A 55499-nucleotide genomic window follows, 5' to 3' on the forward strand; every position below is an offset into this window, starting at 1 on the left:
TGCTGCAGACCCTCGTCCATCAACGCTACAAGCAACGCCGCAGCATCCTCGTCACGTCCAACCGCGTCGTCCAGGACTGGGGGCGCTACCTTCGCGACAGCACCATGGCTTCGACGATCCTTGACCGTCTGCTGCATCGCTCCAAACTCCTCGAGTTTGAAGGCAAGAGCTATCGTCTCCGTGAAGCCGCTGCCAGGCTTGCCGTCACTGAGGAATCCGACGCATAATCCGCTCGTCCTGCCTGGGGGAATTTAGCCGCCCACAAGTGGAGGAGTTTGAACTGCCCATCGGGGGCCGAGTTGATCTGCCATTCCAGTACTGTCTGGTCACGCGGGTTGAGTCCAGATCGGTGCCGAGCTCAACCCGCTCGATAAACTGAATCTGCAGGTCAGGGGGGAGGCTCCAGTGGCACGGCCCAGGTTACGGACCCGTGAACCTTCCCGATGCAATAAGACACCTGAACTTCAGGCCGGTCAATGAGGCCTAGTTCCAGGGACGTCGAGTTTCCAGAATTGCGCCCCGATGGGCTCCGGAATGGTGAAGACTGACAGCGTCCGAACGCTAGCACGGAAGCCACGCTGATCGTAGCCCCGCGCTAAGGCACGGTCGGTCCGAAAATTCGAGTTGGCGAGATTCAACCGGTTTTCCCGAAACCGCGAATAACGGTCATGGGCAACGATTTGCCAGACTCGCTGAGTGGATTGTCGTTGAACATCTCAAAGCGGCCGTAGAGGTGACGCCGGGTCCACGGTCCGGAGAGGGTCGTCCACTGTCCTTCCTGATCGTTCGAAGTCCGACGGCCGCAAGGCCGATCTCCCGTAAGGTGCTTAGTGCGCCGCCTGCTGCCAACGCGTGTTCGGCATGCGATAGGGGCAGTTCAAAGCTGACGAACAGTCACACATACCTCACGCCAGCCTTCGGCGAGCGAGGACATCAGATTTCCCGGCAGGCTTCCGCGCATACGCGGCAAGCATCACTGCATGTGCCAAAGTGCTCAGGCGCATGCCGGCTGCATTCCTCTGCGCACTCATGGCAGATCCGCGCGCATAGTGCACAAAGTTCGGGGGCGAGATGGCTCTGCCGAGATAGCGCGGCGGATGTGAAGCGGCACATGGATGCGCAATCGGCATTGAGTCGAATGCACTTGGTCATCGCCGCGACGCCCGGGTCTTCGAGGCACGCCGATGCGCATCGGTCGCATGCGGCGGCGCATGCATCGCATGCGTCGATGCAGGACTGGTAGGCTTCAGTGTTCATGGTGCGGCTCCAGTTTCTGGCGAGTTCGTGCCTCTCCTGCGCTCCTCGTCAGGCTGATGGTCTGGTCCAGGATCCGTGCGGCGGATTGCTCTGAGGAGTGCGAGATAAAGACTGCTTAGCCTGTTTCGTTAAGAAACAACCATCGAGAAGACTTTCTCCCGGAAGGGACCTGACCAGACCTTACGGTCAAGCACAAGCAGGACGAGATCTCTGCCCTGCCGGTACAGGGTACCCTCTTCCAGCCGCTGCATGCGCTCGAATGGCTTCCCGCTACCCATGCTCGTTTCGAGGAACAGAGGCCATTCGTCCACGCCCAGACCAAGATCCCTGGCAGGAATCGAATACTTCAGGAAGGAACGTGTAGGTTCAACGTCCTCCCAGTGAATAATTTTAGGTTTACGGTTCCCGAGCGAAGCAGGACCGGTATTAACGGGCCGGGTCATATATCGTCTGCGCAACCCTCGGGAAAACTCCAAGGCCTCAGGCCTTCAGAAAGCCGGGCGGTTGCCGTTGAGCCGGGGAATACCAGGTTTCCATCGCGTTCGTGTGACTGGGACTGGTGCCCCGAACTCCCGGCGTCAACAGAAGGACTGAACCTCATGCTCCCCAATTTTCGCGACCTGCGCATCGCCGTTCGTCTCTCCATCGCCTTCCTGATCGCTGCCTTGCTCACAGCCCTGCTCGGCGCCGTAGCCTACGCGCGACTCTCGGCCATCACAGCTGAGTGGCAGGGATACGAATCGGTGACGCTCGCGAAACTGCGGCTACTCCAGCACGCGAAGGATGTGTTCGGCGATGCAGTTCACAACTACAAGGATTACGTACTGCGCGGCGGCGACTACCGCACCAAGGTTATCGGCAACCTCGACGAAATCGACCGGGCCGCGCATACCTCGCTGGAGATGGGCAGGTTCGCGCCAGACGAGCCTGATGCGGTCACGGCGCTCACCGCAGCGACCGCCGGATATCGTGCGTCGCTGGCCAGCCTGGATGCGCTCGTTGCCTCGGGCGCGTCGATCGAGGCGCGTGACCGCGGCGTCGCAGGAGCCGACAAGCCGATCGGCAAGGCACTCGATGCGCTGATCGAGATCGGTATGCAGCGCACCGTCGAACAGGGGGCGACCGTGACGCGCCTGGCCACGATCGCTGAGTGGACCATCGTCGTCGTCACGGCGGCGGCACTCGCCGCGGCAGCGCTGCTCGCGTTCTTCATCACGCGCAGCACTACCGTGCCGATCGGCGTTGCCGTGTCCGCCGCCGAGGCCGTGGCGCGTGGAGATCTCACCCAGGATATTCCGCGTGGCCGCGCCGACGAAACTGGTCGCCTTTTGCGTGCCCTACGCGACATGAACGAGAGCCTGCTGCAGGTTGTCGGGCGTGTGCGCAGTGGCACCGACAGCATGGCGACCGCGACAAGCCAGATCGCGGCGGGCAATCAGGATCTGTCGTCCCGTACCGAAGAGCAGGCGAGTTCCCTGCAGGAAACGGCATCCAGCATGGGGGAACTGACGGCGACGGTCCGGCAGAACGCCGACAACGCCCAGCAGGGCAATGCCCTGGCCGGCAGTGCAGCCGACGTTGCGCAGAGGGGCAGTACGGTCGTGGGCAAGGTTGTGACCACCATGGAAGAGATCAGCGAGAGCTCCGCCAGAATTGCCGAAATCACCGGCCTCATTGAGGGCATCGCGTTCCAGACCAACATCCTTGCGCTCAACGCGGCGGTCGAAGCGGCACGGGCCGGCGAAGAAGGTCGCGGCTTCGCGGTCGTCGCAGGCGAAGTGCGAACCCTCGCGCAGCGTTCAGCGAGTGCGGCCAAGGACATCAAGGATCTGATCCAGACGTCCGTGCGAAAGGTTCAGGATGGGACGCATCTCGCATCCGAGGCTGGTGACACAATGCTCGAAGTCACGGCAGCGGTCGCGAAGGTCACCGAGATCATGGGCGCAATCGCAACAGCATCAAGTGAACAGAGTCGTGGCATTGAACAGGTGAACCTCGCCGTCGCCCAGATGGATGAGGTAACACAACAGAATGCGGCGCTGGTCGAGCAGGCCGCAGCGGCCTCCGCTTCACTTCAGGATCAGGGGCGGCAACTCAGCGACGTAGTTGCGTTTTTCCGTCTGCGGCCCAACGGGCGACCCGCCTGAGGCGTTGAGAAGCAATGGGGCGTGGCGATCGACGTCCCTGACGCGCGGACGCGCGAGCATGGTCGGCTCTGCCAATGGCGACTGGAGACCGCCAGATCGCGCGGCGAGCCGCGACGGGGCTGTCGCGGGAGCCCGTGATCATCTCGAAGATGGCACCGGGCCGACACCCGCCAGGCTGCGCAATGGACTGAATGGACTCGTCTCAATCATCCAGGGCCTCGCGCTCAAGCCGGTCGCGCGAAATGTGGCGGACATCCTTGCCCTTGACAACATAAATGACGAGCTCTGCCAGATTCTTCGCATGGTCACCGATCCGTTCGATGGCCGACGCAATGGACACGTAGTCGAGCGCAGAAGAAATGACGCGGGGATTCTCCGCCATGTATCCCGGCAGCTTGCGCACAAATGCACGGTACTGCTCATCGATCGCCTCATCCTCGCGCATGATCCGGGCTGCCTCAACCGTATCGAGCCGCGCGAATGCAGCGAGCGCGTTATGGAAGATGGTCCCCGCCATCTGACCGGACGACCGGATCTCCGCGATATTCATGTTCCTGCCCGCAGAGTCAGTCGCGATTTTCCTCGCGCGCTTTGCGATCTTGCGTGCTTCATCGCCTGCACGCTCGAGATTGCTGATGCCCTTGGAGAAGGCGAGCAGTCGACGCAGGTCAGACGCGATGGGCTGGCGCCGCGCGATGACGTTGCTGCACTCGGCGTCGATCTCGACTTCCATCGCATTGAGTCGATGCTCCTCATCAATCACCTTCTCGACCAGACCCATGTCGAAGCGGCTGAGCACTTCCATCGCATCGGTCAACTGAGATTCAACCAGCCCCCCCATCTCGAAGAATCTCGACGACAGGTGTTCCAGGTCGGCATCGAACTGGCTGGAAATGTGTTTGTCTGACATAGATAATTTCTCCCTTACCAGAAAGACGATAAACTGTTTGCACGGTTTGTGAAACGTGAAAAAACCATGAAGCCACAGGGTACCAGGAACATGAGCGACAAGCGATCGCACGCATCGCCAGGCGAAGGCACCAGCGAGGCCGTGGCCAGCGGGAAGGCAGTCAAGGCGGCGAAGGCTCCGCCGCCGGCGTCGAAGCCACAGGGCCGAAAGCCCACGCCTGCTGAGGACCCGCCCCGACGCGTTGCACGCCATCGCAGGGAGCCTGACAAACGGGAAAAGGTCGTGCGCGACACCTTCACGATGCCCAGGGGGGATTACGAACAGTTCACGATACTCAAACAACGGTGCCTCGAAGCGGGCGTGGCCGTGAAAAAAAGTGAACTCGTGCGTGCGGGGCTGCTTCTGCTGGCATCTGGGCCGACAAAACGCCTCCTTGCAGCCGTCAAGGCGGTCGACCCGGTCAAGACGGGCCGGCCACCGAAATCGAAGTGACGCGCGCATGGGGCCTGCGAGCGAGCCCCGGACGAGATTTAAGCAGGCTGTAGGGGAACGTCCGAAACGGTAACGATTTACGTTTCAGATGTAACAGCGCGGCGAGGCGCAATGGGCATGCAAGTGCTCGCGTTTGACGCTGCGGCGTTTTCACCGGCGCCGATGTTGTCTATCCCACCGTCATGTGAGCTTCCTCAAGCGATAACCTACGCCGCGCACCGTCACGATCCGCTCTGTGCCGATCTTCTGCCGCAGGCGGTGTACATGGACTTCGAGAGCGTTGCTGTCGATTTCGTCGTCCGGGCCGTAGACCTTCGCCAGAAGTTCACGATGGGTGAAGACCCGTTCCGGGTCTTCGATGAGCGCTCTCAGCAGACTGAACTCGCGTGGTACGAGGTCGAGCGCCACGCCATGCAGGGTCGCCTCATGGGAAGCTTGATTCAGCACAAGACCATCGTGTGTGTAAATGCCCGCTGCCTGCCCGGTTCGACGACGCATCAGCACGCGTACATGTGCCGCGAGTTCATCAAGATCGAAGGGCGTGATCAGGTAATCATCCACGCCTGTGTCGAGTGCATCAATACGGCTTTCTACCGCGCCCCACGCCGTCAGGACGATCACCGGGGTGCGGCCGCCGCGCCTGCGATACTGTTTCAGCAGTCCGAGCCCCTCGTCGCCCGGCAAACCCAGGTCCAGTATGAGCAGGTCATACGTTCCATCGTTCAGCGACGATTCGGCCTCGCGTCGGTCACGCGCCCACTCGATATAATGGCCTGTGCGCCGCATGGCATCGACCACGGGCTCGGCGAGCATTCTGTCATCCTCCACCAGCAGCAGGCGCATGGTGCAACTTCCCCCGTATCGCCTTCATTTTCGATGGCCGTAGCTTAACGCGCGCTTAAGCGTCCCTCAAGCACGGCTGCCGACTGAGCGCGGCACCCATCCGTGCTGCACGGCCTGATCGCTGCAAGATCGAAGGTCACGATGGATTCCCTTCTCGTCGGTCTTCCTCTAATGGTCCCGCCCGTCCGTCGAACCGGGTCAACCTCAAGCAGGGCACAAAATTCGGGCCCGCTTCGGCGGGCCTCTTTTTTTGCACTTCGCCGACTTGCAGATGCACTGTGCCCCCCTGTCCAGGCATCATTTCCCGGATGCGCAGGGTAAGGGCACAACCGGACTCAACAATTTAAACATGTACCTTCGCACGCATATCGAGGACCGCATTCGCGGCTAGTCCTGTCGTTTGCAGTCCGAACATAACGACTGAATGATCAGGCACGGCAAGCACATTCGCGAGATGCTCGTACTGCTCGATGAACTCGGAATTGCGGACATCACAATGTGTCATGTACAGCACCGATAACATGGGCTTGATGATTGCGGCGGTTCGTTCCGTTAGCCCCGGCAACCTGGTGATTTTTCGATCCTCTCAGGCGCAGTGCGAGCATCGCGCCCTGGACATGCGCCATCCCGATCGCGTTCCATCGGCTGATGGGGGCGTTCGATGCGTGAGCTCATCCGCACGGTCCCGCAGAATCGCGTTGGCGTGCAGCAACCGCTTCCAGCGAAAGTGGTCAACCACCAACGGTCACTCACCGGCTTGGGAATAGCAAGGCCTCCGCACGTCGCTTGCGTGTACAACAACGGCAATTCACGCATCGGCCTTTACGTTGCGACCTGGCGAGTGAAGCAAGCCGTTGAGCTACCCTGATCTAAATGGGCAGGAGCAGCTTCAAACTGGCAATGATCAACACAATGGCTAGCGACACACGAATCTGACGCGGCGATAGCCAGTGGCTTCCCAGGCGTGCCCCGATCCAGCTTCCCACGACCACGATCAACGCTAGCCGACCAATTCCGGGTGGAAGGCGATTTGTGGCGCTCCAGTTGCCTGCCAGCGCGGCAATGGAATTGCAGAGGATGAACAGCGCCGCAACCGATGCAGCCGCGCGCATCGAAGACCAACGACAAAAGAGCAGGAGCGGCGTTATCAGGACGCCGCCACCGACTCCGGTCAGCCCCGACGCCAGGCCGATAATCGCTCCCGAAGCCAGCGCGGCAGGCTTGCTGGGTGGCCGCACAATCTCGTCTTTCGACTCTCTGCGGACCAGCGACAGTGTTCCAGCGACTAACAGCAGAGCGCCGAGCAGATATTCGAACCATGCTTTTGGGGGCGTTATATAGCCACCCAATAACGCCATGGGTACGGCCGGGAGTGCAAATGGCCAGAACAACTGCCAGTTAAAATGCCCGTCCCGAATGAAGCGCCAACTCACCACCAAGGAGACCAGGATGTTCAGGACAAGCGCGGTGGGCTTGATGCTTTCGGGCTCGTATCCTGCCAGTGCCATGATGGCAATGTATCCTGAAGCCCCGGCTTGGCCTGCGCTGGCGTAAAGCAGTGCAATGCCGAGAAAAGCGCTGCAGATGAGCAGTGTTTGCAGATCGATCATCGCGCATTTCAACCGGGAGGTCGGCGGGATAGTATCGCATCGATACTGGGCCAACGGCCTCTCCAGCACTCAATAGCTGCCGCCCGCTGCGGTCGTCCGCAATTTATGCAGAAGGCATGAGGAGTCGCCGGCGCACACGGGCCGCCGCGCGGGAGTAGACGGGACGTGCACCGTCCATGCGCGAGCCGGCCATCACTGAGCCTCGATGCGCCAGCCGATAGCAGCCTTCCGGTGCTTCGCGCCGCTGCGCTCAGCTTCCGGTTGCCGTGTACTGATGGAGCAGTTCGAGAAGTCTCGCCGCTGCGAACGGCTTGCGCAGGAATGCAGCGATATGCAGCGTTCCAGGCGGTGCAGCCACCGCCGAGCTCAGCACCACCGGCACGCCGGCAAGGCCTGGGTCGCTTGCCAGCGCGCGTACGAGAGCTTCGCCGTCCATGACCGGCATCATGTAATCGGTCACGACGATGGCCGGCTGTTCTGCGCGGGCGCAGCGCAGCGCCTGCGCCCCGTCGAGCGCCTTGATCACGTGAAAGCCGTCCGACTCGACAAGCGCCGCCAGTGCATCCAGCAGCCGCGGGTCGTCGTCCATCAGAAGTACGGTCGTCAATCGAGTCCCCGATTAATCTGGCGAAAGTAGCAATGCGCATACCCGGGAGTCTGGGGCCGCCATGCGAGAACGAACGGATGTGCTTCGGCAAGCGTGACTGCGGGCTCGCGAAGCCGCATCGAACCGGCGCGGCGCTTACCGCGTTTCACGCAGGCGTGCGCTCATAAGGACAAGGGCGGATTCGCATGCCTGACGGAAGGATCAGCGCAGCCAGGTTAGCTGGAAGGCCGTCCTTACGCCTGGACCGGTGGCTTTCAGGTCGCCGTTCCCGACGAATTGTTGACTGTTTCTATCTGGGAAACCGCGTTTAAACGAGGTCCGGCGATAATATGCGGCTTTCCCGTGTGCGGCGGGGCCGTGCCGTTGCCGACGGGACCGGATATCCTTCGAGGCCGCATCGTGATGAGTGACAGCTCAGCCGCGAGTGTCTAGATCAATGCCGAAGAACGAAAACCGCTCATCCCGCCGGCTCTCGGCGCAACGGTTCTATCGCTGGCTCTCGGTGCCGTCCATCGTCATTGCATCCGGGATGGTAACGGCCCTTTTTATGACTGCCTTGTGCGCTGCGTCTCTTTACCAGAGCCGGCTGGACGCCATGGCGCGCGCAACGGAAACATCGCGCAACCTCGCCGTCATGGCTCAGCGGGACATCGAGCGTAATTTCGAGCTGTACGCGCTGTCACTGCAGGCGGTGATCGACGGTGTCAACGATCCGGAGGTCATGCGGTCGGTGCCGCGTTTACGGCACGAAATGCTGTTCGATCGTGCCGCAACGGCAACCTATCTGGGATCGATCCTGGTACTCGACGCTGCGGGCAATATCGTGATCGATTCCGGGAGCGACGTGCCACGCAAGGCCAACTTCGCCGACCGGAAATACTTCGCAGTGCATCGGGATAACCCGAGCGCGGGCCTCTACATCAGCGATCCTTATCTGTCACGGCTTCGTGGCGGTTCGCCAAGCATCGCGCTGAGTCGCAGGATTTCGCGACCCGACGGGTCGTTCGCGGGCGTGGCCATGGTCGCGGTCGATCTCGAATATTTCCATCACCTGTTTGCCGGACTGTCGCTGGGCTCACACGGATCGGTCGCGCTGATCGGCCGGGACGGCGCGATGATCATGCGGCAACCCTACGACCGGCACCTCATTGGCCGCAATATCCGGGATGCCAGCACGTTCCGGCAGTTCATCGCAGCACCGGAAGGCAGCTTCTCGGACACCGCGACGATTGACGGCGTGAAGCGGCTGTATTACTTCCGGAACTTCCCGCATCTGCCACTCATCATCATGGTGGCTAGCGCGCATTCGGACATCTACGCGGCATGGCAACATCGTGCGCTGACGATCGGTTCGTTGATGGCGGTGTGCGCCCTTGGCTTCGTCGGCCTTTCCTTCGCGCTGGGCGCACAACTGCGGCGCCGGATGCGCGCGGAATCCGAGCTGGCGATGCTGGCCCGCACGGATGGCCTGACCGGACTGAACAACCGCCGCACGCTCGGCGAGATTCTGGACAGGGAGTGGCGCCACGCGAGACGCACCCGAAGTGTGTTTTCGCTGCTGTTTGTCGATGTGGACCGGTTCAAGGCGTACAACGACACATATGGACATCAGGCCGGAGACGATGCCCTGGCCGCTGTCGCCAGATGCATCGGCGAGAACATTCGCCGGCCGGCAGACAGTGCCGCACGCTATGGCGGTGAAGAGTTCGTGGTCGTGCTGCCAGACACCAGCCCGGAAGGCGCGGCGTCGATCGGCGAAAAGATCCGGGCGGCGATCAGCGATCTTGCCATTGAGCATGCCGGCAGCGAGTATGGTCGCGTCACTGCCAGTATCGGTGCGGCAGCATGGACGCCAGACGAGGACGAAGACGTGACCGCAGTCATTCGGGCCGCTGATGAAGCGCTATACAACGCGAAGGCGACCGGTCGAAACAAGGTTGCGCTGTCCACAGCCCCGGCAGCGTGATCTGTATCAGCGGGGACTGCGATCGTAAGCAGCCGGCAGCCCCGCTGTTTCAGGTGGCGCCCGAGTGCACCACCATGCCGTTCGCGGTCACGTTCAGCGCCTCGACGAACTGCACGATCTCGCCGCTATCGCGCCTGAGGAACAGGTCGTCGCCCTTCACGCGCACATCGTTGCACGAGTAGGGCATCCTGCTGCCTTTGCTGCATATCTTGCCGTCCTCTGCGCCCGGTCGCCATGGTCGGCAAATTCCTTGCTCGACCTTACAGTAAGTCTTAATCACCACCGCCCTACCATACTGGAGGCGCCACGTACTACCGTCGGCCAGCTTGATGTCAAACGCCTTGCCGGGGACGTGCTGCTCGATGTCGCCTGCACTGGATATCGTGGCTCCGTCAGGGTACGCGGTGCCTTGCGCAAAAGCGCCTGCGGCTGGCACCAGGAGCAGGGCCAAGAAAATGGCAGTAGCAGGATGTCAATCGGCCTTAGCAAGGCTTTGCGGATCCGCGCACTTCGCACAATCGAAGGTTTTTCAGGTCACTGATTAACAGCCCTTCTTAGCTCAAACCGCCAGAATTCGCACGAGAAGTACGACTACCCCACCGTGCAGTTGTGCAAAGCGCCGGGCTAACGCAAGCCCGATTCCGAGGCCACCGTCCTTCCCGGTGCGCGCCCGCACGAACTGGGTGAAAGGCTCAAAGAGGTGCGGTAGCGACGCCTGCGAAATGACGATTCCGTTGTCGCGGACAACGACTGCGACATGGGGTTCGCCGTTCAGGACGAGATGTTCGACGGTGACAGCGATGTCTCACCCTTGCGGGGTATAACGCCCCGCATTCGACAGGAGGTTCGCGATGCCCTCCGGGGGAGCGCTCACGGACAGCGTGTGATGCCGCTCAAGCCGGCGTTCCTCCACAAAAGCAAGCGCGTCGTCGAGTGCCCCGTTCAGGGCCGTGTCGACAGGCGCTATGGCGAGCTTGTTGTGATCCAGCCGGCTTGCATCCTGCAATTCGTCCATCAACCGCTTCAGATGGCAAATCTGGCGCTGGGCAACTGCCAGGTACTCGCCAAGCGGCTCCCGGCCTTCGTTGATGACCTGTAGCGCGTCGATTGCATTCTCGAGCGGGCCCAGCGGATTGCGAAACTCGTGTGCAAGGACGGAGATGACTTTGGAGTAGCGCTGCGTCTCGCGGCGGCTGCGGTCGCGCTCCCGAGCGAGTTCAAGCACGCCGCCGGCTACGGATGCCAGGTCCGTCAGCACGCGTTGATCTTCCCCGGAAAACCGGCATTCCTCTTCGAGCGATGCCACCCACATCGCCCCCAGCCGTCGACCGCCGGACACAACCGGCAAGATCAGAGCTTCGCGCACACTGCTGCACACCTTCGCGAGAACGGAAAGTCTGTGGCAACGGCGGTGAACAGCAGCGGCTCGCCGGCCTCAAGCACGACAGCGCAGGGGCACTCATTACAGCGGGTAGTCAGCCCACGCAGGTCCGCGAACCTGCCGGCAACCATGTGCCACCGGAAGACGTCTTCTTCGCCTGCCCGCTCGATCAGGCTGATTCCCGCCGTCTGCGCACAGCACAACTCCATCGCGAAGTCAGCCGCTTTATGCAGGAGGGCCCCGCGCGAGTCGGCTTGCGCGCCGGCGAGCACAAGCAGGGTGCAACACTCGCGCTTATACTCCGCCTTTCTTGCCGCCCGGCCGGCGACGCTGCCAAGTGAAATACCGCCGGACCATAATGGCATTGAAACGCTGTCCACCGATATTCCCAATATCTGGGTTTTCGCTTGCGAGGCAACCGCTTCGCACCTAGACTACAACTGCTCATCTGCGAAAACCCTCTCCCTCTCCCGGGCGTCCATGGACGCGATTGCAATGCGCCTGACGATTCTCATCAATGGTCCCGATCCGACGGTCAACCACGACTACGCAGTCCTGTGGCTGGACCTCGACGAACAACGCTGGTCGCGTGAGGCGCATTCTGGTCTCGCCTTGCCCGAATGGGGCGAGCTTCGCCAAACCGACGCGTCGACGCTCCTTTGTTCGTCGTCACCCGAGGAACCTGTGTGCGCCCTTCTGGGACTCGTTCCCGACCGCCACAACGAGGTGGAAAGTGCGGACGGTGTCGCCTCCTTTCCAGCGGAAGCGGTTCCCGGGCGCCGTACAGACTGGCACTGGCGGTTGCAGGCAGTTGACCGCTCTCGCATACGCGCTGCCAGTGCGTTCTTTGCGAGCGAAGAAATGCCCCCGTTGCCCCGTTCTGCCGGTGGCCGGGAGCCGGGCCGCGTCCATCGTTGATCACGCCGTGCGGCCGAGCGCTGACCGTCACGGACGCCGATGCGCGTCAGGCAAGGGCAGCTGGCTATCGCGCCTTTGAGCGCGCTTGACCAGGCATCGCAGCGATCGAGGACTTCCTCGCCAACAGGCGCCGGTGTGAAGCGGCGGGCATTGAGCAAATTGCACCGCCGGCATCCGTGCGGACTGCCCGGCTGCATGGTATATCTCTCTCTGTTTGATCACGGCGTTCTCAACAATCGTATAGGCGCGCAACGCCGTACGCGGCTATCACGATCACGACCATGCCGGGTGCTACCCGCCGGGGTCGGTCGTGCGTTACTGTCGGTCCGCCGCTGTCGACGGCAAGGACTATCTGGAGTTGTGCCGGCGCTTCAGGAAAACTGCAATTGCGCAATCAGGATCGCCTGGCGCCCAACATCGACCGACCCATGGCTGAAAGACTATCGATGCCGGTTCAACGTCGGTCATGACAGAACAGGTCGTCGACGATCTTGCGCGCCGCACTCAACCCGCCCATCAGCGCGTCGGCCTCCGTCGAGAAGGGCCGCCCGCCCGCTTCGCCGAACCGCAGCGGAGAGAACACGGCGACGGGCGTGCCCGCCTGAAAGATCCGCACGACAGCAACATACCCCGGCCGCGTCTGCGCGAGCCTGCCCGCACCAATGCTGAAGTCCGACTGGACGGAAACTTCGAGCGTGTAGCCTTCGTAGTCGTAGCTGCGCGTCATGCTTCGCCTCCACCTATTTATCGTGCCGGCATCCGTGGACGCCGGGCGCGGTTTCGAGGGCAATCTGCCCGTCGTCGAGATCGGGGTCATCCTCCGACTGCTTGACGATGAAATGCTTGATGCGAATGCTGCCCGTGTCAAGCGCCTGATGGCGCGCCTCAAGCGCGCGACTCCGGCTGCCTTCCGCCCTCGACATTTGGCAACGGCGCGGTTTCGGGCGACTCAATCTTCGCACGCTTTTAACGCACGGCAGCGGTCGGCGAACGCGCGATCGGGCTCCCCGCTAACCGCCCATGGTGACGATCATCAGGGTGACGTGACGCCCGGGACGAGATGTTTCATTCGACGGACAATAATCGCCGAGGCAATCGAAGCCAAATTCCGGCCAACACCGCTCGCTGACGAATATTGTCATTGCGTGGCGCCGACGATCATCCTGCAGGTCAGAGAAAACGCCTTGTGTCATAGTGCATGGTGAGCTGATGAGCCGCGAACTGGAGGAATTCTGTGTCGCATACCGGACCATGATGGCTGCACGAGGCCGACTTGTGCGATCTCTTCAAAACGCCGGTGATTCTGGGGACCTGGTGAGATGCTCGCGCTGGTGACGGAACTCAACGAGGCGACGTACCGGTATTTCGCTTGCGTCAGCAAACTGGCGGAAGCTGTTCCAGAGGAATAACGCGACCGGATCGGTGATCCCCGGCAGGATCCTCACTTACCCAGCGATATTGGGCAATGCGCATTTGCGCAGGGTCAGCGCAGCGTAGCTGAGGCGCCAGGTGGGCGGGAGTGAGTTGAGCAGGGGACGATCCGCCACCACTGCTGATTCCCGAAAGGCCACGCCTGTTTAGACCATCGGACTGGTGACACATCTGCACAATGGTCTCGTCTTGGCAAAATTTGCCAAGCATGATAGACTGATCTGCATGGGCACCATGAACATTTCCCTCCCCGATTCGCTGAAGGAATACGTCGACGAGCAGGTCGGCCAGTGCGGCTACGGCACGAGCAGCGAATACGTCCGCGAACTGATCCGCAAGGATCAGGATCGCAAGCGCCTGCGCGGAATTATCCTGCAGGGGGCGGCGTCGGGCCTCGCGGATCCGGTCGATTCCGACTACTTCGAATCGCTGCGCGCCCGCGTGCGCACGTCGCGCAAATGACGGCAAAGCCCGTCATACCGACGAGGCTGGCCAGGGGGGACGTGGAAGACGAGCTGACCTTCTATCTCGTAGACGAAGGCTCGGAACACGCAGCACTCGGGTTCATCGCGGAGATCGAGCAGGCGTACGCTCATCTCGCTAAACACCCTAACATTGGATCTCCTCGTTACGCGTACGAGTTGGACATACCAGGCCTGCGATCGTGGCCACTTGATCGCTACCCGCATGTGATCTTTTACGTTGAGCGCACGGATCACGTCGAAGTCTGGCGCGTGCTTAACGGCAAGCGCGATATCCCGTCGTGGCTGTTGAACGATGACAGCGAGATTCACTGACGCTTTCTGGACGGTCATGCTGTCGAAGACACGTGTTTATGGCCGTATCCTTTTCTCCATTTTGTTCGTTACTCGCGCAACGTTCGCGGTGCGGTGGCTTCGGTCCGGTGGATGGCGCTTCACCAATCTGACGTACCCGTTCGCGCTTCAGAGGTCGGTCACTGGGCCAGCCGTGCCGCAGTGACCGTTGCTGCCCGGCCCTGCACCATGATGTACTGAAACATCTTCCTGCTTCGCTCGCGGGCGGCTTCGATAACGGTATCGAGCGTGTACTCACCCCTGGCGAGTTTCGGCACAACCCCGCAACGCGGAAAGACCACGGCCAGTGCGTTCGCCGCTATCCGTAAATTTCAGTTTAATTGATACGTAAACACGGCGCACTAGACGACCGTAACCACTTAGGATGACCAACAATCAGCCTGTCCCATGCATGCTCAACGGTCAGGCCATCGCCGGACTACTTAGGTCTTTTCTCCCCATCGTTGTTAATGCAGTGAATGGCGGATACGCCGAGGGAGTCTACCGTGAACGTCCAGACCACGCACCGGCGGGCTGTTTCAGACCCGCGTCCTTTTACACATTTCCCGATTAAAATTGCGGCGCAAATAATGGCAGCCGCGCTGTGTCTCACTGCGGGTTGTGTTTTCGCTGCCTGCGAAAAAGAGGCCGCGGCAATGTGCTCACAAGGTGATCCGCGGTGCCTTGATGGCGCAGCGAAATCGGTTGAGCAAGCAGCCGACGATTGCAAAACTCCGGAAGGGCGAATTCAAAGTGCCTCCTTGTGGCAGGCAACGCCAGGCTTCTTCGACAACGCACCGCACGAGCACGCGTTCTGGCGATGCGTGACACGGCAATGCGACACGCCCCAGGCACCCGGGAAATAAAGTCGAGTCTGGATCTTCGATTGCATTGGCGAAGTCCCTCGTGAGTGTCCGTGTGCTGCTTCGGTGGGCAGGCGTGTGCCCTGGGAAATAGCCGCCCTGACGGCAGGCCGGCTCTCGCGCACTCCCAAAAAATAGGGGAGGCCGGCGGGCTATGTTCGGTCCTATCCCGGTTCTCGGCACCCGTGGCTTATATCACGGGTGCTGGGGTTAGCACACCTGTCTGCGCAGAGGTTCAGGATAACCGTTGTCTGACCGTGGATATCCTATATGGAGTGGCCTCAAGAAATGGACCTTTTCTTACGCCAAGCGCTCCGCGGGGTCGAATGGATGCCCCTTCGTGCTGATCTACCTTTGAAGTCGCCTTGAATCCATCAGAAGACCTCGTTCAGGGCGTCTCCCTCCCGTCGGTCATTCGAGCTGGCCGACGGGCCTCTCCAACGCATAACGCCGACAGTGCTCGAGATATTCTGCTTCGTGCGCAACCATCAGTTCAACGATGCTGCGCCACAGCCACGACGGAGCGTCGAGCGACTTGGGCCGGTTTCCCCGAAGCTCCTTGAGCCAGCTCCTGCGGGCCGAAGCGTCCAACTGGCGGGCGTGCGCCTGACCAACGATGAGGGCCAGGAATTGTGCCGCCTTCATCGCATCCGCCTCCGTCAGGCGTTCGGCATCGAACTTCAGGTCCTGCGGCAGCAGTTCGCGCACAACGACCGCGCAGCCGTCAAGCCGCACTGCACTCATGCGGTTGCCAAGTAGTGGCGCCACGTGCCGCGCGCCTTCCACCACGCGTCGGGCGTTGTCGCGCGGCATGCGATGTCCTCCGTATCGTGGCGCAGCCGCGGCAGCGGCTTCCTTGATATCGACGAGACAGGGCGGGCCGCCCCCAGAGCATGCGCCATCGATGTCCAGCAACACCGCGAAGCGGCGCCGGCCGAGCGAGCTGCAGCCCTTGACCCAGTATGCCGCGTCGAGGACATCAACCGTCACGTCGCCGCTCCCCGCCGGGCTCAGCGCGGCGCGGATAAGCTCGGCCGCGTCGGACTCGAAGAGCGCGCGGATCGCCTTCCGTTCGTCTGTTGATAGCGGCCAGAAGCGCTTGCCGAGCGGGATGCGGGATTTGGTGTCGTGGATATTCTGCCGCTCGAGCTGTTGCCACGACCGGTGGAGCGCCTCTTTCATGGCAATCCGGACGACTGCAGGGCGTTGCGCGCTTCTCGTCTCATCGCTGCGGGCGTCGTCAAACGCCTGTTCATAGCCGTTCATGAGTGCTTCCGCCATGCGGCTGGTGATCACGCCGGGGAGATCGGAACTACGCGCTGCGGTCGCGAGGGACAGCCCCAAACGGATCAGGTCGTGCACCGGATTCCCGATCACGCTCTGGTCGAGATCACGGATCTGGATCGCCACATCACCGGCGGCGTCTGCGACCGGGCCAAGGTTACCGAGATGACAATCACCGCAAATCCACACGGCCGGGCCTTGCGGTAAGGTTTCCGCGCTTCGGCTGTCGAGCCACGCGTAAAAGCGGGTTGCGCTGCCGCGCACGTAAGCGTGTGCGGACCGCGCCATTTTTTCGTTGCGCTTTGCGGCGAGCACGGGCTGCCTCTGGTCTGGAGCCGGAACGCGCCCGGATTTTCGGGATTTTTCTGCCACGATGGGTCCCCTCTGTCGCCTGCATGCGCTCGGTTCATCGTCAGAAGCGCAAACCATGCCCGCTCCCTCGCATTGGCGGCGCGGCGTTGGCCAACACCAGGCGCGCGGTTTGCTCATTCATGCAGGCCCGTATTCAACTTCAACGCAAGGAGGAATCCTGGCCAGTGCCCACGACAGGCAACGTAGTCAGACGGGCCAGGGCGAGGCCCCAGGTGCGCCGGCAACCGACGCGATCACGCTGCTCGAGTCCGACCATCGCGCGGTTGAGAAGCTGTTTGCAGCGTTCGAAGAGGCTGCCGGGGATGACCTCGCCGCAAAAGGTGCCCTCGTAAGACAGGCCTGCGAGGCCTTGACGATCCACGCGATGATCGAGGAGGAACTGCCCGGACGCGCACAAAGCGCTGTCCGGAGACTCCCAGCAGGACGTCGACGAGGCGTACGTGGAACATTTCCTCTTGAAGACGCTGATCGGGAAGTTCGCGATACTCAAGCCCGGTGCCGACGGGTTTGACGCCGCCATCCGGGTGATGACCGAGAGCGTACGACACCATGTCAAGGAGGAGGAGTCCGAACTGTTCCCGGCCTTGTGCGGGTCCGGGCTTGATCTGGCCAGCCTCGGGCAACGGCTTGCGGAGCGCAAAGCCCAGTTGCTGGAGAAACTGTCGGACGCCTCGGATGAGCGGACATGACAACACCGCCCCGGTCAGCGCCCCCTGAGGGGTAAGTCGAGACGCTTTCCCGCAGCAGGCCGGTTGCGCAATGCCGCCGAACCGATGCGAGTTCTCGGGCTCCGGGCCGGTTTTCGCAATGAGGACTCCAGGGGACCTGTTCGGCGCATAACGGCCCGTACATGGAGGGCGAGATGGATGCGATCGCGACGCTGTTCGGCGAGGGAAAGGATCTGAACGCGCTGCAGATGGGCATGCGGGCGCTGGTCGTATTTGCGATTGCCCTGGTATTCGTACGTATATCGGGCCGGCGTTCGTTCGGCCAGCGTTCGGCTTTCGACTATGTTGTCGCCATATTGCTGGGCGCGACCTTGAGCCGCGCGGTCGTGGGTGCATCGCCATTCATTTCTACGGTCGTGGCTTCGGGCGTGATTGTGCTGCTTCATCGTTTGCTGGCGTGGGCCTGCATGTACAGCCGGGCGCTCGAACGGCTGGTCGTGGGTATCGAGCGGGAGGTTTTCAGGGACGGACAGTTCAACCAGCGGGAAATGGCGAAAGCACTCCTGACCGCGACGGATATCGAGGAAAGCGTGCGGCAGACGCTCGGGGCGCGGACGATGTCAGACGTTGCCGCCGCCATTCTTGAGCGGAGCGGCGAGGTAAGCATCATCAGCAAGGAAAGCCCGCATTCGTAGCGTCCCCGAACAGCATTGCCGGCGGCGGGAGGTGCTCGCCTTACGGGCCCTGCTGTTTGAATCAATCTTATCGGGCGTCTTTCTCTGCATATCGGGAAGCGCCGATCCCACGCAACAGTTCAATCAGCATGTCCGGGTCCACCCGCTTGACCAGATGGCGGCTGAAGTCGGTTTCAGCAGATCGCGACATATCTTCGACGCTTCCGAACCCTGTCAGGGCGAAGAGTACCAGAGGATGCTTTGGTGACAATGCCTGAAGTTCCCTCGCGACGTCGAGGCCGTTCATCCCGGGCAGACCGATATCGAGGAGGATGACGTCAGGCGAGCTTTCGGCTGCGGTCCGCAACCCGCTGGGTCCGTCATCTGCCGTCCCGAACCCGCTGCATCGAGGCCTGCACGAGTCTTCGGGTTGAGCGCACGGCGCTCGCCGCGAAGCTGGAGGCGATCGACATCGAGAAGGCCGAAGCGATCCGCGCCGAGGCAGCGCAGGACCGTGCCAGGGCCGCCCGCGCCGCCGCCCTGGCTGATCCCGGTGAGTGGCGCCCTGACCGCCTTCGGCGTGCCGCACCGCGCGCCGAACTCGTGACCGGCGTTGTCTTCGCCGCCGCACTCGAAGCCGTCGTGTGTTTCTGGTGGCTGCTGCCGCTGCGCCCCGCTGCTGTGACTGAAATCGCGCCAACCGCCGCCCAGCAAGGCGGTCATGGCGAAGTACGACCTTCAGTCACGACCGAAAGTAACACCGTCGCACCGGTCATGACACTCACGGAGCCCGTCACCGCCGCACCTGCTCCGATACTTCAGCTTCACGTCGTCGAGCAGACCGACCACGTTACCCGAGTCACAGTGGCGATCGCGGCTGGAATTCTGCGAGCGACTGTGGCTGAGATACGCCAGGTTTCTAGGCTGCTCACAGGCACGCGCTGCAGCAGTCCGAAAGCAGCTTGAACTTGCAGCTATTCAATCGACGCGCACGAAGTTTGCCAGTCACAACGGCGACGAAGTGCGCGACACCTTGGTTACGCAAGACGGGATATGGTCTCAACCGTTGTTGACGAAATCGCCGCCAGTGGCGCGGCCTTCGAGCACGTCTCTGCCGAATTGAATCAGGATGCGGCACGCCTCTTCGTGGGTCTTTGCGGGCGTTGCCCACCGCGGTGTAACCCGGGAATCCCTAACCTGATCGCTCTTGGTCCTGTCGGTGATCACGATCCAGCCGGTAAAGGTCGCTTGCTCCGGATGATTCGAGACATTCGCGTGTATCTCAATTCCCGGCTTGTACTCGGAAAGTTGGCTTTTCATCGGAGCCTCCTCTCAAGCTGAACGAAAAGCGTAGCACGCTCATCGGAGCGCGGAACCACCACTTATGTGCGTTACCGCACGAATCGCCCGCCCCTAACCATTCAATCGTGAGACGAATATGAGCAACCCAAACGCAGTGAAGCTGCGCCTGATCGCAGCCGTGGCCGAAGACATGGCGAACAAGTCGGAGCGCAATGTGATGTGGCCGGGCGATCTTCAGGACGCAATCGCACAGATCGCGAAAGCGCTCGCCGAGATCTAGCGCTGATCCCCACCACGTAGGGGCAGAGACTCAAGATGTCAGGACTTCCTTTTCGCCGCGTTGCTCCGCGAGGCGACAGCTGAGAAGCGGGTATTCTTTTGGGAGTTATGTTGATCACAATTGTGCAGGCAGAAAATATCTGCAGTCCTCATCACTCAATCCGCTATGCTATAAAATCCGCTATGCTATAAAATTGGGTACTATCTCCTACGCGAAGACCGAACTTCGTATGTCCGACTTCGTCCGCTCTGTTTTGGCTCCCCGCCTGGGTTGTAAGCTCCGCGGCACGGCGCGTGTCTGTCACGGGTACGCCACGTGCGGCTTCGCTTGTGTGACGGCTTAAAATGGGGGCGCAAATGGAAATCGAGACCACCGGGTGGTTCCCATTGGACCAATTTCCGCCGGCACGGGAAGGCTGGTACGAAGTCAAGCTCACGAGCGGTGATACGGCGTTCTGCCGGTTCGTCGACGGGCACTGGACTGAGCAGCCAGTGCTCGTATTCACGCACTGGCGAGGCCTGAATGCGGATCCGGGGATCTCGCCGGACAGCGAGCACATCGACGCGCAGGCGGCCGCCGCGCAGGGCGTACGGGCGGCGTGGAACGCGTTCTTTCCCGCGGCGGAACACACACCACCCGAGGCATGAGCCTGTCGCCTGGTCCCCTAACCACCCCGGCTAGCGATTAGGGACGCTTCCGGCGCGTGCAGCCCCCTTCATCGCGTCACGTGGCCCAAGCTCGTCAGCACCCAATGTCGGGCAGTTCAGTCGGGGATTGTCTGGGATGAGTGACATGCCACTCGCCTGGACGCTTACCGCCGTCGGCACAAGACTCCGGCGCAGCGCGGAGTCGAAGCATGCGCCTGCTGGCTGGAGGGCGAACTCGCGCAGATATGGCCGAAAATTGTCGCCGCGCTCGGCGCGACCGCGTTGCGTGCGTTGCTGCACGAACCAAAGGCGCGATTGAAGGAATACATGGAACAGAAACAGGCGGCGCATGTCGCCGGTCTGATGGTCGTCGCAACCTGGCACCCGTCGTACGTGCTGCGCGCCCCGAGCGCCGGTGCGCGCGAACGGGCGTGCGCCCAGATGGTTGCGGCGTTGCGCCGTGCGCATGCGCTCGCGGGCGAGTGCTGAGGGTGCCATGTCAAGGAACCTCGAGCAGCTCTATGCCCGCATCTGGGATTGCCTCGCTGCCGCGGTGCGCGCAGACAATCACCCTTTCAAGGTCATGCAGGCGGCGACGATCAGCCTTGATGGTGCCCCGAACGCGCGCACAGTGTTGCTTCGGAGTGCCAGTGAAACGAAGAACCTGCTCACTTTCCATACCGATCTGCGCTCGCAGAAGATTGCCGAGCTCAGCCGTGAGCCGCGCATCGCGCTCGTCGGCGTCGACACCGTTCACAACCTGCAGGTGCGCGTGTTGGGCGAAACCCGCATCATTCGCGACGGGCAAGTGCGACTTGATGCGTGGAGGTCCAGTCCCGACCGTGATCTCGTCGCCTACCGGACGCGCCTTGCGCCAGGCACTCCCATGCGCAACGTGGGTGATGAGCTTGACGAAACGCACGTTCCTGGTCCGGGCGAAGGTCTCAAGCATTTCGGCGTCGTCGAGCTGCGCCCTGCGCGCCTGGAATGGCTAGACCTTTCGGCAGCGGATTGTCACCAACGCGCGCTGTATGTTCGTCAAGGTGACATCTGGGTCTACAGCTGGATCGCACCCTGATCACGCATAGGATGCCGTTTTGGACGCATTCCAGCGAGTGGCCCAACGCGCAGAAGTCATTTCGTGACAAATGCATCCTTGCTCAGATGGCGCGCCGCTGCCAACTTCGCCGGCTCAGTCTGGAGTAAGCGGTCGGACCGGGCCAGAATATTCACGCGGCGCTCGCGTTCGTCGACGATATCGAATTGTGGCGACACGCTGGGTTCGGCAAACACCGGCATCTGCTGCGCGCGACGCAACCGCGCCGGCATCCGGCTCCTCTGTAGTGACGCTGGTGGAATTCCGCCGCGTTTTCGGTCAATGTCCGTCCCAATGCACGCTGCGCGTCGTCCCTCGTGGCGCTCCGAACACGCTATTGCGAACCAGACTCTCCCGCGCGGTCTGGCTTTTCCGCAAAAATCTCTGCCTTCGCCCTATGCCAGTACTCGTCGGTGTGGTCCTCGGGAGATCCCGCTTCCTCCCACAACTCGTACGCACGCCGCCGGATGCGCTCTTCCCGGTCACTCTCCTCAGGCGTCGTTTCTATCCTCGTCGCACCGCCAATCGCCGGTGGATCGCTGGCCGGAAAGGTCCCCTCGACAGCGTTGTCGATTTTGGTTTCCGACTCTTGAGCCGCGCTTTTTTGTTCCGTCGCCTTCGTCGCCATGTGAGCCTCCGTTGCAGTGGTCAACCGCAGCGCAAGCGGTGCTCCGCTTAGCGGGGTCGCGGGAACGGACGTTGCGGCAGTGCAGCACATAGATGCCGCAACCGTAACTGTGTCGAAGCGCAAAGCAGCGACGACGAACCGCAAAGGAGTCGACCATGACCGAAAGCACCATCGTGTTGCCCCACTCCGCATGGGGCAAAGAACCCTCCCAGACGCCCTGGCTCACAGCCGAAATGAGCGATCTGGCGCAGATCTGTGTGGGAACGGCGCAGCGCATCGCCGAACTCAACAGCCGCGCGATCGATACGACGATCAACGAACAACGGGCGGTATCCCTTGAAACTGCCAACGAGCGATCACCGTTCGGCGCGTGGCGCCTGCAGGCGAGCTTCGCGCTTGCAGGCACGGCGAAAGCCGCCGCATACTGGCGGCACGTCAACGAGATCATGGTGGACGCTGTGGTTGACGCGGTGAACGAGGCCGAGGGCTGCCTGAACAGGAATTTCATGGCGCTGAGCGCTGCGCTGGGGGACGCCGCAACCGATGTCAGCTCAATAGTCCGGGCGAGCGGCCCACCGGTCGCGTCGGGCGCAAAGGAAAATGAAGTCCGGATCCTCGACCCGCGCGGGGATGCCGTGGCGTCGCGCCGTTCCGAATAAGTCGTTAAAAACGAGTTCCATGCTGGCCGGATGAACACCGAAACTCTTTCACGCTTCGCCCACCAGGATTACACGTGTGGCCACACCCCTGCTTTGCCGCGCGCGGTCAGCGTGGCGCGAACTTGGCCGGATCCGGCGCGCATAGGAAATCTTTCACGCGCCGGGCCGTGCACTCAACGCCTTCGCTCCAGCGCAATCGCACACGGCGGCTGCCGCACTCCGCTGTCGCATACGCCCGCAATCGCGGTGGTCAGCGCCGCTACGGCACGTCGCCTGTTTAGCTGTCTACGATCCGCGCGGTTCTGCCGGCGTCGCGCCGCTCGCGGCGAAGCAGCACATCGCGATAGATGCCCGCGCGGCGCGCGAGGTCCCCGGGCGCGCCATCGTCCACTAACCTCCCGCGCTGGATGACGACGATGCGATCGAAGTTTTGCAGTGTCGGAAGACGATGAGCGATAGCCACGACCGTACGCCCCTTCATGAGCTTGTCCAGCGCAGCCTGGACCACCGCTTCGGACGCGCTGTCGAGCGCTGAGGTCGCCTCGTCGAGCAACAGGATCGGGGCATCTTTCAGGAAGGCGCGGGCTATCGCAATACGTTGTCGTTGGCCGCCGGAAAGGCGCGCGCCACGGTCACCGACCACGGTGTGCAAACCATCCGGCAACGAACGGATCAAGTCGAGGCAGCCTGCGTGCTCGCAGGCCTGCAACACCTCTTTTTCCGTCGCCTCAGGGCGCCCGTAGCGCAGGTTATCGAGCAGCGAGCGGTTGAAGAGCGAAATATCCTGTGGCACGACACTCACCGCCTCGTGCAGGCTCTTCAGGCTCACGTCCGGCAAGCGCTGACCCGAGATGCATACCGCGCCCGCGCCGGGCGGAGGGTCGAACCAGCGAAGCAGCAGCGCGAGCACGGTGCTTTTCCCGGCACCGGACGGCCCAACCAGACCCACGCGCTGTCCAGCGTCGATATGAAGGCTGAAGTGATCCAGCACGCGACGTCGGCCGGGATATGAGAACGAGATATCCTCGAAATCGATATTCGCGTCGCGAACCTCCAGGTTGGGCACCCCCATCCTTTGCTCCATTTCCCGCGGCACGAGCAGGAATTGCGCGGCTTCGGCTAACCGCGCGACATGCTGGGTCATGTCCACCAGCGCCACGGCAAGGTCACGCGTGCCATGCAGAATGGCGAAGCCAAGCGAGCTCACCAGCACGACGTCCCCGGTGGTGGCACGTTCCCCGGACCAGAGCCAGACAACCCAGCCTAGCAGTAAACAGGACAGCACAACCGTCATCACGGCGTGGACCAGCCTGAGCTTTTCGAGGTGACGCAATGAGGACTGGCGCGAGCGGATTTCGTTATCGAGAAAGTTGCCGAAGCGCAGGCATTCGCGTGCCGTTGCATCAAAGGCCTTGATCGTGGGCATATTGCCGAGCAGGTCGACCAGCTCTCCGTCTACGGAGGCGGCCCGCGAAGCAAAATGCAGATGGCGCTCACTGCCTTTCCTCGCGAGCCAGAAGAGAAACGCCGTCATGAAAGCCGAAATGACGACGAGCGCGAACGCCATCCCTATGCTCACCCAGCCGATGAGCACGACAGATCCGACCACCGTGAGGAACGTTGGAATCGCGCTCCATGCCGACGTGTTTTCAATGGTGAAGATGGCATTGGCGGTCGCCGAGATCCGGCTTGCCAGCGTTCCCGGCTGCGCGTTCGAAAAGTAGGTGGGCGAATGCCCAATGAGATATCCAAAGAGTTCGCGCCGCGCGTCTCCCGTTACTGCGACGAAGGTTCGCACTCCGGCAAGACCTGCGAGACGCCAGAAGAGGTTATCCGCGAACAGAAGCGCGACGATGACGAAGAACGCATCCAGCACGCGAGCGGGATGCGCGTGACCGGTGGGTAATGTATCGATGAGGTCCCTGATCGCGAACTGTGCCCCGAGCGCACAGCCCACAGCCGCGGTGAGGCTGGCGACGACGAGGGCGTGGCCATACGGGTGTGCCCAAACGTAGCGCATGAGAAGGCGCACGGGCTTGTTCGCATACTGGCCAAGCGCCTTCGCGCGCCGCCCGCGAGTATCGAACCGGCGGCCGCCGTCTGCCCTGTCTGCATCTGTAGTGACCATGGGAGCGCCCCCCGCTTGCCGCCCATGCGGGAACTCGCACGGATCGTTCCCATTACGCCTAGCCGAACCACAAGGCGCAAAACTGCCGCATCACTCTGGCATTTATGGCGGCCGTCGTAAAGCGCGCGGCCTTGTGTTCCCACGCAATGTGGACGACACCTGTCTGCGCGAGCACCTCGGCCATGAGCGCCACGCCGTCGTCTTTCGAATGCGCCGTTTCGTACTTCACGTGAGCGCTCTCGCGCAACAACCCGGCGAGCTGCTCGACCATCTGCATCGAGCGTTTGCTCTTGCTGTCTGGCTCCACTGCCGGTGGCGAACACCGCTGCGGGCCGCAACCGCCCGTTGCGCTCGTGCCGGGACGCCGAAAACATTCGCGCGAGCGCACCGGCGCGCTGCCAGCCTCGCACTGCAAGGCTGTCTTCGTCGGGCTGACCATGGGCGTCCACGCCGCCGCCCGGCACGGCGCTGGGCTTCTCCGCGTGCCGGAAAAAAGAATGCGGTGCGGTCCCAACTGCGTCCTCCAGAAGGAGTCGGCGGGTTTTCGCACTTCGCCAATACTGTTCCCGCGGTTGCCCTCCTCCCCCAGTCTCCGACGTTCGCGCGTGCGGCACGCTTCGTGCTGTGTCGCGTTTGACCCGCCTGCCACTGCGTGGCTTCGCATGCAGGGTCCCAACCGAAACGAGGGTGAGCCATGGATGAGATCGATCGACCGGGAAGTGATGTCGCTGCAGCGCGCGCTGCAGAGCCGGCCTATGGACGCCCACGCTCGGCCGTTTCCTGGAGCGCTGTCGTGGCGGGTGCCGTGGGCATGGCGGCCTTCGCCCTCATTCTGCTTATGCTCGGCACGGGCCTCGGGCTTTCGTCGCTCTCGCCCTGGCCTGGAAGTGGCGCGCACGCAAAGACTTTCGGCGTGGCGGCCGTCATCTGGATTTGCGTGACGCAGGTGATGTCTGCTGGTCTTGGCGGCTATCTCGCGGGGCGGTTGCGTCGGCACTGGCCCGGTATTGGCACAGACGAGACCCACTTCCGCGACACCGCACATGGCTTTCTCGCCTGGGCGCTCGCCACGCTCCTTTCGGCCATCTTGTTCACCTCGGCCATGTCCGGGCTGGCCCGAGAGGGCGTGAGTACGGGCGCACAGAACGCTGCGCACGCCGCGAGCGGGCCGACCGCGCTCAATCGCGGCAACGCCCCAGCCGCATACGGCACCTGGCCCATGGGCTATCTGATCGACGGCATGCTACGTCCGGTTGCGGACGCCGCCGCGTCCGGCGCGTGGGGTGCCTCGGGTGCTTCGAGTTCGGTGAATACTTTGCATGCCGAACAGGTCCTCGAGACCGCGCAGCAGAAGCAGGAAATCGCGCGAATTTTCCTCAACAGTCTGCCTGCGGGCGGGGCGCTTTCCGCCGAGGACACCGAGTACGTAGCGCGCATCGTGGCCGAAAAAACCGGGCTCGCCCCGGCAGTTGCACGCGTACGCGTCACGACCACGTGGTCGCGCTTGCAGGAAAAGTTCAATGCCGAGGAGACCGCGGCGCGCGCAGCCGTCGACGCGGTTCGCAAGGCCACCATCCGCGTCACGTTGTGGCTCTTCATTGCGCTGCTCATGGGTGCCTTCTCCGCCAGCCTCATGGCTACGATCGGCGGCAGGATGCGCGAATTTTGACGGCGCGGCAATCCCGACTACCTTCGATCTGAGAGGAGGCAAACATGCGCTCAATTCTTCTTTTTCTGCTTGGCGTTCCGATTCCGATCATCATTCTTATCGCGCTGTTTTGGCATTGACCCGCACACGCAAGTCCGTATCCGGGCATGGCGGCTGCGCACTCTTGCTAGCGTTCCTGAGCGTGAAATCCAGAACGGTCAGCTGCGCTCCGTGGGCCAACATCAAGCGGCTAGTCATGCAACCTTCAAGGCCGGCATCCGCCCAGAACGAAGCCCGGTTGAATCCGGGCGACGAAGGTCACCGGGATGCACCGGGTGTAGGCGAGGATCTGTGCGGCGCCTGCCACGGAACCGGACTCGTGGAGGGCAAGTGCTGTGCCGTGTGCGGCGGCACACGGAAGGTCATGTTGGAATCGGCGGCGGCTGAGCCACTTCCTGCGCGACGCACCCCGGCCAGAATGGGCCTATATCGTGGGCGGCATGAGTGAGGCCATCGGTCCTCGGCGCGCGCGCAGTCTCGACATCGAACGCATCACGCAATGGATCGGCGCGCTTTACCCACAGGTGCCCTCGCGGTGCGTCTTCGTCGGCTCGTCAAACGGCGCCATGATTCATCACGCTCGAACTCCATGCCATACCGTTCTCGCGGCTGTTTGGCGTCGAGCCTTCCGCAGACACGCTGCACGTTTTCTGAATGCCGGACCGGAGTTCGAGGAGATCGACATGGCGCTCTTTTCGCACGGTACGCAGAGCATCAGACTCGCGCCGATTACTCGCTGGCGATCGCTGCTGGAGCGAGCAACGGTCGGGGCGCTTCGCGGGCGTCGATACGGCTCGTTTTCCGTGCGACTTCGCTACCTTCGAACGATACGGGCGCGCGTTCGCGCACTTGCACTCGCGGCTCGGGGTCCCGTCTCCACTCGAAACCACGCACTTCGAAACGTTCCTGTCCGAGTGTGGCACACCCTTCGGCGTCCAATGCAAGGAGCGTATGCTCACTACGCACGCCACATCCTGAAGCACCACCTCACCGATCCGTTTTCGTCGTCTCGGGATTTTCATCAGCGTTCCTGAGCGACGGCGGCACATTCCGACCGGAATGACGGAAGCGTCCCTGGATCAATCCAGGAGTCTCGGACCAGCAGTTAGAGACTCAACAAGCCGATGGGAGAGAATCATGGATGTTCTCGTTGCGCTGTTCGGCGCCGGAAAGGAACTCGATTCGCTGCAGATGGCATTGCGCGCACGCCTTACGTTCGTTTGCACACTTGCACTCATCCGCATATCTGGCAGACGCTCGTTTGGCCAGCGTTCGCCTTTTGACTACGTGGTCGCGATTCTGCTCGGCGCGACACTCAGCCGCTTCATTGTCGGCGCCTCGCCCGCGGTAGCAACCTTTGCGGCGTCGCTGGTGCTCGTACTCATGCATCGGGCGCTCGGATGGCTGTGTGTGCGCTACCGATGGCTGGAAACGCTGGTGGTCGGTGTTGAAAGGGAGCTCTACCGCGACGGCACGTTCAACCGCGCGCAGATGTCCGCTGCCCTCATCACGCGCGCGGACGTACTTGAGACGGTCCGAAAGGAACTCCATGCGACGCAACTAGAGGACGTCGAGGCGGCCTTTCTCGAGCGTAAGGGTGAAGTCAGCCTGATTCGCAGACAATCTGCAAGCCCGTAGCCGAGACACCTCCGCTATCGCGCCACGCGTGGGTTCTCGCGGCACCCGCCGCCGACGCGTTTGAGAGCGATTCGAGCGCTTGCTCCCCGTGAGGAATACAGCAACACAGAATTCCTGCGTGCCCGCGCCGACGCGCTTACTGGGTACCGCGACGGCGCGATTCACCGGCCGCCCTCAAATGAGGTCGCGTTTGTTGCCGCCTTTGCGAAAATGGCCCTATTTTCCGTCTACGTCGCACGCCTGCATTTGACATGTAGCGGTTTGAATTCCTAACTGTTCAAATGCCTGGTCCGGAAGCGCAGCAGTCTGGATTCCTGACTGTTGAAACGATGATTTTTGGCGGTGCGATTGCAGACGGACGCCCCAGCACCATCGGGCAAGGACAAGGCGCGTCGGTCAATGGTTTTCGTGAACATCAAGCCTTGGCATCCGCCATCGGGGTACGGTTCTTGCGAACAAACCGCAAGAGCAAGCATGACTTCCACGCATGCAAGCCGTCCAACTTCAGGGATGCCATGTCCCATCTTATTGACGGAGAATATCGCCGGCCCCACAGAAGCCCATCCAGGGAGCGGGCGTACAGCGTTGTCTGCGCGCTAATTCTTCTTGTAACAGGCTACATACTGCCCCCGGCACTGTCGGCTCAACCATCTGACGATGCCACCAGGTTGCGCGCCACGTACAGGAATCTCGAGCCGCAACTCAACGACAATGCATTTCATCGGAGACTGTACCTTGATTCCTGGGAGTCCCCGTCCACGGTTACCGGCGAAATCTACGCCGTGATGGACCACCCATTTGCGACCGTCAACGCGGTCCTCAATGACCCGTCCCGGGGTCCGGCGAACTGGTGCAATGTTCTGATCCTGCACCCCAACGTCAAGTACTGCCGAGCCTCTGCCGACGATAGCGGTAACACGCTGAGCGTGAACGTCAGCCAAAAGGAGGCCGCCGAAGCACTCTCATCGACATACCTCCTGCGATTCGATTACGAGGCGGCGGCCACAAGCCCGCGATACTTCCGGCTAGAACTCCATGCCGTCAGCGGGCCGTTGAACACCCGGGATTATCAGATCGTCCTGGAAGCCGTGGCGCTCGGAAGCGACCTCACCTTCCTGCACCTGACCTATGCATACAGCTATGGCACAATCGGGCGCCTTGCCATGAAAGGCTATCTGGCGACCTTCGGTCGCGGCAAGGTCGGCTTCACCAGTATCGCTGACCCGTCCGCTGCAGAAACAAAATATGTTGATGGCATGCGCGGTCTCGTCGAACGCAACACCATGCGTTACTACCTGGCCATCGACACTTATCTCAGCGTGCCGTCGGGCGTGCCCGACACGCAGTTGACACGACGCCTTAACGACTGGTTCAGCGCCAGTGAGCAATATCCCCGGCAACTGCATGAAATCGACCGGCCGCAGTATGTGGAGATGAAACAGCAGGAGTGCCGGCGCCAGCAGACACGACAGTAGATGGTGACCCGCGTTTCGGCACTGTTACCGGACATCTCGACCAACGCGCCTCTTCAACAATCGCCTTGCAGATCAACCGCGTCAGAGACTTCGTCGATACCGTCGCCGCGCTCTCCTCGCGCGCAGATCCGGGCTACTGCAGTGAGGGCCCGCGCCATGCAGTCGCCGCCCGGATCACCTATTGGTTCGGATGTTCCGGGCCACAGAAAGTGCATACAAATGTGCCTTGCTTCCGTGCGTACTTCGCCCTCGTGGGGACGTGGCTACTTCTATACGCAGTGCTGCGTCCTGCCGTTCGGGGCCGAAGTCAACTTCACCGGCAATCATGGACCACGCGGGGGCGCCGAGCGGGAGGTGCAGGCGCGCGCTCCGTTGCGCCCGGCGTCATGCGCATCCTGGCAGCACTGGCATGAGCACGGAGCCGGACTGAAACTTGCTGCTAACGTGTCGTCAAGAGCGCAGCCGTGAAAAGGAGACGCGATGGAACGGGAACTCAAACTGAGAATCACCTCCAGGGATCTCGCCAAACTGCGCCGAGCGTCGTTGCTCGCACGCGGCAAGCGCGGCGCCAACCCGGTGAAGTTGCTGTCCAGTACCTACTTTGATACTCCGGAACTAGCCTTTCACCAGTGCGGAGCATCGCTTCGAGTGCGTGGCGTCGGTCAGGAGCGAATCCAGACACTGAAGCTTGGCGGCCCGGTTCAGGCCGGAATGTTCGAGAGGGGCGAGTTCGAGGCACCCATCGATCGTGACACGCCCGACCTGACGCTGTTGCGTGATGCGCTATCCGCCGATACGGATTGCGGCCAGCTCGTTCGAGATGAAGCCGTTGCGGCGAACCTCGCGCCGATCTTCGTCACACGGATCAACCGGTCAACTATCGCGCTGCGTACGTCGGCAGAGAACGAAATCGAAGTGGCGCTGGACGAGGGAACCATTGACGCTCCCTCGGGTTCCGCACCCATTGCCGCCGTCGAACTCGAACTCAAGCGTGGCAAGCCGCAGGGACTCTATGCCCTTGCGCTCGAACTCCTGCAGACGGCGCCGCTACGCATCGACCGCCGCAGCAAGGCCGATGTGGGTTATGGGCTACTCGTCGCGGAGCACGCCGAATGCATAAAAGCCCAGGCTGTGCAGCTCGGGAAGCGCGATTCGGTCGAAGAAGCGTTCTGTGCAATCGCGCACAACTGCCTCGATCAGGTGCATGCCAACGAGCGCGGCGTCGTATCGGCTCACGAGCCAGCGTGTGTCCACCAGATGCGGGTGGGGCTCCGGAGATTGCGCTCGGCGCTCGGCCTGTTCGGGAACGTGATACCCGCATACGAGGGTCTCGACGACGAACTGCGCTGGGTCGCATCGGAGCTGGGCGCCGCGCGCGATTGGGAAGTGCTCGCGGGACCCACGCTCGACCGGGCCGGAGCGGACGCAAACGCAGAAGAATTGAAGCCTGTGCGGCAGGCATGCGGTCAGCTCGCCAGTGAAAACCGGCAGCGTGCCGCAGCCGCAATCGAATCGGTGCGCTACACCAGACTGGCTCTGGAGTTCACGTTATGGCTGGACACAAAAAAATGGCGCGACACCATGACCAACGAAGCGCGCGCGGAGGTCGAAAAGCCCGCTTCGCAGTTCGCTGCAGAAGTCATGCGCAAACGGCACCGCAAATTGATCAAGCGCGGCAAGCGGCTTGCCGATCTCGATGATCATCGTCGACATCGTGCGCGCATCGCGGCGAAGAAAGTTCGGTATGCGACGGAGTTCTTTGCGTCGTTATGCCCGAAACGTGCTGTGCAGCGCTACGTTGATGCGCTGACGGCGCTTCAGGATGACCTCGGATGGCGCAATGACGCCGTCGTCGCTGAGCGGTTCCTTCAGACGTTGCCGAACACGTTCCCGGAAGCGGCTCGAGGCGCCGCCTTCGCCCGAGGCTACCTCGCTTCGCGCGTCGCGGCCGATCATCGGACAATGACCAAGCTATGGAGGCGTTTCAGACGGCTTTCCGCGCCGCACTGAGCACCTCTTACGGATCGAATGCGAAGACGACGATGCGTACGCGGCAACTCCACCGCGACCAGCAGCAGCGTGCGCTTGTGGGACGTGCTGCGGCGCTCCTTCCTGCTGGCCGCCCAGGCCATTGAAGCCGATCATGCATCTCTTGCGGAAAAGCTGTGCCGAGCGAGCCCGCACTGGATGCGCCACACGCATGCCACGCACGCGCTCGGCCGCAGTGCGGAACTTACCACTGTCGGCGGCAACCTGCGACGCGCTTCTGTCCCGACCACCTTCTCGAACCATCTGCACACCGACGACGTCGAACGTGCACAGCAGACCGCTGACGCGTTTGCCAGGATGAAGTGAGTGGCTGGGGACCATATGCGCCTGCTCATGACCCGCTAGCCCGTAACGGTCCGCGGCCACATGTTGGGCGCCCTTTCTGCGGCTATACTCCGGACCTCCCTCCTTCAAATCCTCCCTGCATGAAACGCGTCTCCGTACGGCAGTCTCCCATCCACGGAAAGGGTGTCTTCGCCCTGCGGGCACTTTCCGCCGGCGAACGCATCTTCGAATACAAGGGGCTTGTCACCACCTGGCGCGAAGCGACCCGCGCCTGTGCGCGGCGCACCGACGCCGGGCACACCTTTCTCTTCGGGTTATCGGATGGGCACGTGATCGATGGTGGCCGCGGAGGAAACGGCGCGAGATGGCTCAACCATGCGTGTATGGCGAACTGCGAGGCGATCGAGGAATCAGGCCGCGTCTACATCGACACGCTCAGGGACATCCAGCCCGGCGAGGAACTCTTGATCGACTACGCGCTTGAGATCCCGCCGAAAGCGCACGACGATTCGATCCGTGAGTACACGTGTCGTTGCGGAAGCAGACGTTGTCGCGGGACCATGCTCGGTCCGATCCAGGTACGCCCCTCCGACCGTACCCGCCACCGGGTATGAGACTGCGCATCCAGGTACCTGGCCTTGGCTTAGCGGGCGCGCGCGAAGGCGCCCCACCGAGACGCACCGGGTTCACGGCAACCGCTGCACGCTCCGCCGTCCGGTCTTCGTGCGTTTAACCGGCGTGCGGGGCTGCTGCGCGAGCAGCGCGGACGGAATAGAACCTATCAAATGGGAGCCCTGGCGGAACAAAGGGGCATCGGCCGATGGAAGCCGATGCCCAAGTGGCCGCACAGGGTACCGTTTTACAGACGGCTACGAACTGCATACAACCCGATAGCCTTCAGACGTCCACCGGATTGTTCATTCCGGGATCACGTTCCGGAGGCCCCCCCCGCTCGCCAGCCAGTACGGACGGCGGTTGTAGTAGTCATGCAACTGCGTGCCCCACGTCGAATCCGCCATTGATGGCCAGTGATCCTTATCGAAGCCGGGATCGTCCTTTATACGTTGGGCCGGAATGTCGACACGAAAGCACTCCTCGTCGGTGTCCAACGTCAGTGCGTTCCAGGGGATCGCGTGAAGGGTGTTGCCCATGCCGAGAAATCCACCTTCGGCCAGAACTGCGTACGCGACGCGACCACTACGCACGTCGAGCATGATGTCCGATATTTTGCCGACATGTTCGCCGTCAGCGGAAATCACCTTGTTGCCGTCGAGCGTGGCCGCGGCCATGATCTCGGGGCCAGGACCTTCACCGGTGCCCCCGCCGACGATCTGTGCACCGGTGCCTCCTGATTGGGGATGAAGAATAGTCATGATTGCGCTCCTTTCCGTTAAGAGTTGCGATGACCTCAAGCGCATGCCGTATGCCACACCGGGAAACGATTGTCATGTCCTGTTTGGAGAACGGCGGCTCGCGCGCAAAGAAAGCGACGTCTCCAGCTCTATCGAATCTCAGGGTTTGTGAATAACGTCACCACTCGACCTTCTACGAGGCCGGCGATTGCCGTGCGACGCAGAGACGTCTCACTGAGGAGTCGATTTCGCCGCGCACTACAGGGCGCCGACGGCCGTTCAACGCCGCCTGTAGCCGTATAGCAAACTGACGATGAACAACACGAGGAAGATCACGAAGAGGATCTTGGCGATGCTCGCCGCGCCTGCCGCGATGCCCCCGAAACCAAAAAATGCCGCGACTATCGCTATCACCAGGAAAACGACCGCATAGTAAAGCATGGCAACCTCCTCTATTTGCGCTCTCTTCCGTTACGCAAACGATCCTGAAGAGTCGGAAGAGCGTCCGCGCTGCGAGGTAGCAGCAACCCGCGTGCCTTGTATGCGTGTGTCCCGGCGGGCCTCATGCCGCGCACTGCGGTCGCACAATGGAGAACCGCTCCGTGTCGCACGACCAGAACCTCGAGCCCGAACACGCTGTCACGGATCGGACGGAACGCTCCTGGGTGTCGCGCCTGGGGCCCGGCCTCGTGACGGGCGCCGCGGACGATGATCCGTCCGGCATCGGCACCTATTCGCAGGCCGGTGCGCGATTCGGCTTGACGCTGCTGTGGACCCTCCTGCTGACCTACCCGCTCATGGTCGCCATCCAGATGACCAGCGCGCGGATCGGCCGCGTCACGGGCAAGGGGCTCGCCTCGAACATGCGGGCGTTTGGCCCGAAATGGCTCGTCGTCCTGCTGGTGCTGCTGCTGGCTGTGGCCAACACCATCAACATCGCCGCGGATCTCGCCGCGATGGGCGCAGCGATCCATCTTCTTGTTCCGGGCCCCGAGCACCTCTATGTCGTTGCCATTGGCGTGTTCTCAGCCCTCCTGCAGATTTCGCTGCCCTACGAGAGCTACGCGCGCTTTCTCAAATGGCTGACCCTGGTGCTGTTCGCCTACGTCGCGGTGGCCTTTGTCGTTCCGGTCGACTGGGTAAAGATCGCCGTCTCGCTCGTATGGCCGCGGGCCCAGCTCTCAGGCGAGTATCTCACCTCGGTCGTCGCTGTACTCGGGACCACGATCAGCCCCTACCTGTTCTTCTGGCAGGCTTCGCAGGAAGTTGAGGAAATGCGCTCGAAGCCGGGGGAGCGGCCGCTGCGGTGGGTATCCTCCTTCCGGGCCTACCGTCAGATCGATCGGATCACGGCCGACACCTGGATCGGGATGGCCGTCTCCAACGGGGTGGGGTTCTTCATCATGCTGACGGCTGCCGCGACGCTTTACGCCCATCACGTGAAAATCCAGACGTCCGCCGACGCGGCGAGGGCCCTAGAACCGGTTGCAGGCCATCTGGCGGCATACGTCTTTGCCGCCGGCATTGTCGGCACGGGGTTGCTCGCGCTGCCTGTTCTGGCCGGCTCGGCGGCATACGGAGCTGCCGGCGCGTTCCGGTGGCGCAGCAGCCTCTCGCTGCACCTGACGCTGGCGCGCGAGTTCTATGCTGTCATTGTCGTGGCGATTCTCGGCGGCACTGCCATCACGTTCTTCCATCTTGATCCCGTCAAGGCGCTGTACTGGAGCGCCGTCGTCAACGGACTGGCGGCCGTGCCTGTCATGGTCGTCGTCATGCTGATGGGTACGAACAGGCGGCTGATGGGTACGAACAGGCGGCTGATGGGCAGGTTCGCGATCACCGGGCTGCTGAAAGCTGGAGGATGGATCGCAACAGTATTCATGGCGCTCGCGGCCGCCGGCATGTTCATTCCCGGCTAGGCGCGCCGACTTCGGGCGGATGCGCGAGGCCGCGCGGCTTCGGCGCCCCCCGCCCGCGCCTTCTTCCTGAGCGTGACATGGCACTCGCGTGCCTCCGAACTCGGAGGGTTGCGAGACCTGAAAATGTTCCCGTCAAACTCCGCCGCGTGCGAAGGCTAGCCCGTCACCCGTGGCGTTGAGCCGGCCCCGGGGCGCTTCGTCGTGATCGGCCAGGGGCTTTTCGCGCCGCCCGGCGCGCGACAGGTTCGAGCGGCAGCGCCGCTGGCGCTTGCCTGCCGTGCTGCGATCCGCCTCCTCGCGCCTTGCGCGGCGAGCCGGCGAGCTGGGCTCCGTTCGACATCGCGCGCTTGCGGTTCTCGCGCTGCGCCTCTCGCGCCCGGCGCCTCGCGTCCTTCTCGAGAAAGATCAGCAGGGCTGACTCGTCCGACTTGAGCCCACGGCGGCGCGCGGCGGCAATGGGTTGCGCTAAGGCACCCGCTTCGAATGCCTCGATCACGGCCGGATGCACGTAACATTTGCGGCAAACCGCAGGCGTGTTGCGTAACAGTTGCGCGACCGCCCGGATCGTCGCGACGATGTGACTGCGTGCTTCCGTGACCGTCTCCCATGTGAGTCTTTGAAGCGCCGCGAGCGCGAACACGCTGCCCGCCCACGTCCGATATTCCTTCGCGGTGAAATCGGCGCCCGTGACCTCGCGCAGATAGTCGTTAATATCCGACGAGCTGACCGAGCGACACTTGCCATCCGCATCGAGATACTGAAAAAGATCCTGTCCGGGCAGATCCATGCAGCGCTTCACGATCCGCGCGACGCGCGCATCGCTAACGGCGACATCGTGTTCAATCCCGCTTTTGCCACGAAACTTCAAGCGCAGCGACCCCGGCGAGAGCTTGAGATGCCGCTTGCGCAACGTCGTCAAGCCGTACGAACGGTTCTCACGCGCGTATTCCTCGCCGCCGACGCGGAGCAGGGTGGTATCGAGCAATCGGACAACGGTGGCCAATACCTTGTTTCGCGCCATGCCGTCGAGCGCAAGGTCTCGTGCGACGCGGGAACGCAGCTTCGGCAACGCCGCGCCGAAGGCCAGCATGCGCTCGTACTTGCTGGCGTCGCGCGTTTCACGCCATTCCGGGTGATAGCGATACTGCTTGCGACCGCGCGCATCCCGTCCTGTCGCCTGCAGATGGCCGCGTGGGTCCGCGCAGATCCAGACATCGGTGTAGGCCGGAGGAATCGCGAGCGCGTTGATGCGGCGAATCTCGGCCTCGTCCTGAATGCGCTTGCCCTCCGGGTCGAAGTAAGTGAAAGCGTCATCGTTCCGTTGTCGGGTGTAGCCGCGACGCGAGTCGTCCACATAGCGCAGGCCGGGCGGAAGGTCCTCAGGGCAAGCTTGAGCGGTTTCCATCGTCGTTTCAATCATGCCGCCTCCCCTGCCGTCAGGGCTGCCTTTTCCGTTCGTGACTTTTCTTTCAGCCATGCCGCCTCAACTGGTGCTCGGGAACGTCGTGAAAGGCACAGCAACGCCCGTGCCTCGACCGTTGGCCGACGAAGGCGGCCTAAACCAGCCTGGGCCGCGGGGAAAACCCGGGCACCGAACGCTCATCTCCCCCAGCGGCGCGTAGTCGGGCGAACGTCGCTACATGTCCCCCGCCGATGGCACGCCAGATAACGCTGCCGCGTGCGGTCGACCCGATTGCGCCCAATCGCCGGGAGATCGCCCCGAAAGCAGGCAAACGTCGTGCGAGCCCTGCGCTGACATCCTTCCGCCGATGAGGCCAGCCGCCCTATACGGAACGCTGCTGTCCTCACGGCACGTCCGTTGCGGGAGCGAAACAGCGACAGCGGTGCCCTGGACTTCTCTGCCGCGCGAACACTGGTTGCGAATGAATTCGACGGAGTATCCCCATGGCCAACGTTCTGTTCGTTGACGACGATCCGGAAAACGTCTGGCCACTTGCGCTCGCGCTGGAAAGTCAGGGTCACCGGGTGAGCGTTGTCACTGACGCTGGTGCTGCGATGGCTTTCATGCGGCGGGAATTCGTTCAGTGTCTCATCACCGACTACCAGATGCCGGACGTTGACGGCATCAGGCTGTGCCAGATGGTGCGAGCCTGGCCCGTCTTCTCCGGGTTGCCCATCGTGCTGCTTTCTGCTGCGCCGGAGCCCGAGGGGTGCCCCCGGTGCTGGTCCCGGTTCCTGCGCAAACCAGTGCAGGTGACCCTGCTGATCGAGGCCGTAGATGCATATATCGCGGAGCGTCTGACCGTCGCCCGCTCCCGCTGCCGCCATGCCGCGGGCAGATTCCAGTACCTGGGGGCGCCGAGATGGGCACCCGTGAATACCACCTGCGGACCGTAACGGGAGGCCTTCATGGCTGGGACCCGATGGCGCCGATGGCCAGTGAGTCCGGAGTCGGCCCGCATTGCCGCACCATCGCGGTCCGTGGCTTCATGCCTGTGCCCGGCATACGGAGTGCCCCAGTGCGTGTTGCAGCACATACGGGCAACCCCCACACGCGATTCCGTGGCGGCCACTTACCCCGGACACCGCGGCGCAGCGCCTCAGGGTTGACATCCCGGCCAGTGCATCAAGGACGATGTCGTTTTCGGCAAGGGCCATTGACCCTTCATGGCAGACCCGGCACGCGGCTAGCCGTGACACTACGATAGCCGGCGTACTCGCCAGCTTGCGAGGGACGAGGCCTCCGGGGTCGATGCTGCGTGAGCAACCCGGCCGACACGTGAAAGCAGCCCTTGCGTCGTAGCGCGGCTCATCACGCCACGCCCCCGATGCAGGATGGTCCATGAATGGCGGCGACATGCCAGCGGCGCCGGTCACGCCGCCCTGTCACGATGCCAGAAGGTGTCTAAGCTGTTCGAGATCAACCGGCTTGCCCAGATGCGCGTTGAAGCCCGCCTGAATGGCGGCGGCCCGGTCGCGACTGGAGACGTGACCAGTCAGGGCGACCAGTCGAAGCTCGGTTTGGTTCTCCAGTGACCGAATGCGGGTCGCGAGGGCATAGCCACTCATGCCAGGCATCCCAATATCGATGAGGGCGAATTCCGGTTGCCATTCATCGAGAATCCTCAGCGCCTGGGGGCCGTCAGCGGCAGACCGGACCTCGTGGCATTCGAGTTCGAGCAGGCCGCCGAGGGCAAAACGGGCGTCGGCATTGTCGTCCACCACCAGTACACGCCGCCGAACCGGCTGACTGCGTGCCGGCCCTTCTGCGCATTCGCTGACGCCGCCGCTGCGACGCAATGGAATCGTCAGGCGGGCTTTCGTTCCCCGGCCGGCGCCGTTGCTGGTGATGTCGACTACGCCACCGTGAAGTTGAGCGAAGCGCTGGGCCAACGCAAGCCCGATGCCGAGGCCACCATCCTTCCCGGTGCGCGCCCGAGCGAACTGGGCGAAAGGCTCAAAGATGTGCGGCAACGACGCCTGCGAGATGCCCATGCCATCATCGCGGACTACGACCGCGACGTGAGGTTCGCCGTTTCGCATGAGGCGTTCGACACTGACGGCAATGTTTCCTCCCGGCGGGGTGTAGCGCACTGCATTCGACAACAGGTTCGCAATGATCTGCGTAAGGCGAACCGGATCGGCAATCAGGCACAGGCCCTCCGGGGGAGCGCTTACGGACAGCGTGTGATGCCGCTCAAGCCGGCGCTCCTCCACAGCGGCCACCGCATCGGCAAGAACGTCCTTCAGGGAAGTTTCGACTGGCGCGATGGCGAGCTTGTTGTGATCCAGCCGGCTCGCGTCCAGCAAGTCGTCCATTAACCTCTCGAGGTGCCGGATCTGCCGATGAGCGACAGCGAGATAGCCGCTGAGCGGCTCCCGGCCTTCGTTGACGACCTGAATCGCGTCGATTGCATTCCCGAGCGGTCCGAGCGGACTGCGAAACTCATGGGCGAGGACAGCGATTACCTCGGAGTAGCGCTGCGTCTCGCGGCGGCTGCGGTCTCGTGCCCGCACGAGCTCCAGCACACCGCCCGCTACGGATGCCAGGTCCGTCAGCACGCGAAGGTCTTCCTGGGTAAACCGGCAGTCCTCTTTAAGCGACGCTACCCACATCGCTCCCAATCGCCGGTCGCCGGATACGACGGGCAGTATCAGAGCTTCGTGCACGCCGCCGCACGTGCTCGCGAGAGCAGGAAAGTCTGCGGCAAGGGCTGTGAACAGCAGCGGCTCACCGGCTTCAATCACCACCGCGCAGGGACATTCGCTCCATGAGGTGGTCAATCCTCTCAGATGCGCGAGCCTGCCGGCAATTGAGTGCCACCGGAAGACGTTTTCTTCTCCGGCGCGCTCGAGAAGGCTGATGCCCGCCGTCTGCGCGCAGCACAACTCCATGGCAAAGTCGGCTGTTTTTTGCAGGAGGGCATCACGCGAATCGGCTTGCGCGCTGGCGAGTGCAAGCAGAGCGGGACATTCGCGCTCATAGTCCGGCTTTCTTGCCGCCCGGGCGGCGATGTTACCCAGTGAAATACCGTCGAACCGTGTTGGCATAGAATCGCTGCCCTCTTTGATCACACCAATGCAGGCCGACTTGCCTTCTGGCACACCACTAAAGGATAGCCTGTTCCGGGCGGGAGCCACCCCGTAAACACGTGTGCAGTGAGGTCTGAATGACAGGAACAACGAGGCAGGACGCACCAGTGCGGGAAATCCCAGAAGCCCGGAAGCGATAGGAAGGATCGCCGCCTTGGGCGGCAGCGTAAGGGTTTGCGCAGCCGATCAGTCGTCAATCGCGACCTTGCCGCGCGACTTTGGTCATCCGCCCCCGCGTGGCCTTCGCCGCATCGGCGCGAGCTTGGAAGATGACTGGTGAAGCGCGCAGAGCTGGCAATGCTTGAGGCACTCCGCTTCGTGGCCAACATTCATCCGCGCCGTGTGTCGCGACACGGCTACCGGCCACGGCAGCAACTTGACGTGCTGGAGAGGGTCGCGCCGCCCGGTGTTTTTCGCACCCATTGCCCTGATCAAGCGCCCGACATTTGAGAACAGCCGGTGCAGATCCGCATCGTCTTTCGGAAGGAGGGCCGCACTCTCCTGCGCAGCAATCGCGCGGGACGCCTTCCGGGCCCGCTGTAGTGCAGGTTGATCAATGCCCTTTGTCATACGCGCGTGCGCTGCCGGGGGAGCGCCCGAGTAAATTGAGCACGTTGTGGAAGTGCGCCAGATCCCTTGCTGCAAAACCGTAGCCCACGATGGATTCCCCGTTATCTGTCCGCCAGTGCAACGCCCTGCTCGTCTCTGCCGTCCCAGGTCTGAAACCAGCCTGATTTAGACCGCGCCGTGCGAATATTCTGCACCAGCACTCAGTGTCGTGTCCGGGTCCAGCGACACCACTCGTGGTGATCGAGATTGCGCAGAAGATCGGCGCGACGCCGTTCACGGCGATAGTGAGCCGCGACACCCAATGCTGCGATCACGAGCGCGATCATGCCGACAGCCATACCGAGCCAGGATTGGTCCACGTCAGCCTCCTCAGGGTCATCCGGTTCGCTGCCCTCTTGCGCGGGCAGCGCGCCCAACGAATATGGGCCGTCCGAATGACAGGCAATCTGTCCTTGAGCGTTGGTCAGCGCACACGCGCAACGGCGCGCAGAACAGCGTCGCCACGCGGCGTAACGCGGGGAACCGGAAAGCCCGGCTCCGGTGGATCGCTCGCAATCAGCTTGAGCGCGCGAAGCGCGCCCAGTTCGGCACGGTCGGCCTCGATCCGCTCAGGCGCGTCCTTGACCAGCATCAACGTGGCCAACTCATGGGGGCTCAACATGTCGCTTCCCTCCGGGAGGGGATCGGTGCGATGAACAGGGAATCCGGTCCGACGGCTGCAGCGCAAGGCGAAAGCGGACACGGGGAAAGGGAGAGCGTGGTCAACCTGGGTGACTATCGACGCGCGGGGGATGTACTTCGCTGCCACGCAGAGGCACGTGCCCCAGAGACACGATCCATATCTGCGCGAGCGACTTGCTGCGAGTCCGCAAGCGATCGGTCCGGGACACCATCCGTCTCAAAGGAAGGCGGATTCAGCGCCCTTAACATCGCATCGACTCCCCGCGCACATCTGGCCATTCCATCAAGCGTCATGTTCAGGTGGCGCGCACGTTCGTCATGTCCATCATCGCTCGCACGCTGGCTCAACTCCGCTGTTGCCTGCGCGGCGATGTCCATCCAGCCACGGGTGTACCCGGCGATCTGGATGGCGAGCCACGGCAAGGTTTCGGCCTGACGCGTGACGAGCTGCTCGGGTGTCTGCGAGAGCAGCACATTTTCCCAATGCAAGACGGCGCCCGAGAACACCGACCTGCACATGTTCATGTTCAGTCGTCCAAGCTCGAAGAAGCTCGTAAGGGCCGGCCCGCTCAGGGCGGTAAGATCCATCACGCTGGCTTCGTGCGTCGTGGCAAAAGACATCTGTTCAGGAATACTCACGGAATTCCCCAGTTTCTCGCTGACGCGGGCTCGCCGTCGCCACTGCGGCCGGTGACACGCTTGGCCGTCCGGGCCGGATGGTCCTTGGTACGCTCGCTTGGAGCCTTGATTCTAGCTTTGTTCAATCAGCGCTATTGCTACATCTTGATCAGGAGTTTCCCCAGTATGTGGGATTGAACAGCAATACGCGCCGGTTACGGCAAGGTGAACCTGAACGCATATTCCGGCGCGCATACTGGACAAACAACGCGCCGGGCGGCTGGGATGTCGACGCGGTGCTGCGAGCCACGTACTACGACGGCGACGCGAGGGGCCGGTTTGTGCGCCTGCCCGTCCCGGGTTCGGGGGCCATCAGTCGCTCGAAGCGGGTTATCCGTTTCACCTTCCGCTCGGACCGAACTTCAAGCTGGAAAGGTGCGGCAGCCCTATCTGCGCGCCAATATTTGACGCGACTGTCATCCGCACGCGACGACGACTTACGCGGGTGTGGACCAGGCCGCCCCCTCGCACAGCAGGTCCTGACTTCGCAGCAGGCGTAACCGCGAAGCTCGACTCGCGTTGGAGTTTCTGCTACCAGTCCTCGATCAGTTCAACGACTACCCGCAGTCAGAAGGGCGTGTGGGGTGACGTCGGGCTGCGCTACTCGTGGTGACCGCAACGACCGGTAATATCGCGATTTTCGGGCCCAGGACGTTGAGATGTCAGCGAAGTGTCCAATGAACGTCCTTGTTCTCCAAAGCACTGCGGCAACAGGACCATTGAGCCTCGCAACCTGGGCAGACGTAGTACTGGATGCGTACGCTTCCGAGGTATGCCGTATCGCCGACATCGCGCAGGACGTGTGTAACGTCGAAATCGGGGTGGCTCAGCAGCAGATTGCAGGACGCACAAAGATGTGACGGGTCGGTAATCATTTCATTCTCCCTGCTTTTCAACGATGCGCCAGGAAGCGGCGAAGCACCGGCCTGCGCTTAACTCCATTGGGCCGATGGCAAAGAGTGCCTGATGCGCCGATTATTACAGTACGACCTGAGCTTCGCGAAGCGCTCGAAGTATAGTCCGCGGTCAGACCCAAAAGGATGTACTAAACCCGGACGTTGCGCACGGCAGCTGCCGACGCGTCGGGCGAAACGCGGCGCAAAGGGCATTGAAGAAGGAACGGCTCGACAGGTTGTCGTCTCCTGCGGGGTGCCGGCGCACGCCCACGTGAACCCAAGTCCCCGTAGGGATCCTGCCCCTGTCGAGCTCCCTCAGTCTACACGCATTGGCATTCCCATATGGTCGCAACATCTGGCACGAGAGAACAATGCCCCATTCAAGGAAAACTGATCAAGACGCCTGTAGACCGGCGATATGGGTACCACCGGTGACACTCGACAAGTGGCTCATTCCCGGTGCGTTATTGGTTAACACATCAATCGTTATACTAATCATATGGTGAGGTGACGATGCCATTCGATGGAACACCGGGGCAGCGATGCTAGATCACTGATAGTGCGCCATGAGACCCACCATGAAGCCGGAGACGTCCGATTTCGGATGGGGCGGCCCGGCCCAAAGGCCTTACAAAGATGTATAGTAAATGCGCACAAAGTGGACGGCTGGTAAAACCAACCGAAACGACCGCAGGCCGGTATAGCATGTTCCGACTCAGGAAAGTCGCCCAAGAAAGGAGGCCTGTCGCCATAAAAGCGAGTAGCGAGACCGGCGACCGAGAAAGAGAAAGTGCGAGCCTGCCAGAAGTGGAAGTTGTCGAATCCTCGCTGCACTGACAGCGCCCAGTCTTGTGCCATCCCCCATGGCGAACGTCCTTGATTCCCAGTCGACCGATGTCGTCGCCCGTTTTGCGTCTCTATGCCGCTCGGCCAGCAGGCACGCGCATGTACGTTTTTCTACCGATACATATTGCAACTGCGCAGAGCGAGCCTCATCCTGGCGCCGGGAGGTGGAGGCCATGGACAGACCGCGAGACTGGCTTACGACACGCTTTCCACACGGGCTGTTTATGCAATCTGATTTTCCCGCTCGTGGCAGGCAACGACCCCACGAGCCGCGCGCTGAACCGGCGCGTGACGCTGATTGTGCAGCGTTGAGGCCCTGGATCGCCGACACCCGGTAAGCGCGTCCGCTCTGGCAGGGCGTTCTTGAACTCTGACACGGCCATTACTGAAGCGCACCTTGGGTTGCCACGCCGGAACGACCGCGGATATTCTTCGTTCAACCTGGCCCAACCATGCGCTAGTGGCCCTCATGTGATCGCCCGCGACGCGAAAGGCGCCCCGTCCGTGCGAAGCGTAATATCCTGAATCGTGATGCGCACGAACCCACGATAAGCTGGCCCGCTGCCGCGTGGCCCACGCCCTTCTGTTTGTAAGCTTCGCCCGGGCGCCTCATTTGCCTGAGCCACCTGACCGAACGCAGAATTCGTTCTCCCGGAGGATATGCAAGATGGCCTATCTCCTCCCCCCCCCTCCATGCCGGCAATCCGGTGTGCCTGACCGTTCGCTCGGTGCCCGGCCAACTCAGGATCATCGGGGTCTGGCAGGCTCTCGGGCAACACGCGGCGCACGCGAGGCGAAGTCACGTCCATTTCAGCGGAAAACGCAATTTTGATGAACTGACAGTGACGCTGGATTCCGTATCTCCCGCTGAGCTGGACGACGTCACATTGCTTCTGAACGCCCAGTCGTGGGTCATTAACGCAGCGGTCACGGCATGATGTCCGCAGGTTGCAGGTGCGATCCCGCGAAAGGACCCTGAACTGCTGGGAACGAGCCAGCCGATCTTTTCCCCGGCTGCACGCTCCTGCATCGAGTCAAAGAGTAAAGTACGCTCGCAGGGCTCGCCGAAAGCCGCGGAGTCGCGTTATGCTCGCCTCGTGGTGGGTGCGGGGAAGACCAGTTTCATGGAAAAGCCGGAATGCGCGCTTGCCATCGTCGCGCGCGGTTCTCAGCACCGCGTCGGGGACGCCCGCTTCCCGGTCTTCCGGCAAATAGAAGATGGAGAAGTGCTGGCCAACGATTTCGTGGGCGCTGTATCCCTTGATCGCTGTATCCCTTGATGCGTGCGCGCCAAGATTCCAGCTTGCGACGACGCCCGCTTCTGTCAGACGAAAGTTGCCATACTCGCATACGCGCAACACCAGCGTTTTCTCCCAACCGGTCCCCTGTTCCGCAGACTGGGACAATGCAATTCTCCGTTTTCACGGCGACTACGATGTGGGCAAGAAGCGCTCCCAAGACCACACTCAATTCCGCACACCCTTTTCATTCCGCACGTCAGGACGAAGGCACGGCATGACATTTGCGCGGCCGCTTTTCGTCACTCGAGAAGCTACCGGAGCGAGCCATGCAATTCATTTTCCAGTCTTGCCTGATCAGCCTGAGCGCAAGCATCGATGACGGGAGAATTGTGGCGAATGCGAGAATCTTCGTCCCCGCGTCAGACGGTTCATTCGACGATGATGTATACGACCTGCGCCTGGATGATAATTTCATCGACGAGAACGAAGCTCTGAATTTTGCTCGCGAACGGGCAACGGACTGGGTCGAAGAGCACTGCGTCGACGAAATTTAGTTCCCCCCGCCGCGGAGCAAAGCTACTTGCGCTCACGTATGTGTTGGGCCCGGGAACGTACACCGGTCCACGGCGAGCGCGGACCTCGCGACTACCCCATCAGTGGTACCGGTGCACAGAGTCGTGGTCCATCTGCGGTCGCCCTCTACGCGCACCGCGACTGTCGCAGAACAAGACGGCGCGCGAGTTCGCCCCAACTGCGCGCGGTTTACTTAGTCAGCCTGACAAACAGTCGGCAACGAGATGCGCTACCGGCGGTGGCAACCGTTCAACCGCGCGCCCCTCCTTCAGAAACTTCAATCATTGATTTCCTGGCGACCGCGTTTTTCGCCCACGCGGAGTTCGACCTCCGTTTCAGGTCCTTAAACAGGTTTCAGATCGAGACCCGGCGCAACCCGGCGCGAAAAAGACGGCCCGGCTACTTCCTGGCAATCCTATATTGGCAGATCAGCCGGCCTTCCCGTAAGCAGTGTTCTGTGAGCGGACAGCCGGTCGCCTCGGGAAAGTACGCCGACTGCTCGATGTACGCATGGCGTTTCGCGTACTGCCCTGGCTACGGGGCAGCTGTAATTGCAGACCATGATTGCGTCGCCCTCCTTCGAGTCGAACCGGAGTGCTGCATTCGGGCGCGTAGATGACTTGAGAAATGGCTATACACGCGAGCGGACAAACGATGTGTTCGGATTCTTCGCTAGGCAAGTGGCTTGCAAGCGTACCCGCAGCATAAAAAACGCTCGGCCTGAAGCATCTCTTTATCAGCTCCCGAAAACGAGTACGAATGAGACGTGTACCCGTAACGACGTGCTGCGTCCCGGTCCGGCTGGGTCGCATTGACCGGTCCTGTGCGTCGCGTATTCGTTCGCACCGCCGGCGTCACACGCGACGAAAATGCGCGCGATCAATTCCCGCTCCCCTCGACTCAGTCTTGTTCTCGGGCGCGGGATGCGCGTTCGCACCCTTCAGATGCGGCACCCAGGTGACGTCAAGACCCTTTATGAAGCGGTTACATGAAAATCAGTTTGGACAGCCTCGGATCGCGGCGCCTCCCCTTGTTCATCCGGTCACGAGCGGCCGCGGCTCCGGGTCGCCGTTGGGAGTATCGAGGCACTCATACTCCGCGATCAACTGCGCGCCGAACAGCATCAGCGTAGCCAGCGCTTCGAGGCTGAAAAGCACAACGATCGCAGTTGCCAGTGAGCCATAGACGACGCTTACCTGGGATAGCGTCGCAAAATACCAGACCAGTGCGCGCCGCGTGATTTCCCATAGCACCCCGGCCGCGATAGCGCCGACGAGCGCGTGACGCAAGGTCGTCCGCCCGGCCGGTACAACCAGGTAAATCGCGGTCAACACGAGAATTTCACCTGCAAAACCGCATAAATACAGTACGACACGAGTCGGCACCGTCAACGACAACGAATGGCCAAATAGTACGACGCTGTCGCTCGCCACCGCGTGCAGGCCACTGGACACAATCGTCACCACCAGCACGCCGATACCGAGAGACAGGCTGAACAGATAAGGCAGGATCGCCGACAGCAGAAAGTGCCTGCGCCGGATCACGACCCGATGCACGAAGATGATTGACAGCGCATTCTCAAGCACCGTAAATGCGAGCGAACTGAAAAAAATCATCGTGACGACGAGAAACCAGCCAATCACAGCGCGATGCGCCAGAAAATTCGCCAGCTCGCCCACGATCGCTTCGGATTGTCCGGGAATCAGCCATCTGAGCAGATGCGCGAGCGTATCGAGCAGCAACTGCTCGCCGACAACCTGGCTGAACGCAATAGCGACAAGGATCAGGAGCGGCACAATCGACAGTAACGCGTAGTACGCGATCGCACCGGCGAGCAGAAAGCCCTGGTTGCTGCGAAATGCTTTGCAAGCCAGAATCAGGAACCGGACCGGGTGTGCCGAAACGAAGCGAAACGCGCGCCCACGCGGATTGTGGGAGTTGCTCAAGTGGCACCCTCGTCTTTGCGCACGCGCGGCCAGCGCCCGTGGCGGACCGCCTGACGGCGTGCACCCGTGATGACTGGCATGAGAGCAAAGGACGGACCCGATTCCCGAACCAGCACCCAGGCGTCGAGAGAGAAGTGACGATTGTCACGCGTGTCGGTAATCTCTTCCCAAACAGGCGCCTGCGGCGCTTTGGGCACACGCTATGCGGGACACAGGATCTTCGTCCATAGCGGGGGCGCCCGTGTTTCCGAAGCATTCGTGTTTTCACGCGGATCGCCGAACTCGGGGTGGCGGGATCTACGTGCCCCGGCTTTGCGTCGCCATCGCCGTCACGCTCCTAAGTCTTTTCACGCACGCGGAAGCGGCCCCGCGCAATGAGCAATTCGATTGCGAATCCACTCCACATGAATTCGTGTCGTCGCTGATCCGCGACAGATGGATCAATGCGCAGCCGAATCGCGTCGAAGCCAACTCCGTGAACGCTTTTCGCCCGGTCGATCACTCGCACCCGAGCGCGTTCGGATTTTCGATTTATGTGGTCCTGGGATACGCGCCTGACGATCCCTTATTCGAGCGCGGCGCTGGCGCGAAGGTTGTGTCGCCGTTGTACGGGGTGGTCGTCAAGGGTCCCGTCGAATCGGTGCGCACGCGCGTTCGCGAAGCCAATAGCGACGCAACAGTGCGTTCAGTCGTTCCACTGCTGCTTACCGCCATTGTTTGCGGCGGATGAAGCGGGGGCCTCCTGCGCTGAAGTCGGCGACCATCGCTGCCCAGACTGCAACGGCGAACCAGCGCAGGTGCCTCCCACCGGCGATCGCGAAGCCTTTCGGGCTTGCCGCTCGCAGCGCGCATGGTGACGACTCGGCGGACCACCTTGACGCCATCCTGATGGAGTCGAAACGGAAACGACGCGAAAAGAGAGCGGCGGACAGGTGGCAGCCCGCACGCCGGCGGCAATGACCTCGATTTAATAGACGAAAGTCACAGCGAGGGCCTCGAAAAGGTCGTGGCCGACGCGCCCGACGAGACCGCGCAACTCGATGTTGTTCAAATGCAGCACGCGAGAGGAAGGACGTCGACCAGAGCGGCAAGCGCAAGCGCTCGCTTTGAGCGCAAACTAGTGTGAACTCAAACCAATGCGGCGGGCTCGATGCGTGCTGTCAGGAACAGGCGGTGCGGACGGCCACATGTTGGAAAGCTCTATACAGAGGAAGACCATGACGACAATGCATCGAACGGTTCTGGTCGCGCTGAGCGCGGTATCGCTGGTGCTCGTACCAAACCTCACCAGCGCCCAGGCGCAGCCGGGCGCCAGCGTCCCGCAGGCAGGGCATCAAGCCGACACGCAAATCGGCGCGCAAAATGGGACGCAGAACGGCGCCGAGTCCACCAGGGCGCAGAGCAAGCAGACACGTAAAGAAGCGCGCAAGCAGGCGCGTGCGCAACGGAACGCGGAGCTAAAACAGCTCGAAAAGAATGGCTACAATCCGGCAACGAGCAACGACGCCAACTATCCCCAGGACATCCAGAACGCCGAAAGGAAAGCGGGGAACGCGGGCACCGGATCAGCTCATCCGGCGCCCGCGCAGGGGCAATGAGCGATCGGCCGGCGCTCGCGAGCGCCGGCGTCAAGTCATTACCGCGTCGGTCTGCGCGGCCGGTTTGCTACCGCGACACCCTTGTAGCCGCGCTCCGCGACGGCGACTTCCGGCGTGGCGGAGCGCGGGAGTAGCCTGCTCCAGCTCACCCAGCGTGGGCCGATCGTATGGATTGCCAGGCATCGAGCGCATACCCACAACCGAACTGATGATGGAGCGAGCAATGATTCGTTAAACGATTCTTCCCGGGAATTCGTCGAGCCCCTGCTGAGCAAACATCGTGGCACGGGGTGCTGTGAGCTGTTCCGCAAGATACCCCAAATCGAATTTGAGTCTCGCGGCCTCGTTCCGTAGCTTGCGCACTTGCTCCTCGAAGTTGCTCACCTGCGCCGCGGAGTAGCCTCCTCGCTCGGTGTCCTGCTCAGCGTTTCTCTCTCACCTGCACCTCCTGTTGCTCGGCTTTCGCCCCCGGTTAGCGATCTACAACAGTCCTTGAGCCTGCCGCGTCCGCTATACAGCGGCCATTCAACGCCGCGTTCGACTGCGAAGCGGTGCAGAGGAACGCGCGGAACGTCATTGCTCCAGAAATCGACTCACAATTCACCTATAAAGAGATGAGTGGGGCGGCTTCTGGCAAAGCCAAGAGTTGCGCCGACGCCTAACGCATGGCGTGTGCCACGCCGCAAGTCGGCGCGCTGATCTTGTTCCGAGAGCGCTTGCTGGCATCGTGAAAAATAAGCGACGTTACAGCACCCTAAAGTCTCAGGCGCGGACGACGCGCACCGTCCGAGGTTGGCTGCGCTTCGAATCCAGGAGGTTCGCGCAAGCTGTGCGCCAGCGTTCGCCTGATGCGTTCATTCATAAGCGCCGCGTGCGGCGATGCATGACTGTTGGCAGGCGGGCGTCGCGCAGCGGCATTTGAAGCTCAGCGTGGGACATTAGCGAGCGTGACGCGTCGTTTCGAAAAGGAACCATACACGCTCTTCCGTCTGGTCGATCCAGTTTTCGATAAGGCTCGCCGTCGCCACGTCTTCCTTTTCGTCACAAAGCTGATGAAGCTCGCGCATGAATTTCACAAGCGCCTCATTGTCGTGACGCAATTCGTCGAGCATGTCCTCCGGCGCAACAAACGCAGCGTCGTTGTCGGAAAGGCGCTTGAGCGAAGCAATCTGTCCCACCGAGCGCAAAGTCGTACCGCCTAGCTTGCGCGCCCGCTCGGCAACGGGATCGACCATCGCAAAGACGAGCGCCGCTTGGTCGTCGAGCAGCAGATGATAGTCGCGGAAGTGCGGTCCGCTCACGTGCCAGTGAAAATTCTTGGTCTTGACGAACAGCACTAAGACGTCAGCCAGAAGATTCGTGAGCCCGGCGCAGACCGCATTGCGAGCTTCCGCTCCAAGGTCAGTTGGCGTGGTCAGATTGCGTGCGCTCGCGTCGTGAGTTTTCGGGTCCCGGTTCGTCATGGTGGTGTCTCCTTCTTCGTTCAGGTAAGCCCGCCGTTCCGCATGGTTTGTTCCTGGTGCAGTCAGCGTCCGGCACGACCGAAATCGCGTTCGCACGCCTTGCCCCCCATCAACGTGCGAAAAGGATCCGGACGTTGCGTGCAATCCAGCCAGTCAAACCGGTGCGCAGCACGACCGGCACGACGCGTCTTGGGCCGAGCAGCAGTGTGCCGAGCAAAAGGGACCCGAGCATGGTGACGTTAGGCGCGGCGATCAACGCCCGGCCAACGTTCGCCACACTAAGCGAATTCGCGCGGGCGGATGCGCACTCGGCCGACCGCGAGCCAACGTTGGCCACGAGCAACTGCGCGCGCGTCAGTTCCATATGGCTGAGCAGGACCGCTTCAGATGTGCGGCGACTCAGCCGGGCACGGCGGCTCATTTGAGCGCCTCCTTGAGCGTTTCAAGATCCGCTCGCAATTCGCCTTTTAGTACTGTGAATGAACGTACCGGCCGTTGCGCCCGGAACACAAGCAATGCCGTGATCGAAGCGATCAACCAGATCCCCGCTATGCTCCATATGACAGTGAGGAAATAGCGCGTATTCCAGGCGGATGCGATCAGTGCGACGCAGAAGAATGAGAGCGTGAATAGCCCGCTGACAGCGAGGGCCACGAGTGCGAGGAGTTCTCGCGTCACGTAGGTGCGGGCGTCGGACAATTCTAGCGAGAGCAGTTCCCCATAGTCCGTCGTACGGGCAGCGAGGAACCGCAACACGTTGTGCCAGCGGTCGAGCTTCGCGTGAATTGTCATGGCCCACCTCGCACATGCGGCGTGCTCGCAACAGCCTTCGAGTCTGGCTGCGCCTATTCTCGGCTCGCGGCCCATAACGCTCCGAGCGCGAAGCCGATGCCCGCGGCGAGGCCTAGTGTCGCCAGGGGGTTGTCCGCAATCGCCTCGCGCGTCACGACCGCCGCGTCGGTCGCAAGCTGTTGTGACTTGCCGCATAGCGCCTTTGCCTTGCCCGACAACCGCATGCCGGCGTCATCGAGCATGTCCCCGACTGCCTCCTGCGCGTCGCCTGCGAGTTCGCGGATCGTGCCTTCGGCCTTCGTTGTTCCCATGTTCATGTCTCTCTCCCAGTGAGTTTGCCTACCCAACGCGCAAAACCCGCGCGAACCGGATATCCGGCAAGAGCCCAAGCCGATGCGCAACGGACGTGCCACCACGCGCTGAGACGCAGCTAAAAGACCTGCAGTACGAAATGAGCGCCCAGCGCGGCGCAGGTCATGGCGGTTGCGAGCCAGCACAATGTGCGCGTGAACCAGTGGGCTTTCATCTCACCCACCGCCGCACGGCGGGCGCTCAGGAGTACGAGCAGGATCAACACCGGGGAAACGGTCATCCCGTTGGTGAGCGCGCTCCAGTAACAGGCCCTGAGCGGATCGACGCCGAATACGCAAAACAGCAAGGCGATGATGGCGCTCGCCACCATGAGCAACACCAGAATGCCGGCGATCCGGCGGTCCCGGTGCTCGCCCTGCGGCCAGCCGAACGAACTGGCCGCGGCGTGCGCAGCCGAACCGGCCAGCGGCGGGAGCGCGAGCAATGCGGTGCCAAGGAGCGCGAGGCCGAGCAGCGTCTGCGCATAGCGGCCCGCAACGGGCGCGATCGCCTGCGCGGCTTCGCGGGCCGTGACGGGCGGCACGAACGATGGATGGATCGCATGCAACGTCGCAGCCGACGCGCAGAGGATGAGCGCCCCACACAAGTTGGACATCAAGCTGCGAAGCAGCGTGTCGCGACGCATTTTCTTCAACTGGCTCCCCATGGCTTCCGACGGTGCGCGGCGGCTGCCTTGAGCGCCCTCGCGCGAACGCTCTTCGACTTCCTGTTCGGCCTGCGAGAACAGCAGATACGGGCTGACTGTGGTGCCGAGCACCGCGAGCAGCATTGCCAGATAAGCTTCCGACCAGGCAACGTGTGGCACGAATGCGCGCCAGGCCACGGTGCGCCATGGCACGTCCGCCACCAGCATCACGCCTGCGTAGCAAAACAGCGAAAGGGCAAGCCATTTGAGGTAGCGCGCATACCGCGCGTAAGGCAGCCACCACTGGAGCGCGAGCGACACGCAGGCAAAAAGGATCGTGAAGAGCGGGACCGATCCCCGGAATATCAGTTGCGCGGCCTCGCCCATCGCCAGCATGTCAGCCGCCATGTTCACGGTATTGGCGCCGAGAAAACGGAGCACCGCGAGCATAAACAACCAGCGCGAATAGTGTTCGCGCATGTTTTCCGTCAAGCCTCGGCCCGTGACGGCCGCCACGCGCGCGGCCACCATCTGAAGCGCCACCATCGAAGGCCAGGAAAGCACGCAGACCCACAGCAGGTCGAAGCCGTACTGGGCGCCAGCGAGCGAGTACGTCAGGATCCCGCCGGGGTCATTGTCCGTCGCAATCGTGCCCAGGCCCGGACCGATGTCCGCGGCCCATGCGTGCGCCGGGAGTTCGCCACGGCTGCGTCGATGGGTTCGGTTCGCGAGCAAGCGTCGCGGCCGAGAGGGCTCGCCGGCTTTCATGACAAGAGGTAAATGGCTCGGTGGGGACGCACTCGCCTGTCGGCGCAGACGGCATTCCCGCGTTGGTTTTGCGCGCTTGCGCTGCGGGCATCACGCGGCATCCCGTTTGCTGTGTCGAAACGGCACGCAAGCCGATTTTTTCATCGACGGCATTTTCATGGCATCGAAACCAGGAGATCGCAATGGCTAACATTCTCGACAACTGCAAGGTCGCAATCCTTGCCATGGATGGATTCGAAGAAGTCGAACTTACCGAACCGCGCCGCGCGCTGAAGGAGGCCGGCGCACAGGTTGACGTGATCTCACAGAAAGGCGGCGAGATTCAGGGCTTTCGTCACGTCGACAAGGGAAGCAAGATCAAGGTCGACCGTACCTTTGGCGGCGCAAAGGCCGACGACTACGACGCGGTCGTGCTCCCGGGCGGCGTGGTGAACAGCGACGCCATCCGCCTGATCCCCGAAGCGCAGGCGTTCGTACGCGCGGCCAACGACGCACACAAGCCCATTGCGGTGATCTGCCATGGCGGCTGGCTGCCGGTGTCGGCCCGCATCGTCAAGGGACACACGATGACGAGCTGGCCGTCGTTACAGGACGATATCCGCAACGCGGGCGGCCAATGGGTCGACGAAACCATGGTGCACGACGGCAATTTCATTACAAGCCGCAAGCCCGACGACCTGCCCGCCTTCAACGCGGAGCTGATCTCCACGCTGTCGGCCGCGGCGGGCACTGCATGAGGCCGAAGGTGACGCTGAAGGCGTCGCGCCAACCGCACATGGAGGGTCGCCGATGACACACACCACCCGCGGTGCCGCCGGCATCGCCAGCATCGCCGCAGGCGCCGCGCTCGCGATCTGGTCCACACGCGATCTACGCGAGGCGAAGCGCGCGCCTGCGCCCGGCAAACACGTCGCGGCCGCGCGCGCGTTCAATCACGGCTCCGCCCTGCTGGCGCTCTCCGTGCTGGCCGACAGCGCCATGGAGCACTATCGCGGCTCGTTCGAAAACCGTGCCATGTACCTGCCGCCCGTGGTTGCGCTCTGCGCGCTGGGCGCGTCGCTGCATGGCGGAGCGGACCCGCGCGCGGCCTCGCACCGCCTGCGCCATGTGATCCAGCTGACCAGCGCGGGCACGGGCGCCGCGGGTACCGCGTTCCATCTTTACAACGTGACCAGGCGCCCGGGAGGCTTCAGCTGGCATAACGCCTTTTACGGCGCGCCGGCGGGGTGCGCCCTTCGCGCTGGTGCTCTCCGGGGTGCTGGGTGCGCTCGCCGAGCAGTTGCGCGACGAGCCCGAGGACGACCCGCAGCTCTTTGGCATGCCCGCTGGCAAGGCGCTCGCGCTGGTGGCCGGCGCGGGGCTGCTCGGCACGGCGGCCGAAGCGGCGCTGCTGCATTTTCGCGGCGCGTTCCAGCATCCGGCGATGTATGCCCCCGTCACCATCGTGCCTGTGAACAGCGCGTTGCTCGCGCATGCGGCGTTGGCCCCGCCCCGCCATGCGGCCCGCGCGAGCGTGTTCGCGCGCTTCTGGCTGCGGCTCACGGCGGCGCTCGGCTTTGCGGGATTCGGCTTTCACGCGAACGGCGTGGCGCGCGCGCAGGGCGGCTGGCGTAACTGGTCGCAGAACCTGTTCGCGGGGCCGCCCTTACCCGCTCCGCCCTCGTTCAGCGCGCTCGCGCTAGCGGGGCTCGCCGCGCTGCGCTTGCGGGAGACCGAGCGATGAAACGCCTGCCGCAGTACCCCGGCTACGACGTGTTCGCCAAACGCGATACGCCTTCGTGGGATGCGCCCACGCGCGCGGTAATCGACGCGCGCCGGAACACGCCGGACCAGGCGCGCTATCTCGCCCCTTCGCGCTGGCAAACCCTGAAGGCGCTGTGCGACACGATCGTCCCTCAACCCGCGAACGCTAACGACGCGCACGCCCCGCGCGTGCCCGTTGCCGCGCTCGTGGAAGGCAAGCTGCTCGACGATCGCCGCGACGGCTTTCGCGACGCACGCCTGCCGCCGTTGCGCGAGGCATGGGAAACGGGGCTCTCGGCACTCGACGCGGAAAGCGTGGCGGCCTTGCGCGCGCCTTTCGCGAGTCTCGACGACGAACAGCGGCGCGCGCTCGTCACGCACATGCAGCGTGGCGAACTGCACAGCAAGGCCTGGCACAGCATGCCTTGTGACGTGTTCTTCGCCAAGCGCGTGCTGCACGACGTGAGCGCCGCGTACTGGTCGCACCCGCTGGCCTGGAATGCGATGGGTTTTGGCGGCCCGGCGAATCCGCGCGGCTACGTGCGCCTCTATACGAACCGGCGCGATCCGTGGGAAGCCGTCGAAGCCACCGACGAGAGCGACGCGGCGCTCGCGGCCGCAAGCAAGGAGAACGAGCGTGTGCGCTGATCTCACCGACTTCACCGGCGCAAACGAAGCGCCGCGCGGCAAGCACGGCCGCGCGCCCGACGTGTTCCGTCGCGGCGGCTGGATGCCCATGCGCGAATACG

The 55499-nt window shown here is 62.4% G+C and carries 59 protein-coding genes and 3 pseudogenes (1 of these 62 running past the window's edge); 29 read left to right on the forward strand and 33 right to left on the reverse strand.

Annotation, left to right across the window (positions count from 1 at the left end):
* Positions 1-227 (forward strand): ATP-binding protein (locus tag E1N52_RS35580; RefSeq protein ID WP_165979374.1); only part of this gene is annotated, 227 nt, incomplete at its 5' end.
* Between the two features lie 706 nt (positions 228-933).
* Here the strand turns inward: E1N52_RS35580 and E1N52_RS45775 are convergent.
* Entirely contained in the window at positions 934-1257 is a 324-nt protein-coding gene (locus E1N52_RS45775) for a four-helix bundle copper-binding protein (protein ID WP_133188659.1), read from the reverse strand.
* Positions 1258-1385: 128 nt separating this feature from the next.
* Positions 1386-1700: a hypothetical protein gene (locus tag E1N52_RS35590; RefSeq protein ID WP_133188661.1), complete on the reverse strand. Its 315-nt coding sequence runs from the start codon at positions 1698-1700 to the stop codon at positions 1386-1388.
* A gap of 156 nt (positions 1701-1856) precedes the next feature.
* Here E1N52_RS35590 and E1N52_RS35595 point away from each other — a divergent pair, with 156 nt between their 5' ends.
* Positions 1857-3404 carry a methyl-accepting chemotaxis protein gene (locus tag E1N52_RS35595; protein ID WP_133188663.1) on the forward strand — a complete coding sequence of 516 codons (1548 nt, stop codon included), beginning with the start codon at positions 1857-1859 and terminating at the stop codon, positions 3402-3404.
* A gap of 202 nt (positions 3405-3606) precedes the next feature.
* Here the strand turns inward: E1N52_RS35595 and phoU are convergent, their stop codons facing one another.
* Positions 3607-4314: a phosphate signaling complex protein PhoU gene (gene phoU / locus E1N52_RS35600; protein WP_133188665.1), complete on the reverse strand. Its 708-nt coding sequence runs from the start codon at positions 4312-4314 to the stop codon at positions 3607-3609.
* A 90-nt stretch (positions 4315-4404) separates the two neighbouring features.
* Here phoU and E1N52_RS35605 point away from each other — a divergent pair, with 90 nt between their 5' ends.
* A complete protein-coding gene (locus tag E1N52_RS35605; protein WP_133188667.1) occupies positions 4405-4806 on the forward strand; it encodes a hypothetical protein in 402 nt (133 codons plus the stop codon).
* A gap of 180 nt (positions 4807-4986) precedes the next feature.
* Here the strand turns inward: E1N52_RS35605 and E1N52_RS35610 are convergent, their stop codons facing one another.
* The 3 genes from E1N52_RS35610 to E1N52_RS35620 all read right to left on the reverse strand — a co-directional run bounded on the left by E1N52_RS35610 (position 4987) and on the right by E1N52_RS35620 (position 7866).
* The gene (locus tag E1N52_RS35610) at positions 4987-5649 is read right to left on the reverse strand and encodes a winged helix-turn-helix domain-containing protein (RefSeq protein WP_133188669.1); all 663 of its coding nucleotides are present in this window, start codon (positions 5647-5649) and stop codon (positions 4987-4989) included.
* An 869-nt stretch (positions 5650-6518) separates the two neighbouring features.
* Complete coding sequence (locus E1N52_RS35615) at positions 6519-7259, reverse strand: sulfite exporter TauE/SafE family protein (protein WP_133188671.1); 741 nt, start codon at positions 7257-7259, stop codon at positions 6519-6521.
* Positions 7260-7509: 250 nt separating this feature from the next.
* The gene (locus tag E1N52_RS35620; RefSeq protein WP_246089350.1) at positions 7510-7866 is read right to left on the reverse strand and encodes a response regulator; all 357 of its coding nucleotides are present in this window, start codon (positions 7864-7866) and stop codon (positions 7510-7512) included.
* Positions 7867-8395: 529 nt separating this feature from the next.
* On the opposite strand from E1N52_RS35620, the gene E1N52_RS35625 reads away from it, so the two are divergent.
* The gene (locus E1N52_RS35625) at positions 8396-9832 is read left to right on the forward strand and encodes a sensor domain-containing diguanylate cyclase (protein WP_246089360.1); all 1437 of its coding nucleotides are present in this window, start codon (positions 8396-8398) and stop codon (positions 9830-9832) included.
* A 49-nt stretch (positions 9833-9881) separates the two neighbouring features.
* On the opposite strand, the gene E1N52_RS44320 is transcribed toward E1N52_RS35625, so the two are convergent.
* The 4 genes from E1N52_RS44320 to E1N52_RS35640 all read right to left on the reverse strand — a co-directional run bounded on the left by E1N52_RS44320 (position 9882) and on the right by E1N52_RS35640 (position 11578).
* A complete protein-coding gene (locus tag E1N52_RS44320) occupies positions 9882-10019 on the reverse strand; it encodes a hypothetical protein (protein WP_165979517.1) in 138 nt (45 codons plus the stop codon).
* A gap of 372 nt (positions 10020-10391) precedes the next feature.
* Complete coding sequence (locus tag E1N52_RS45615) at positions 10392-10634, reverse strand: ATP-binding protein (protein ID WP_133188753.1); 243 nt, start codon at positions 10632-10634, stop codon at positions 10392-10394.
* Between the two features lie 3 nt (positions 10635-10637).
* A complete protein-coding gene (locus tag E1N52_RS35635) occupies positions 10638-11138 on the reverse strand; it encodes a sensor histidine kinase (RefSeq protein ID WP_165979518.1) in 501 nt (166 codons plus the stop codon).
* Between the two features lie 44 nt (positions 11139-11182).
* Entirely contained in the window at positions 11183-11578 is a 396-nt protein-coding gene (locus E1N52_RS35640; RefSeq protein ID WP_133188677.1) for a hypothetical protein, read from the reverse strand.
* A 115-nt stretch (positions 11579-11693) separates the two neighbouring features.
* Here E1N52_RS35640 and E1N52_RS35645 point away from each other — a divergent pair, with 115 nt between their 5' ends.
* A complete protein-coding gene (locus tag E1N52_RS35645; RefSeq protein ID WP_246089351.1) occupies positions 11694-12131 on the forward strand; it encodes a DUF3564 family protein in 438 nt (145 codons plus the stop codon).
* Between the two features lie 454 nt (positions 12132-12585).
* Here E1N52_RS35645 and E1N52_RS35650 read toward each other — a convergent pair whose 3' ends face one another.
* The gene (locus tag E1N52_RS35650) at positions 12586-12858 is read right to left on the reverse strand and encodes a hypothetical protein (RefSeq protein ID WP_133188679.1); all 273 of its coding nucleotides are present in this window, start codon (positions 12856-12858) and stop codon (positions 12586-12588) included.
* Here E1N52_RS35650 and E1N52_RS44325 point away from each other — a divergent pair.
* The 3 genes from E1N52_RS44325 (at position 12857) to E1N52_RS35665 (ending at position 14359) form a co-directional block, all read left to right on the forward strand.
* Positions 12857-13336, forward strand: a complete 480-nt coding sequence (locus tag E1N52_RS44325) for a hypothetical protein (protein WP_165979519.1) — start codon at positions 12857-12859, stop codon at positions 13334-13336. The two genes, E1N52_RS35650 and E1N52_RS44325, sit on opposite strands and share 2 nt — an antisense overlap.
* A gap of 451 nt (positions 13337-13787) precedes the next feature.
* Positions 13788-14024, forward strand: a complete 237-nt coding sequence (locus E1N52_RS35660) for a type II toxin-antitoxin system ParD family antitoxin (RefSeq protein ID WP_133188681.1) — start codon at positions 13788-13790, stop codon at positions 14022-14024.
* A complete protein-coding gene (locus tag E1N52_RS35665; protein ID WP_133188683.1) occupies positions 14021-14359 on the forward strand; it encodes a type II toxin-antitoxin system RelE/ParE family toxin in 339 nt (112 codons plus the stop codon). The genes E1N52_RS35660 and E1N52_RS35665 overlap by 4 nt, the downstream gene beginning before the upstream one ends.
* Before the next feature lie 1292 nt (positions 14360-15651).
* On the opposite strand, the gene E1N52_RS35670 is transcribed toward E1N52_RS35665, so the two are convergent.
* The gene (locus E1N52_RS35670; RefSeq protein WP_133188685.1) at positions 15652-16896 is read right to left on the reverse strand and encodes a DUF2252 family protein; all 1245 of its coding nucleotides are present in this window, start codon (positions 16894-16896) and stop codon (positions 15652-15654) included.
* Between the two features lie 157 nt (positions 16897-17053).
* On the opposite strand from E1N52_RS35670, the pseudogene E1N52_RS35675 reads away from it, so the two are divergent.
* Together E1N52_RS35675 and E1N52_RS35680 are read left to right on the forward strand one after the other, a co-directional pair.
* Positions 17054-17585 (forward strand): annotated as a pseudogene (locus tag E1N52_RS35675) (hemerythrin domain-containing protein).
* 173 nt (positions 17586-17758) lie between these two features.
* On the forward strand, positions 17759-18259 hold the full coding sequence (locus E1N52_RS35680) for a DUF421 domain-containing protein (protein ID WP_133188687.1): 501 nt from the start codon (positions 17759-17761) through the stop codon (positions 18257-18259).
* Between the two features lie 67 nt (positions 18260-18326).
* Here E1N52_RS35680 and E1N52_RS44330 read toward each other — a convergent pair whose 3' ends face one another.
* The 3 genes from E1N52_RS44330 to E1N52_RS35690 form a co-directional block, all read right to left on the reverse strand.
* Positions 18327-18605 (reverse strand): response regulator, encoded by a 279-nt coding sequence (locus tag E1N52_RS44330; RefSeq protein ID WP_165979520.1) that lies wholly within the window; start codon positions 18603-18605, stop codon positions 18327-18329.
* Positions 18542-18961, reverse strand: a complete 420-nt coding sequence (locus E1N52_RS44335) for a hypothetical protein (protein WP_165979516.1) — start codon at positions 18959-18961, stop codon at positions 18542-18544. Before E1N52_RS44335 ends, E1N52_RS44330 begins: the two co-directional genes overlap by 64 nt.
* A 336-nt stretch (positions 18962-19297) precedes the next feature.
* Positions 19298-19558, reverse strand: a complete 261-nt coding sequence (locus E1N52_RS35690; protein WP_133188691.1) for a hypothetical protein — start codon at positions 19556-19558, stop codon at positions 19298-19300.
* A 118-nt stretch (positions 19559-19676) separates the two neighbouring features.
* Between E1N52_RS35690 and E1N52_RS44340 the strand changes: the two genes are divergently transcribed.
* The 4 genes from E1N52_RS44340 (at position 19677) to E1N52_RS35705 (ending at position 21545) form a co-directional block, all read left to right on the forward strand.
* Positions 19677-19820: a hypothetical protein gene (locus tag E1N52_RS44340; RefSeq protein WP_165979521.1), complete on the forward strand. Its 144-nt coding sequence runs from the start codon at positions 19677-19679 to the stop codon at positions 19818-19820.
* Positions 19821-20176: 356 nt separating this feature from the next.
* Positions 20177-20467 (forward strand): hypothetical protein, encoded by a 291-nt coding sequence (locus tag E1N52_RS35695; protein WP_133188693.1) that lies wholly within the window; start codon positions 20177-20179, stop codon positions 20465-20467.
* 156 nt (positions 20468-20623) lie between these two features.
* Entirely contained in the window at positions 20624-20956 is a 333-nt protein-coding gene (locus E1N52_RS35700; protein ID WP_133188695.1) for a uracil-DNA glycosylase family protein, read from the forward strand.
* A 7-nt stretch (positions 20957-20963) separates the two neighbouring features.
* Entirely contained in the window at positions 20964-21545 is a 582-nt protein-coding gene (locus E1N52_RS35705) for a pyridoxamine 5'-phosphate oxidase family protein (RefSeq protein ID WP_133188697.1), read from the forward strand.
* A 56-nt stretch (positions 21546-21601) separates the two neighbouring features.
* Here E1N52_RS35705 and E1N52_RS44345 read toward each other — a convergent pair whose 3' ends face one another.
* Positions 21602-21796, reverse strand: coding sequence for a hypothetical protein (locus E1N52_RS44345; RefSeq protein WP_165979522.1), 195 nt, complete (start codon positions 21794-21796; stop codon positions 21602-21604).
* Positions 21797-21897: 101 nt separating this feature from the next.
* Entirely contained in the window at positions 21898-22191 is a 294-nt protein-coding gene (locus E1N52_RS44350) for a DUF2934 domain-containing protein (protein ID WP_165979523.1), read from the reverse strand.
* Positions 22192-22346: 155 nt separating this feature from the next.
* On the opposite strand from E1N52_RS44350, the gene phaP reads away from it, so the two are divergent.
* Positions 22347-22850, forward strand: coding sequence for a TIGR01841 family phasin (phaP, locus tag E1N52_RS35715; RefSeq protein WP_133188699.1), 504 nt, complete (start codon positions 22347-22349; stop codon positions 22848-22850).
* Between the two features lie 277 nt (positions 22851-23127).
* On the opposite strand, the gene E1N52_RS35720 is transcribed toward phaP, so the two are convergent.
* Both E1N52_RS35720 and E1N52_RS35725 read right to left on the reverse strand, forming a co-directional pair.
* A complete protein-coding gene (locus tag E1N52_RS35720) occupies positions 23128-24978 on the reverse strand; it encodes an ABC transporter ATP-binding protein (RefSeq protein WP_133188701.1) in 1851 nt (616 codons plus the stop codon).
* A gap of 58 nt (positions 24979-25036) precedes the next feature.
* Positions 25037-25417 (reverse strand): hypothetical protein, encoded by a 381-nt coding sequence (locus E1N52_RS35725; RefSeq protein WP_133188703.1) that lies wholly within the window; start codon positions 25415-25417, stop codon positions 25037-25039.
* A 354-nt stretch (positions 25418-25771) separates the two neighbouring features.
* Here E1N52_RS35725 and E1N52_RS35730 point away from each other — a divergent pair, with 354 nt between their 5' ends.
* The 6 genes and pseudogenes from E1N52_RS35730 (at position 25772) to E1N52_RS35760 (ending at position 32747) form a co-directional block, all read left to right on the forward strand.
* On the forward strand, positions 25772-26647 hold the full coding sequence (locus tag E1N52_RS35730) for a hypothetical protein (protein WP_133188705.1): 876 nt from the start codon (positions 25772-25774) through the stop codon (positions 26645-26647).
* Positions 26648-27823: 1176 nt separating this feature from the next.
* Positions 27824-28324, forward strand: a complete 501-nt coding sequence (locus tag E1N52_RS35740; protein WP_133188707.1) for a DUF421 domain-containing protein — start codon at positions 27824-27826, stop codon at positions 28322-28324.
* A gap of 515 nt (positions 28325-28839) precedes the next feature.
* Positions 28840-29799 carry a hypothetical protein gene (locus E1N52_RS35745; protein ID WP_425468193.1) on the forward strand — a complete coding sequence of 320 codons (960 nt, stop codon included), beginning with the start codon at positions 28840-28842 and terminating at the stop codon, positions 29797-29799.
* 480 nt (positions 29800-30279) lie between these two features.
* The gene (locus E1N52_RS35750) at positions 30280-31809 is read left to right on the forward strand and encodes a CYTH and CHAD domain-containing protein (protein ID WP_133188709.1); all 1530 of its coding nucleotides are present in this window, start codon (positions 30280-30282) and stop codon (positions 31807-31809) included.
* Between the two features lie 42 nt (positions 31810-31851).
* Positions 31852-32154 (forward strand): annotated as a pseudogene (locus E1N52_RS35755) (integrase); the annotation flags it as partial.
* Positions 32155-32273: 119 nt separating this feature from the next.
* Positions 32274-32747 (forward strand): SET domain-containing protein, encoded by a 474-nt coding sequence (locus E1N52_RS35760; RefSeq protein WP_133188711.1) that lies wholly within the window; start codon positions 32274-32276, stop codon positions 32745-32747.
* A gap of 303 nt (positions 32748-33050) precedes the next feature.
* Here E1N52_RS35760 and E1N52_RS35765 read toward each other — a convergent pair whose 3' ends face one another.
* Together E1N52_RS35765 and E1N52_RS35770 are read right to left on the reverse strand one after the other, a co-directional pair.
* Positions 33051-33506, reverse strand: a complete 456-nt coding sequence (locus E1N52_RS35765; RefSeq protein WP_133188713.1) for a PRC-barrel domain-containing protein — start codon at positions 33504-33506, stop codon at positions 33051-33053.
* A gap of 258 nt (positions 33507-33764) precedes the next feature.
* A complete protein-coding gene (locus tag E1N52_RS35770; protein ID WP_133188715.1) occupies positions 33765-33926 on the reverse strand; it encodes a DUF1328 domain-containing protein in 162 nt (53 codons plus the stop codon).
* A 161-nt stretch (positions 33927-34087) separates the two neighbouring features.
* On the opposite strand from E1N52_RS35770, the gene E1N52_RS35775 reads away from it, so the two are divergent.
* The gene (locus E1N52_RS35775; protein ID WP_246089352.1) at positions 34088-35404 is read left to right on the forward strand and encodes an Nramp family divalent metal transporter; all 1317 of its coding nucleotides are present in this window, start codon (positions 34088-34090) and stop codon (positions 35402-35404) included.
* Between the two features lie 163 nt (positions 35405-35567).
* Here E1N52_RS35775 and E1N52_RS35780 read toward each other — a convergent pair whose 3' ends face one another.
* Positions 35568-36824, reverse strand: a complete 1257-nt coding sequence (locus tag E1N52_RS35780) for a DNA topoisomerase IB (protein ID WP_133188719.1) — start codon at positions 36822-36824, stop codon at positions 35568-35570.
* 485 nt (positions 36825-37309) lie between these two features.
* Here E1N52_RS35780 and E1N52_RS35785 point away from each other — a divergent pair, with 485 nt between their 5' ends.
* Positions 37310-37762, forward strand: a complete 453-nt coding sequence (locus tag E1N52_RS35785; protein ID WP_133188721.1) for a response regulator — start codon at positions 37310-37312, stop codon at positions 37760-37762.
* A gap of 489 nt (positions 37763-38251) precedes the next feature.
* Here the strand turns inward: E1N52_RS35785 and E1N52_RS35790 are convergent, their stop codons facing one another.
* The 5 genes from E1N52_RS35790 to E1N52_RS35805 all read right to left on the reverse strand — a co-directional run bounded on the left by E1N52_RS35790 (position 38252) and on the right by E1N52_RS35805 (position 45035).
* Positions 38252-39916, reverse strand: a complete 1665-nt coding sequence (locus tag E1N52_RS35790; protein ID WP_133188723.1) for a hybrid sensor histidine kinase/response regulator — start codon at positions 39914-39916, stop codon at positions 38252-38254.
* An 812-nt stretch (positions 39917-40728) separates the two neighbouring features.
* A complete protein-coding gene (locus E1N52_RS44355) occupies positions 40729-40887 on the reverse strand; it encodes a hypothetical protein (protein ID WP_165979524.1) in 159 nt (52 codons plus the stop codon).
* 104 nt (positions 40888-40991) lie between these two features.
* Positions 40992-41189 (reverse strand): hypothetical protein, encoded by a 198-nt coding sequence (locus tag E1N52_RS35795; RefSeq protein ID WP_133188725.1) that lies wholly within the window; start codon positions 41187-41189, stop codon positions 40992-40994.
* Between the two features lie 113 nt (positions 41190-41302).
* Positions 41303-41848, reverse strand: a complete 546-nt coding sequence (locus E1N52_RS35800; protein ID WP_246089353.1) for a phasin family protein — start codon at positions 41846-41848, stop codon at positions 41303-41305.
* Positions 41849-44663: 2815 nt separating this feature from the next.
* Positions 44664-45035 carry a hypothetical protein gene (locus tag E1N52_RS35805; RefSeq protein WP_133188727.1) on the reverse strand — a complete coding sequence of 124 codons (372 nt, stop codon included), beginning with the start codon at positions 45033-45035 and terminating at the stop codon, positions 44664-44666.
* 161 nt (positions 45036-45196) lie between these two features.
* Between E1N52_RS35805 and E1N52_RS35810 the strand changes: the two genes are divergently transcribed.
* Positions 45197-45424, forward strand: coding sequence for a hypothetical protein (locus tag E1N52_RS35810; RefSeq protein ID WP_133188729.1), 228 nt, complete (start codon positions 45197-45199; stop codon positions 45422-45424).
* Between the two features lie 1053 nt (positions 45425-46477).
* Here the strand turns inward: E1N52_RS35810 and E1N52_RS35820 are convergent.
* Positions 46478-47389: a YihY/virulence factor BrkB family protein gene (locus tag E1N52_RS35820; RefSeq protein WP_133188731.1), complete on the reverse strand. Its 912-nt coding sequence runs from the start codon at positions 47387-47389 to the stop codon at positions 46478-46480.
* A gap of 1217 nt (positions 47390-48606) precedes the next feature.
* On the opposite strand from E1N52_RS35820, the gene E1N52_RS35830 reads away from it, so the two are divergent.
* Positions 48607-48987 (forward strand): DUF4148 domain-containing protein, encoded by a 381-nt coding sequence (locus E1N52_RS35830; protein ID WP_425468192.1) that lies wholly within the window; start codon positions 48607-48609, stop codon positions 48985-48987.
* Between the two features lie 938 nt (positions 48988-49925).
* Here E1N52_RS35830 and E1N52_RS35835 read toward each other — a convergent pair.
* The 5 genes from E1N52_RS35835 to E1N52_RS35855 form a co-directional block, all read right to left on the reverse strand.
* Complete coding sequence (locus E1N52_RS35835) at positions 49926-50450, reverse strand: Dps family protein (RefSeq protein WP_133188733.1); 525 nt, start codon at positions 50448-50450, stop codon at positions 49926-49928.
* Positions 50451-50559: 109 nt separating this feature from the next.
* On the reverse strand, positions 50560-50871 hold the full coding sequence (locus E1N52_RS35840; protein WP_246089354.1) for a hypothetical protein: 312 nt from the start codon (positions 50869-50871) through the stop codon (positions 50560-50562).
* On the reverse strand, positions 50868-51242 hold the full coding sequence (locus E1N52_RS35845; protein WP_133188735.1) for a phage holin family protein: 375 nt from the start codon (positions 51240-51242) through the stop codon (positions 50868-50870). The genes E1N52_RS35840 and E1N52_RS35845 overlap by 4 nt, the downstream gene beginning before the upstream one ends.
* A 53-nt stretch (positions 51243-51295) precedes the next feature.
* Positions 51296-51559 (reverse strand): CsbD family protein, encoded by a 264-nt coding sequence (locus E1N52_RS35850; RefSeq protein ID WP_246089355.1) that lies wholly within the window; start codon positions 51557-51559, stop codon positions 51296-51298.
* Between the two features lie 113 nt (positions 51560-51672).
* Positions 51673-52974, reverse strand: coding sequence for an NRAMP family divalent metal transporter (locus E1N52_RS35855; RefSeq protein ID WP_246089356.1), 1302 nt, complete (start codon positions 52972-52974; stop codon positions 51673-51675).
* A 215-nt stretch (positions 52975-53189) separates the two neighbouring features.
* On the opposite strand from E1N52_RS35855, the gene E1N52_RS35860 reads away from it, so the two are divergent.
* From E1N52_RS35860 to E1N52_RS35875, 4 genes and pseudogenes are all read left to right on the forward strand, one after another.
* Positions 53190-53744 carry a type 1 glutamine amidotransferase domain-containing protein gene (locus E1N52_RS35860; protein ID WP_133188739.1) on the forward strand — a complete coding sequence of 185 codons (555 nt, stop codon included), beginning with the start codon at positions 53190-53192 and terminating at the stop codon, positions 53742-53744.
* A 52-nt stretch (positions 53745-53796) separates the two neighbouring features.
* A pseudogene (locus E1N52_RS35865) lies at positions 53797-54730 on the forward strand (hypothetical protein).
* Positions 54727-55398: a gluconate 2-dehydrogenase subunit 3 family protein gene (locus E1N52_RS35870; RefSeq protein ID WP_246089357.1), complete on the forward strand. Its 672-nt coding sequence runs from the start codon at positions 54727-54729 to the stop codon at positions 55396-55398. Before E1N52_RS35865 ends, E1N52_RS35870 begins: the two are co-directional and overlap by 4 nt.
* Positions 55388-55499: the start of a GMC family oxidoreductase gene (locus tag E1N52_RS35875; RefSeq protein ID WP_246089358.1), read on the forward strand. 1550 nt of this gene lie beyond the right edge of the window; 112 of the gene's 1662 nt are visible here — the first part of the coding sequence; it begins with the start codon at positions 55388-55390; its stop codon lies beyond the right edge, outside the window. The genes E1N52_RS35870 and E1N52_RS35875 overlap by 11 nt, the downstream gene beginning before the upstream one ends.

Origin of the sequence: Paraburkholderia guartelaensis, from assembly GCF_004353905.1 — a bacterium.
Lineage (GTDB): Bacteria > Pseudomonadota > Gammaproteobacteria > Burkholderiales > Burkholderiaceae > Paraburkholderia > Paraburkholderia guartelaensis.

Excerpts from the sequence above, each read along its gene's own strand:
- E1N52_RS35660 (WP_133188681.1), top strand. The coding sequence starts at position 13,788 with ATGGGCACCATGAACATTTCCCTCCCCGATTCGCTGAAGGAATACGTC.
- E1N52_RS35780 (WP_133188719.1), bottom strand. The coding sequence starts at position 36,824 with ATGATTGAAACGACGATGGAAACCGCTCAAGCTTGCCCTGAGGACCTT.
- E1N52_RS44320 (WP_165979517.1), bottom strand. The coding sequence starts at position 10,019 with ATGCCCTACTCGTGCAACGATGTGCGCGTGAAGGGCGACGACCTGTTC.
- E1N52_RS35725 (WP_133188703.1), bottom strand. The coding sequence starts at position 25,417 with ATGGTCAGCCCGACGAAGACAGCCTTGCAGTGCGAGGCTGGCAGCGCG.
- E1N52_RS35770 (WP_133188715.1), bottom strand. The coding sequence starts at position 33,926 with ATGCTTTACTATGCGGTCGTTTTCCTGGTGATAGCGATAGTCGCGGCA.
- E1N52_RS35590 (WP_133188661.1), bottom strand. The coding sequence starts at position 1,700 with ATGACCCGGCCCGTTAATACCGGTCCTGCTTCGCTCGGGAACCGTAAA.
- E1N52_RS35625 (WP_246089360.1), top strand. The coding sequence starts at position 8,396 with ATGGTAACGGCCCTTTTTATGACTGCCTTGTGCGCTGCGTCTCTTTAC.
- E1N52_RS35745 (WP_425468193.1), top strand. The coding sequence starts at position 28,840 with ATGTCCCATCTTATTGACGGAGAATATCGCCGGCCCCACAGAAGCCCA.
- E1N52_RS35840 (WP_246089354.1), bottom strand. The coding sequence starts at position 50,871 with ATGAGCCGCCGTGCCCGGCTGAGTCGCCGCACATCTGAAGCGGTCCTG.
- E1N52_RS44325 (WP_165979519.1), top strand. The coding sequence starts at position 12,857 with ATGCTTCGCCTCCACCTATTTATCGTGCCGGCATCCGTGGACGCCGGG.
- E1N52_RS35790 (WP_133188723.1), bottom strand. The coding sequence starts at position 39,916 with ATGCCAACACGGTTCGACGGTATTTCACTGGGTAACATCGCCGCCCGG.
- E1N52_RS35615 (WP_133188671.1), bottom strand. The coding sequence starts at position 7,259 with ATGATCGATCTGCAAACACTGCTCATCTGCAGCGCTTTTCTCGGCATT.
- E1N52_RS35650 (WP_133188679.1), bottom strand. The coding sequence starts at position 12,858 with ATGACGCGCAGCTACGACTACGAAGGCTACACGCTCGAAGTTTCCGTC.
- E1N52_RS35860 (WP_133188739.1), top strand. The coding sequence starts at position 53,190 with ATGGCTAACATTCTCGACAACTGCAAGGTCGCAATCCTTGCCATGGAT.
- phaP (WP_133188699.1), top strand. The coding sequence starts at position 22,347 with ATGACCGAAAGCACCATCGTGTTGCCCCACTCCGCATGGGGCAAAGAA.
- E1N52_RS35610 (WP_133188669.1), bottom strand. The coding sequence starts at position 5,649 with ATGCGCCTGCTGCTGGTGGAGGATGACAGAATGCTCGCCGAGCCCGTG.
- E1N52_RS35705 (WP_133188697.1), top strand. The coding sequence starts at position 20,964 with ATGTCAAGGAACCTCGAGCAGCTCTATGCCCGCATCTGGGATTGCCTC.
- E1N52_RS35765 (WP_133188713.1), bottom strand. The coding sequence starts at position 33,506 with ATGACTATTCTTCATCCCCAATCAGGAGGCACCGGTGCACAGATCGTC.
- E1N52_RS35835 (WP_133188733.1), bottom strand. The coding sequence starts at position 50,450 with ATGACGAACCGGGACCCGAAAACTCACGACGCGAGCGCACGCAATCTG.
- E1N52_RS35750 (WP_133188709.1), top strand. The coding sequence starts at position 30,280 with ATGGAACGGGAACTCAAACTGAGAATCACCTCCAGGGATCTCGCCAAA.
- E1N52_RS35680 (WP_133188687.1), top strand. The coding sequence starts at position 17,759 with ATGGATGCGATCGCGACGCTGTTCGGCGAGGGAAAGGATCTGAACGCG.
- E1N52_RS35640 (WP_133188677.1), bottom strand. The coding sequence starts at position 11,578 with ATGCCATTATGGTCCGGCGGTATTTCACTTGGCAGCGTCGCCGGCCGG.
- E1N52_RS35740 (WP_133188707.1), top strand. The coding sequence starts at position 27,824 with ATGGATGTTCTCGTTGCGCTGTTCGGCGCCGGAAAGGAACTCGATTCG.
- E1N52_RS35595 (WP_133188663.1), top strand. The coding sequence starts at position 1,857 with ATGCTCCCCAATTTTCGCGACCTGCGCATCGCCGTTCGTCTCTCCATC.
- E1N52_RS35645 (WP_246089351.1), top strand. The coding sequence starts at position 11,694 with ATGGACGCGATTGCAATGCGCCTGACGATTCTCATCAATGGTCCCGAT.
- E1N52_RS35785 (WP_133188721.1), top strand. The coding sequence starts at position 37,310 with ATGGCCAACGTTCTGTTCGTTGACGACGATCCGGAAAACGTCTGGCCA.
- E1N52_RS45775 (WP_133188659.1), bottom strand. The coding sequence starts at position 1,257 with ATGAACACTGAAGCCTACCAGTCCTGCATCGACGCATGCGATGCATGC.
- E1N52_RS44335 (WP_165979516.1), bottom strand. The coding sequence starts at position 18,961 with ATGACCGCCTTGCTGGGCGGCGGTTGGCGCGATTTCAGTCACAGCAGC.
- E1N52_RS35665 (WP_133188683.1), top strand. The coding sequence starts at position 14,021 with ATGACGGCAAAGCCCGTCATACCGACGAGGCTGGCCAGGGGGGACGTG.
- E1N52_RS35695 (WP_133188693.1), top strand. The coding sequence starts at position 20,177 with ATGGAAATCGAGACCACCGGGTGGTTCCCATTGGACCAATTTCCGCCG.
- E1N52_RS44345 (WP_165979522.1), bottom strand. The coding sequence starts at position 21,796 with ATGCCGGCGCGGTTGCGTCGCGCGCAGCAGATGCCGGTGTTTGCCGAA.
- phoU (WP_133188665.1), bottom strand. The coding sequence starts at position 4,314 with ATGTCAGACAAACACATTTCCAGCCAGTTCGATGCCGACCTGGAACAC.
- E1N52_RS35760 (WP_133188711.1), top strand. The coding sequence starts at position 32,274 with ATGAAACGCGTCTCCGTACGGCAGTCTCCCATCCACGGAAAGGGTGTC.
- E1N52_RS35830 (WP_425468192.1), top strand. The coding sequence starts at position 48,607 with ATGACGACAATGCATCGAACGGTTCTGGTCGCGCTGAGCGCGGTATCG.
- E1N52_RS35845 (WP_133188735.1), bottom strand. The coding sequence starts at position 51,242 with ATGACAATTCACGCGAAGCTCGACCGCTGGCACAACGTGTTGCGGTTC.
- E1N52_RS44350 (WP_165979523.1), bottom strand. The coding sequence starts at position 22,191 with ATGGCGACGAAGGCGACGGAACAAAAAAGCGCGGCTCAAGAGTCGGAA.
- E1N52_RS35850 (WP_246089355.1), bottom strand. The coding sequence starts at position 51,559 with ATGAACATGGGAACAACGAAGGCCGAAGGCACGATCCGCGAACTCGCA.
- E1N52_RS35690 (WP_133188691.1), bottom strand. The coding sequence starts at position 19,558 with ATGAAAAGCCAACTTTCCGAGTACAAGCCGGGAATTGAGATACACGCG.
- E1N52_RS44340 (WP_165979521.1), top strand. The coding sequence starts at position 19,677 with ATGAGCAACCCAAACGCAGTGAAGCTGCGCCTGATCGCAGCCGTGGCC.
- E1N52_RS35720 (WP_133188701.1), bottom strand. The coding sequence starts at position 24,978 with ATGGTCACTACAGATGCAGACAGGGCAGACGGCGGCCGCCGGTTCGAT.
- E1N52_RS35605 (WP_133188667.1), top strand. The coding sequence starts at position 4,405 with ATGAGCGACAAGCGATCGCACGCATCGCCAGGCGAAGGCACCAGCGAG.
- E1N52_RS35870 (WP_246089357.1), top strand. The coding sequence starts at position 54,727 with ATGAAACGCCTGCCGCAGTACCCCGGCTACGACGTGTTCGCCAAACGC.
- E1N52_RS35810 (WP_133188729.1), top strand. The coding sequence starts at position 45,197 with ATGCAATTCATTTTCCAGTCTTGCCTGATCAGCCTGAGCGCAAGCATC.
- E1N52_RS35795 (WP_133188725.1), bottom strand. The coding sequence starts at position 41,189 with ATGTTGAGCCCCCATGAGTTGGCCACGTTGATGCTGGTCAAGGACGCG.